The organism is Bacillus sp. CFBP9009, assembly GCF_036541465.1.
GTDB lineage: Bacteria > Bacillota > Bacilli > Bacillales > DSM-1321 > Peribacillus.
Map to the genome: position 1 here is coordinate 115,343 of NZ_JAZHFU010000006.1, position 57,671 is coordinate 173,013.

Sequence of the window (57,671 nt, forward strand, 5' to 3'; positions counted from 1 at the left end):
TAGTCAAAGACGGTGTGATAGCCGGGACAGGGATCCACCGTAAAGCGGGTGAACCGCATGCGGAAGTACATGCTTTCAAAATGGCGGGTGAGTATGCAGAAGGTGCAACGCTATATGTGACTCTTGAACCTTGTTCCCATTATGGAAAGACTCCTCCTTGTGCAAATTTGGTGAAAGAATCAGGTGTCCGGCGAGTTGTTGTGGCTACTCAAGATCCGAATCCGGAAGTAGCCGGCAGAGGGATATCGATCATAAAGGATGCAGGCATTGAAGTGGAAGTTGGCGTCCTGGAAAAGGAAGCTCAAAGGCTGAACGAGCGTTTTATTCACAATATGCTGACGAATCGTCCATTTGTCATATCGAAGTATGCGATGACGCTCGATGGAAAACTTGCAACCCACACAGGCCATTCAAAATGGATAACAGGAGAAGAATCACGTCACTCCGTTCATTTGCTGCGTGATGAGGTGGATGCCATTCTAGTTGGTATCGGGACTGTGTTGGCCGATGATCCATCACTGACGACCAGACTTCCGGAGGGCGGAGGGAAAAATCCGATCCGGATCATTTTAGACAGTGAATTACGGGTTCCCTTGGATGCCAATGTTGTACAAGCATCAGATGCGAAAACCTTGATCGTAACGCAGGAAAATGCACCTGCTGATAAAATGGGCCTTTTACGTGAAAAAGGGATCGAATTCATTTTCGTACCAAAAAACGAGACGGGACTGAATCTAAGGGCTTTGATGGAAGAGCTGTATAAAAAGGGGATTACGGATGTCTTGCTGGAAGGCGGAAGCGAAGTGAATGCCTCATTCCTTAGGGAAGGGCTCATCGATAAATACTTGATTTATATAGCCCCTAAACTATTGGGCGGAAGAAACTCACTAACACCGTATACTGGAATGAATGTGGATACGATGGATGAAGCGATGGATGTTTCCTTCTCTGGCGTGGAAACGTTTGGTGAGGACATACGCATAACGGCTTATCCTAAATAAAAATAGACAACAGGTGAAGAGGCATGATGGTTAAATCAGATGTATGCATAGTCGGATCAGGTCCTGGAGGAGCCCTGCTGGCTTACCTATTGGCTAAGCAGGACATTTCAGTCGTTTTGCTTGAAAGGCATTCTGAGGTTTCAAGGGAGTTCAGGGGCGAGTTCTTGAACGATGAAGGAGAGGGCATTCTAAAAAAGCACGGTTTATTCGAGAGTGTGGAAAGACTTGGCTTGCTTAGGATGGAACAAATTGAATATTGGCATGACGGCCACATATTTAAAAGCATTTTCCCTGAATGGCCTGTCGATCATGTTGGGATACATGTCCCTCAAAATCATCTGCTTACAGCCATATTGAATGAAGCCGAAAAGCTGGACTCTTTTCAATTGATGATGAATACGAGGGTTACCGGCTTGATACAGAATGAAATGGGCCGTTTTACGGGCGTCAAGGCTCGAAATGGCGGGAATGACCTGGAAGTGCAAAGTTCATTGATAATCGGAGCGGACGGCAGATTTTCCATCGTTCGAAAAAAAGCTGGAATACCAGTCGTGATTAAAGATCATGGCTATGATTTACTGTGGGCAAAAATTCCTGCTCCGGAGGGGTGGAAGCCTTCGATCAAGATGGCATTGGTCAATGGCTCCCAGGTTGCCCTCTTCACCCAGGCTGGAGGTTCCATCCAAATTGGCTGGAATATAGAACATGGTTCATTTCCCCATTTGCGAAAACAGCATTTTGAACCGTTCATTGAAGATTTGCTTTTTGCCTTTCCTGAATTAAAAAAGGTTGTGTGTGAAAATATCCGCTCTTGGCAGGACTTCATTTTATTGGATGTTTACAGCAGCTATTGTGAATCGTGGACAAAGGATGGCGTTGCTTTATTAGGTGATGCAGCCCATACGATGACACCTACAGGTGCGTTCGGCCTCAATTGTGCCATGAAGGATGCCGATATATTGGCGGAGCTTATTTCTGGATGCATACTGCAGGAGGATACTGGCTTCCTTGGACTTAAAATGGCTGAGCCAAAAAGAAAAGCCGAGATTGAAAGATTACAGGCCATTCAGGTGGACAAGGAAATGTCCTTCGCATCACAGTTTGCCGCAGCTTATGTTTGAATAGGAGTGAAGGATATGAAATTCGGTTTTGATATTGACGATACCCTTATTAACTTGAGGGAGTTCGCGTTCCATCTTTATAATGAAAAGCTTAATACGAACATAGAGTTAACGAAATTCAGAGCTTTAAAGACGTTGGAGATCCATGAAGCATTCGGGCTTGATAAAGAGGCTGGGGGCAAGATGTGGAACAGCCTTGCCGATGAAGTGTATTATTCATCCTGTCCAGCCTTCGAGGGCGCTGTGGAAACGCTGCAGGAGCTTGAACGCGATGGCCATGAAATCTATTACATCACCGCCAGAAAAGCAGAGCATGGTGAACGGACGAAAAAATGGCTGATTGAAAACGGCTTTCCGGTTAAGGATGACCATTTTTACTGCGGGATGAAGGATCATGAAAAAATTGATACGATCCGCAAATTGGAATTGGATTATTATTTTGATGATAAACCGGCAGTGCTGGAAACTTTATTGGATATTCCAACGAAAGTGTATGCAATGGATAACTCCTATAACAGGGAATTGGATATTCCAAGACTGACAAGCTGGTTTGAATTAAAAGAAATCCTCTCCAAATAATACAATTCACATTATTGACGGATGACTTGATAGACTTGGGTCATCCTTTTTTTGTATACTAATATGAATAATGGTTCATTTTTTGGTAAAAAAACAAGAGAATCGGGGGTAATGGGATGGAGAGAAATATTGAAAAGTCATTGATAGGCACGCTTGGGATTGAAATGAAAGAAGTCGGCGATGGGAAAGTCATTGCGACGATGCCTGTGGATGAACGGACTAGGCAGCCATATGGTTTATTGCATGGGGGAGCGTCCGTTGCCCTTGCGGAATCCGTTGCAAGCTTTGGCGGAATGCAGCTGATAGATAGTACAAAACAAGCTGTCGTCGGCCTTGAAATCAATGCCAATCATGTAAGGGGTGTCCGTTCCGGTTTTGTTACCGCAGAAGGGAACATCATCCATCGCGGGAAGACGACGATGGTGTGGGACGTGAAAATCCGTGATGAAGATGATCATCTTATCTGCATTTCACGCTGTACGTTGGCCGTTATCGACTTACCGAAGTCAAATTGAATCGAATGAACAATCGCAAAGTGGCGCAATGATTCTATAGTATCCGGTTTAAATATAATATGGCAGTAGACTATTGTATGAAAAGAGGTTTTTTTATGCTGGTGGGTCATATACAAGAAATCACCCGTCATCCTGTAAAATCATTCACTGGTGAACAGGTACAAAAAACGAAGGTGATGGATTATGGACTATATGGAGATCGCAGTCATGCCTTTAAAGGCAAAAATGGGAAGTTCCTGACGATAACCCAAGTCCCGGAAATGGTCCGTTATCAAGCTGTTTTTTCTGGTGAGGAAACCCTTGGCCAATATCCGGAAATCAAAGTGAAGACTCCTTCAGGAAACGTGCTGACATGGGGGGAGGAAGCCTTTCAGGAGGAAATGGACCGATTGTTAAAACAGGAGGCAGCACCAATTGTTTATCACCCTGCACATATTCCGTTAGGTGCGATTGAAGAAGAAAACATCCTGCTTGTCAGTGATGCCTCGATTGGCGAATTGACAAAGCTTTGGGGAAAAGAACTGGATGGCAGGAGATTCAGGCAAAATTTGGTGCTATCCTTAGTGAACAAAACGCCCTTTTTAGAAGAGCAATGGTTCGGAAAAAGGATTCTAATCGGGAATGAAGTGGAATTGGAGATCAAAAGGCATTGTGAGCGCTGCATGATCATAACTGTCGATCCAAGCGATTCCCATAGAGATCCATCACTCCTTAAAACTGTCGTCAAGGAAAGGAAAAATCATTTTGGCGTATATGCCTCGGTCATGCAAACAGGTGAAATCAGAGTGGGCGACCAGGTATTTTTAAAAGATTGAGACAGAAAAGAGCTGCTCCTTTAATCAGGGCAGCTCTTTTGCAATGGCAGGGATCACCGGGTTTTCTTTAAATCATCCTGGACACTCCGATCCCACATTTTCACGCCAGTATGATAAGCCGAGCGCATGATTAAATGTCCGGCAACAGGGCTGGTCATGAAGATAAAGATGATCGCGAGCACGACCCGGAAATCGAAATGGCTATGTTTATAATAAAAATATAACAAGGTGCCGATCAGGATGAACATGATTCCAAGTGTCGAGCTTTTTGAGGCAGCATGATTTCTTGTATAGACGTCGGGCAGCCGGATGATGCCGAAAGCCGAGACTAAAAAGAGAAAGACTCCCATTAATAAGAATAGGGCTGATAGGATTTCAACGATTGCGGTCATCTTCGATTATCTCCCCTTTCTCAAGGAATTTGGCGAAAGCGACCGTTCCGATGAAAGATAGGATTCCGAGCAGAAGAATGGCTTCCAGATATGCGCTTGTATCCATGACAATGGAGGCAAGTGCAACGATTGCGATAAGATTGATTCCCATTGCATCGAGTGCGATGACCCGATCCGGTACGGAAGGCCCTTTGATTAAACGGTATAAGAATCCAATCATAGAAAGCGAAACACCGAGCAACGCGATTTTAAGCATTAGATCGAACATTATTTGCTCACCTCCATAATCGCTTTTTCAAATGTATTTTTAATGCTGTCCACGGCCTCATCTTTGTCGGCAATATCCATCGCATGGATATAAAGAGTCCGATTATCTTCCGATACTTCAACGACAAGTGTTCCTGGAGTCAGTGTAATTAAATTCGATAGTATCGTAATTTCCCAATCCTTGGTCAGCACGGTTTCAAATGCGAATATGCCAGGTCTCATGTCCAGGCTTGGTTTAAGCACTGCCTTAAGGACGCTAATGTTGGAAAGTATGAGCTCCCTTGCGAATATGAGCAGCAATAGAACGACGGCATTCACCCTGCTCAAGTAAAAACGATCATTGAAAAAATGACGGAAGACGAACATGATGCCTAGCCCCAACATATATCCGATGATAAAAGTGCTCCCGTTAAATTCATTTTTTAAAAACATCCAGATAACCGCAAGGAACACATTCAGTAAAATTTGGAATGACATCAGGCACTACTCCTTTAAAACCGCTTTGTTATAGATTTCGGGATTCATTAATGCATCTACAGCTTGTGTAATGTATGGGTAAACCGATTCTGTTCCTACTCCGAATAAAACGGAAATGATGACGAGGAGGACTGCAGGAACCAGCATTTTATTAACCTTTTCATTAGATATGGCATAATCAGCTTTTGGAGTTCCCCAAAAGCCATTCATGAATATTTTCATGACGGAGTATAGGACCATCAAGCTTGAAATTAAGACAACGGCCATTCCCAAATAGGCCCCTTTTTCTGCAGCTCCCTGAAGAATAAGGAGCTTGCCGGCAAAACCGCTGAACGGCGGAATTCCCGCCAATGATATGGCAGCTATGAAGAAGGTCCATGCAACGGCCGGGTATTGCTTAATCAAGCCGCCCATGTCCCGCAAATCATCCGATCCGCTGATTTTTATCATGATGCCAACCAGCAGGAAGAGTGCAGCCTTGATCAGCATGTCATGAATGATATATAGAATGGAACCCGATAAGGCCTGTTCATTCATGACGGAGATGCCGAATAGAATAACCCCGACGGCGATGATGATATTGTAAATGATGATTTTTTTTACATCCCAATAAGCTATCGCACCAATGACACCGATGATGATGGTCAAGATTGCAAGTATCGCAAGGAAAGTATGGGTGAAATCCTGGTCATGATAAAACATGAGTGTATAGGTCCTGAAAATGGAATATATCCCGACCTTTGTCAGCAATGCCCCGAATAGGGCCATCACTGGAATGGGCGGTGCATAATAGGACCCAGGCAGCCATTGGAAGAGCGGGAAAATGGCTCCCTTCAAACCGAAGACGATCAGAAAGCCGATCGCTATCACCGAGATGATTCCAGGCTGGCTGACTTCCGTTATCCTCTGGCTGATGTCCGCCATGTTCAATGTTCCTAGGACTGAATAAAGATACGCCACCATGATGACGAAAAAGGAAGAGGATAGTACATTGACGATGATATACTTCAATGATTCCCTCAGTTGGATTTTCGTCCCTCCCAGTACAAGCAGCACGTAGGAAGCCATCAGCATGACCTCGAAGAATACGAATAGATTGAAAAGATCCCCCGTAAGGAAGGCACCGTTTACCCCGATCAGCAAAAATTGAAATACAGGATAGTAATAATGTCTTTCACGTTCTTCCCCTATGGAGTAAAACGAGTAAAGCAGTATGGCCAATCCAATGATATTCGTGGTCAGTACGAGCAGCGAAGAAAGCATATCTGCAACGATCACGATCCCGAACGGCGCATCCCAGCTGCCAACGCCTAAAGTCAAGATCCCTTGAGTATGGACCGTAAACACTAGGTAAAGGGAAATTACAATTCCGATAAGAGAGGAAGTAAGGGATATCCCTCTTTGCAGCTTGATTTTTTTTGCAAAGAAAATGAGCAGGATGCCTGTGAAAAGCGGCCATAAAACAGGCATGAAGGTAAGATTATTCATTCGTTTCCGTACCTCTCATTTCTTCCATGTCATCCGTACCGAGTTCCTGGTAGGTCCGATAAGCAAGTACCAGCAGAAATGATGTGACACCGAAACTGATGACGATCGCCGTCAAGATAAGCGCTTGCGGTAGCGGATCGACATAGGATGCAGCTTTATCACTTAGCAATGGAACGGAACCGCCTTTCAAACCGCCCATCGTCAAGATCAAAAGGTGGGCGCCGTGACTGAGCAGCCCAGTACCGATTATGATTCTTAAAATGCTTTTGGAAAGCATTAAATAGGTCGCACACATAAATAGTATTCCAATGACAATGGCCATTAAAAGTTCCATTATTCACTCTCCCCTATCGTTTGAATAATGGTCATCGTTACACCAACAACCACAAGATAAACACCCAGATCAAAAAGTACCGCGGTATGAAGCGAGATGTGCCCAAGGAGCGGTAAATCAACATAATGATAAACATGCGTCATGAGGGGCACCCCGAACAACAGCCCGCCGGCAACGGTCAGGCTTGATATGAACAAGCCTGAACCGATCATTAACTTATAGTCAATCGGCAAGATGCCGGTGACGGTTTTAATGTCGAAAGCGAGCAACAGCAGGACTATGGCGGCTGAAGTCATTAAACCGCCGACAAACCCGCCTCCTGGAGAATAATGCCCGCCTAAAAAGATGGCTACCGCAAACAGCAAGATAACAAAGGCGGCGACTTTCGTAACCGTTTGGAGAATCAGGTCATTTTGCTTCATGATTTGTCTTTCCCCCCTGTCAAACGCAATTTGATCATCGCGAATATTCCGAGCGCAGCGATGGAAAGGACACTGATTTCAAACATCGTATCAAGTCCGCGGAAGTCAACGAGAATGACATTTACGACGTTTTTCCCGCCTGCTTCCTTATAAGCATTTTCAAGATAGTAACTGGATATGGAATCAAATAGTTTATTGCTATGTGCCGATAAGGCAATCAATGTCACTATGACTCCTACACCAATGGATATCAGGGCATTATTCAACTTGAATGTCACCCGTTCTTCCTTTCTGCTTGCCATTAAAGGAAGGTGGAAGAAACAAAGCAAAAACAGCGATACCGAAATGGTTTCGATGACTAGTTGAGTCAGGGCTAAATCCGGTGCCCGCAGCAAAACGAAAAATAAGGAAATCGTATAACCGACGGCTCCTAAGATGATAATGGAAGTTAAACGGGATCTTGCAAACAGAATGGCGATCGAGCCGATAGCGATGATCACAGCTAATACCAATTCATATATGCCGATCGGGGCAAAATTCCCTGTATCCAATTTAAATGCATCCTTCCAATAGAGCGTAAAGCCCAAGGAAAGAATGAAGAAAAGGAAGATTGAAAGCAGATAAGTCCGAATCGAACCTGTCATTAATACTTTCATGACGAAGGAAGCTGAGCGTTCGAGCCCTCTTACCCCGTTATCATACAAAGAATTCAGGGAGATGCGTTCAGGAATCCACTGAGTCATCTTCTGCCACTTCGGAAGCGTTTTGTATAAAAGGATTCCAAATGCTATGATGCCGACGGTCATCCATACTTCAGGTTGGAATCCATGCCAGAAGGCGATATGGACTTGGAAATCCGGTCCCGCCAAGCTTGGCTGTATGCCGGCTACCGCAGGTTTAATGATTGATGAAGATAGCAAGTTTGGAAAAATACCGAAAACGATGACCAACGAAGCAAGGATGATCGGGGATATCAGCATCCCGATCGGCGCCTCGTGGGGCTTCTTGTCCAATAGTTGTAACTGAAGTTTGCCTGTAAAGGGTTTGAGCACGACGATCATGCTATAAATAAAAGTGAATACACTGGCTACCCATGCTACCACAGGGAACAGGACCCCCCATGTCTCCATATTGAAGATATTCAATTCCAATACATTCACCATGCTGGCTAAGAACATTTCCTTGCTCAAAAAACCATTGAAGGGCGGAAGTCCAGCCATTGAAAAAGCACCTATGACAGCGACGGTGAAAGTGATCGGCATCAACTGCATCAATCCGCCTAGCTTTCTGATATCACGTGTACCGGTTTCATGATCAATGATGCCTGCAACCATGAAAAGGCTGCCTTTGAAGGTCGCATGATTAATCAAGTGGAATACTGCTGCAACCGTAGCTGCCAAGTATATATTTTCCCCTAAAGATTCATAGTGAAGGGCCGCCGCACCTAGTCCCAAAAGCGACATGATCAATCCGAGCTGACTGATGGTGGAAAAAGCGAGAATCCCCTTTAAATCAGTCTGCTTGATAGCAGAGAATGAGCCCCAGAACAGGGTGATCAATCCGGCGATTGAAACGAGCCAGAACCATAATCCTGATTCTGCAAAAACAGGGCTTAATCGGGCAACCAAATAAATTCCGGCCTTGACCATTGTGGCGGAATGAAGGTAAGCACTGACCGGTGTCGGGGCTTCCATGGCGTCAGGAAGCCAGATATGGAAAGGGAACTGTGCGGATTTAGTGAACGCGCCAAGCAGCACAAGCAAAAGTGCAGAAACGAAGAGCGAGTGGTCCATAAGTTCCCCGCTTTGGGCAATCAATTCACGTATGCTGAATGTGTTCCCCATAACGGAAAGGAGAATTATGCCACCAAGCATGCTTAAGCCTCCAAGCACAGTGATCAGCAGGGATTTCTGCGCTCCATAACGTGAACGCTCCCTTTCATTCCAATATCCTATCAATAGAAAAGATGATAAACTCGTGAATTCCCAAAACGAATAAAGGACAATTAGGTTATCGGATAGGACGACACCAAGCATTGCTCCCATGAAAAGCAAAAGGAAGACGTAAAATTGGTTCAGCTTTTCTTTCTCTTTCGATAAATAGAAAATTGAATACAGAACGACGAGTGAACCTATACCTGTAATGAGCAAGGCGAACAAAAGCCCTAGTCCATCTACATAGAAATCAACATGAATTCCGAGAGAAGGAATCCATGTTGCCCTTTCCATAATGATATCCCCTTGTTTGGTCAAGGAAATGAACCTTGAAAAATAGGTGAAAAGGAGAATCGGTAAAATCAAAACAAACCATCCTGTGTGTATTTGTCGAAATAGTTTGTACAATATTGGTACAATAAGTGCTAATAGAAACGGTGATAATACCGCCCAATGAAGTAAAGACATAAACTCCCCCCTTTTTTAAAACGAAGTCAGTCGTCTTATTATGCTTTTTTCGCGCAATCCTAGACGTTAGGAAATCTTCGTTGAATATGTATTTTATTATCGAATGCTTGTCTCGCTTAAAATTATAACGCAATTTATGTGGGTTTGCATGGCATTAAAAACGGTGAAGGCCAACTTGAATGATGTTTTATATATAGGTAGAAAAGGAGGGGAAACCCACCTGAAAAATTTATTGAAAAAAGTTTTTCCAGGGTGAATTAGGAGAGTATCCATTGTTAAATGGTGGATTATCTTGCATAATATAGGATAAAAGACGCGTGGATGGAGAAATTATGAAAAACACATATTTACTTAGCTATTTACCAATCATTTCAATTCTATTATTCAGCCTCTCCTTTGCCATTTTTGGGGAAATGCAAATGCTCTCTTTATTTGGAAATTTGGGAATCTACCAAGGGATGCTGGAGTTTTTTTCTGAAACCGGCATTAAGCTGGCGCTGCTGATCGTATTGCTCTTATTATTCTTCATGGTTTTTGCCGCATTGATTCTGAAGGTAAAGCCCTGAACAGTGTAAGAAAGGGGTCTGTCATATATGTGATTGGCGGTGCCTGTTCATTGTTCAGTGTTCAATTCATCATCGGGCTTGGATCCATCTTTATCGCAACGAATGTCGTTGCTTTAATTTATTTTGTCAATAAGTTAAGCCCGAGCTTGAATTTGTCGAGGTTAGTGGGATTGGTTTTCTTTCCAATCTTCGTTTGGACGGCACTGATTTCAATAGTCGCTTATGCAGGATTGAAGCTTTATAACAGCGTCATTGCAAGCCTTCCCATATAGCCATAAAAAAGAAGGTGCCATTGCGGCACCTTCTTTTTTCACTCGGCAGTCTGGCTGATATCTTTCCAAATCAATACATGGGGTGTATGTGAATAAATGGATTGTAGATTGGATGGCTTGTCCCTTCCAATCCAAACCCCCGTTGTATAGTTTGCTGTCAGGCCGACAAACCACATGTCTTTCACATCATTGGTGGTACCGGTTTTACCGCCGACATATTCTGTAGGAAAGTAGGCTTTGCGGGCTGTCCCGGAAATGATCGTTTCATGGAGCAGCTGCCGCATCTTGGCTACGGTGCTTTTGCTCCATATCTCCTTGGAGCGGTCTTTCCATTTATAAAGGACTTTACCTTCTTGATCGGTGACTTTAATAATGGCGCGGGCTGGCTGATAGTTTCCGTCATTGAAGGAAGTATAGGCATTTGTCAGTTCAAGGGGACTCATGCCATATTCGAATCCGCCTATGGCCGAACTCGTATGGTGGTCTTTTTTGCTTACCTTTTTAAAGTCGAAAGCATCGAGGTAATTGAAACTCGTTTCCACCCCCGTCTTTTCAAAAATTCTTATGGCGGGTGTATTATAGGACTGAGCGAAGGCAGTTCCTAGTGTGACCATCCCGTAGCTGTCACCGCTATAATTCTTTGGACAATAGCTATTGCTGCAATAGCTTGCTCCGCTAACTAGCTGATTGATGTCAGCATCCGTTTCTTCCAAATAGGGAGCATAATCGAGAAGCGGCTTAATGGCTGATCCTGGCTGCCTATGCTTTGGTATGCACGGTTGAAAGAATTTTTTTTATAATCTTTTCCCCCAATCAAAGAGACAAGCTCGTGCGTATGATGCTGTATAACCACTAAAGCTCCCTCGATATCATTGACACCGATTTTTGATTGTACGGCAGACTTTGACTGTGATTGCAGCTTGGTATCGAGTGCGGTATGAATGGTTACACCGGAATTCAAAAGCTTTTTGAGCTTTTTATCCAGCTCAGCTTCCGCTTTCTTACGGATGGCGACTTCAGGGCTTTGCAGAGATTTGTCAAGACCCTCGGAGGATGCCACCAGGTTTTTCAATTCCTGATGAACATATGTCACATAATCGGGATATAAGTCGACCGGGGTGGACAAGTCTAATTTAATCGTATTTTTAATAAGCTTCTCGTACTCGGCCTGTTCTAAATCACCTTCGGCCACCATTTGTTTCAGTAATCTCTCCTGCCGCTTTTTCGTCGCATCGAAATGTTTAAGAGGGTTATAGTTTTCCGGATTATTAGGGATTGCGGCCAGGAAGGCAAGTTCCGCCTTGGATAACTCTCCAGTCGGTTTACTGAAATAATATTGGGAAGCAGCTTCGATTCCATACGCTCCATTACTGAAATATATGGCATTCAAATACAGCTCCATGATTTCCGGTTTTGATTTTTTTCGCTCTATCTGATAGGCGTAAATGAGTTCACTGAGTTTTCGGTTATACGTCCTATCATGTGAAAGATAAACATTCCTGGCCAGTTGCTGGGTAATGGTACCGCCGCCTTGTTCGATTGATTTATTTTGTGAATTGATAAGAAGCGCCCTGCTTATGCCGGATAGGTCAACGCCTGCATGATCATAAAATTTCTGATCCTCTGTAACGATGAATAGATTTTCCAGGAATAGGGGGATGTCTTCAAGTTTTAGGTAAGTCCGTTTCTCACCAGTGGAAATTTCACTGATGACCTTTCCATTTGCGGCCTTCATGTAACTATTCTGAGCCAGTTCTATCGATTCAATGGGAATTCGCTCGTCGAGTACATGATAGGGAGATTGCGCTAAGGACCACTCCTGATAGGAAAGGAAAATGAAAAGGATCAATACGGGAATCAAGAGGAAAATCGTGATATAACCAAGATACGTGCGCATAGTTCAACTTCCTAACTAATATATTTTTAGTATGTCCTTGGATTGAAGGAATGAAAAAATGGTACTTTTGGTTTATTCATCCATCATAATCCAAATAAGGTAGACAATAAAGAGTTTTGGGTAAATTAGGTATGACGGCAATAGCGTATCCGGAGGGTGTGTTACGAAAAACTTTCTAAATCTTCTGTTATAATAGTCTCGTGAGAAAAAAACCATTTTTTGTTTATATGTTGATGTCAGGAATATGAAGGGGGTCATAAAAATGGAGGAACAACAGCAATATGTATTCATTGATTTTGAATTTACGATGCCGGAAGGGAAAGCCAATCCAGTAGGGTTTTATCCGGAAATCATTGAGGTTGGCTTAGTCACCGTCATTAATGAGACCATTCAGGAACAATTCTCATCTTTTGTTAACCCAATGAAATTTCCAGTCTTAACGGGAAGATGCAAAAAGTTCTTGAACATTACCCAGGATCAGGTGGACCGGGGGATTTCATTTGAAGAGCTGGTTAATTTATTGAAGAAAATAGATGAGCAGCACCCGACGACGACGATTGTTACCTGGGGAAATATGGACATGAAGGTACTTCGCCAGAACTGTCAGAAAGCAGGATTGGATTTCCCTTTTACAGGGAAACAAAGTGATCTTTGCCTGGAGTATAAACGCTTTTTCGGGGATCAAAATCAAACCGGACTTTGGAAAGCTGTACAGGCCTATGGCAAAGAAGGGACAGGTAAGCATCACCGGGCGCTGGATGATGCGATTACGACATATAATATCTTTAAGTTAGTGGAGAAAGATAAAAGTTATATGAAAAATCATGAACCGACGACAATTGGCGATCGCATTGATTTATCAAAAGTATTGAATCATTTAGCGTTATAAAAGCCAAATCATATACTACTGATTTGGCTTTTATCATGCTTTATTTAAAATAATCCGCCGCTAGATCTTCAAGCAACTGTAAGCTTTTATCATTCCACTCTGTTTGGGCTTCGCTTAAAGTGCCTTTCATTTTCTCAACAGCTTCTCTTAAGGATTCCTTATACTCAGGAATCTCCTCATTAAAGTTCCTGACCATATTCTTTGGTACATTGGTTTGCTCCCGGAAAGCTAGAGCACGCCGCTGATGGAACATGGACACTTCCGTTTGCTTCGGGTTATGAAGATCTCCCTGCATGGGATGCTTCAAGACAGCCAACACTTTAACAAGATATGCAGCAGGTCTGATATCGGTGACTTCCCCGATGTATTTTCCAGTTTTATATATGGCGGTAACCTTATCGCCGATTTTAAAATCCTGTTCTGACATTTCCCTACCACCTTTCTTTTAACTTCCTTCATGATACATAAGAACGACGATTTTTCACAGCGAATTTGTTCAATTTCGTAAAGATGCTTTTTTTATGAAAATCGTGTAAAGTGTACAAATGAAGATGAAAAATGGTGTTTCATGCCATTTAATTTTAAAAAGAAAGAGGTTATGTAAAATGACAAACTTTCCACAATTAACAAGTGAAGTTTTGGAAAATGAAAAAGCAGTCATCATGCAAACGACGATGGGCGATATTAAAATTAAACTATTCCCTGAACTGGCTCCAAAGACAGTGGAGAATTTCTTGACACATGCTGAAAACGGTTATTACGAAGGAATCATCTTCCACCGTGTCATCAAGGATTTCATGCTTCAAGGCGGAGATCCGACAGGCACTGGAATGGGTGGAGAAAGTATCTGGGGAACTCCATTTGAGGACGAGTTCTCCATGCAATTATTCAATTTGCGCGGGGCTCTTTCCATGGCAAATGCAGGCCCGGGAACAAACGGCAGCCAATTCTTCGTCGTACAAGCCCAGCATGTGGACAGCAGGATGGGTGAGCAAATGAAGCAAGCCGGTTATCCGGAAGAAATCATCAGTGCTTATATGGAGCAAGGCGGCACACCATGGCTGGATCATAAACACTCTGTCTTTGGACAAGTGGTCGAAGGCATGGACGTTGTTGATACGATTGCTAACGTAGAGACAGTTGCGGGAGACAAGCCAGCAGTGGACGTGGTCATTAAAGGGATCACCATTTTATAAATAAAAGAGAAGCGAGGGGCTCAGTGCCTCTCTTTTTTTCGGGGTTTAGTGGATTAATCCCACTAGTGGATTGTTCTGGTAATTGATATAATGGGATAATGCAGTTTAATTCCCTATCAGGAAGGATGTATCGGATGGACTATCTCAATCATGCTGTACTAGGTTTGTTTCTTTACTTTCCGGAAGACAAGACTGAATATATCTCGGCTGGTATAACTTGCTTCATTTTTTTAGTGGCAGCCGTTTTTACGATGAGGGCAATTATAAGATATTCAAAGAAGGAAGAAATGAAAACGAAGCAATTCGAAGATGAGGTCACCAGAAGGAACCAGCGTATAAAGGATGATACCATTTCTTGATTCCGGAAGATGCCGTGCATCACTGGGGTGCCCCCGTTTTTTGAATATTGATTATCTGAATATGAATGGTATTATGTTTTGTTAGAAGGGCGTAAAGAATTAAATGTTCCCTTATCAGCATAAGCATTTTATACTATAAGCATAGAGAGAGAAATTTTGGGGGCGTAATTGGTTATGCAAATCGTAGCTAAAAGAATGATTGCGGCAGATACGGTCAAGGATTTTTTCATTCAGCACTGGGAGACGACCCAAGTCGTTTTTTCAAGAGGCTTGTTTCATTATGCGGAACTTGAGGGCTTTGGGGTGATGGACGAGAATGAAAAAATCACGGGGTTGGGAACATACAAATTGTCCGACCATGTATGTCAGATCATCTCTTTGAACAGTGAGCATGAGAATCAAGGTGTTGGCTCATCATTGCTTTATGTGATGGAAAATATCGCTAAGGAAAAAAAATGCCATACTATTAAAGCGATTACAACGAACGATAATCTACAGGCATTGAAGTTTTTTCAAAAGCGCGGTTATGTCATTTCGGAAATCGTTAAAAATGCCGTGGAAGAATCACGGAAAATCAAGCCGGAAATTCCGTTTTACAGTTTTGATGGAATTCCGATCCGAGACGAGATAATACTGGAGAAATACTTATAATAAGGTGTAATTCACCTGGATATTGATAGGGGGAATAGGGATGTTTAAGAAAATGGCGGCTGATGCCCTTGGTCTTAGTGATATTGGAAGTGTGATTAGTCCTGCAGATTATGACAAGGTGGATGCAGATGACTATATCATGGATGAAGATGGGGAAAAAATTTATTTCCTGATTAAATCAAAAACGGATGAGTACTGTTTCACGAATCAAGCGTTCATACATTTGGACGGTACAAGTGCGATAAGCAAAAAGCGCACACTAACAAGATATAGCTACAGCCAGTATACTATTTCCAACGCCACGCTTGAAACCGCAGGGACCGTGGATTTGGATGCGGAAATTAAATTTTCGATCGGTGCAAAGACTTTCTCCATTGATGTCCATAAGAAATTCATTGAAGAATTAAAGGACTTGTTTAAATCACTCGTAAAAATATCGGAAATTTGCCATGAGAATGAGTATGCCCTTCAATATGCCCAGCAAAGCGTAAACCTTGCTTCTTCCACTTTGAACCAGGTTCGCACAGATGGAAGCCAAATGGCTGCAAGCTTCAAGGAAATTAATTCCGCCGCTTTCGAATGGTTGATGGACAGCCGGAAAAAGTACCATGTTAAAGATTTTGGCTATGTTTTTGAAAAATATATCAATAATTAAAAAAGAAGGCGAACACTGAATGATGTGTCCGCCTTCTTTTTTAACTGTTCAAATCAGTCAAGCCAGGGCTGTGTTCATTTGGCATATCCGGCATTTCTGGGACAGGGAATCCTTTTGGCGGCTCGGTAACAGCAAGGTTTCCGCCATTTCGGCTCGGTGTTTCCCCTTTGAAAATTTCGCCGATTTGAGTTTGATCCAATCTGAAATTGAATTGGGCATTATGGTAGCCTAAATCCACATATTTGCGGCATTCAGGATATTTGTTCAAATCATAATTAGGTACAGGGAAGATTTTCCCCCAGTCGACCCCAAGTGTTTCCAATGCCTTGGCAAATGCATTTTGGTGGGCATTGTCGCGAACCATTAAAAATGCCAGTGTTTCGCGCATTGTTTTATTGGAACTCATTTCATAAATCCTGGACTTTTGCAGGACACCCGTAGATTCAAGCATGACATTGTTCAAAAGGTTCGCTACAAGATTACCGTGATCATAAACCCATGATCCATTCCATGGATTGCCGCCAGCATCGACAGGCAGGGAGGCTTTTGCACCGATGATGAAATGGTGAGGGTTTGCGCCGCTTTTGATGACTTCATCCAATGGGGCGCCGTCGGTAGCGACATCTCCGGGCATATCCCCGCCAGCACCATTCAGCAGCTGGTTGATGGTTGATTGGACAAGTTCAACGTGGCTGATTTCTTCCAAGAAAACACCACGGAGTAAATCACGATATTGTTTAGCCTTGCCACGGAAATTGGCGCTTTGGAAAGAATACTGCATCATCGTCCGCATTTCACCGAATTGCCCTCCAAGTGTTTCCTGAAGTACTTTTGCTGCATTCGGATCAGGCTTATCGGGAACGATCATATTGATTAAATCTTCTTTATAGAAATACAAATGGAAGCCCTCCTTGAAACTAATATTTCTAATTTAGCTTCTGTTATCTAAATTAAATTATTCCTAAGGTAAAAAGTACCTTTATGGAATGGCGGGAAGAGAGAAATACTAGAGGGAAGAACGATTTTGAAAGGATGTTGCACATGCTATCCAATCAGCAGCTTAAAGAATTTCAACAGCAATTGCAGCAAACGAAGCAAGAGTTGGAAGAGCGATTAAATGATTCAGGCAACCACGATTTAAGAAGAAGCTTGGAGGATTCGACAGGTGAGTTATCGAGTTACGATAATCATCCCGGAGATGAAGGAACCGAGTTATATGAACGGGAAAAGGATTTGGCCCTTTCCGAGCATGATCGGGATGAAATAAGGGATATTGAACGAGCGCTTTCTGCCATCGAGGCAGGTGAGTATGGAAAATGCGAGGTCTGTTCAAAGGAAATACCTCTTGAACGTTTGAAAGCAATCCCTACAACGACTTATTGTGTCGAGCATACTCCATCACAGGAAACTTCGGACAATCGGCCGGTGGAAGAGGAAGTGCTCGGACCCCCATTTGGAAAGTTTGATTATGATGACCGGCATGAATCGGTTGCGTACGATGCGGAAGATTCTTGGCAGGATGTTGCCAGTTATGGAACATCTGAATCGCCTTCCGATTTCGTAAATCCGCCAAACGATTACGAAGATATGTATGTCGAGTCCGAAGAAAATGTCGGCTATGTCGAAAATTATGAAAATTTCGTTGGTGTGGATATATACGGTAAAGAGATAACGGTTTATCCGAACTCCCAATATGAAGAATTGAAGGAAGAACTTTTTGAAGAAGATATTCAAACCTCGTTTGGGGATTTGCCTCGATATGAGCATGATCCTTATGTGGATGAAGAAAAAGATTGAAAAAGAAGAACCAGGATTCTAAGCCTGGTTCTTTTTTTATTTAAGAAAAAGCCAATTTCAAACGGTTTAGCCCATCCATCAGGACGCTGCGTGAACAACCGAGATTCATACGGACGAAACCTTCTCCGCCAGGTCCGTATTTAGAACCAGGCTCCAATGCGAGCTTCCCTTGATGGATCAGTCGATCCTTAATTTCCGTGTCGGTCAATCCAAGGTCACGGCAGTCAATCCATAAAAGGTAAGAAGCTTCCGGATGCATGACATGCAGTGAAGGAATTTCGGCTGCAATGAATTCCTCTGCCACTTTTATATTCTCCTCGATGTAGCCAATCATGTCTTCAAGCCATTCCAAGCCCTCACGATACGCGGCTTCCATTGCTGTTAAGGCAAAGATGTTAAGACCATGGAAGGCCAGTTTCGTTTGCGCCTTTTGCAAAAGCTTCTGCAATTTTTCATTACTTGTGATCAGGAATGAAGCCTGAAGGCCGGCAATATTGAAGGTTTTGCTTGGCGCCATCAATGTAACCGTTATGTCCGCTAATTTTTCTGAAAGCGAGCCGATCGGATAATGCCTTGATGTTGTATGGAACAAATCAGCATGTATCTCATCACTGACGATGACTACATCATATTTTTCACATAGCTCCCCGATCCGTAAGAGTTCGTCCTTTGTCCAAACGCGTCCGCCGGGGTTATGCGGACTGCAAAAAAGGAATAGTTTCACTCCGCTTTTCAGCTTGTCCTCAAAATCAGTGAAATCAATCTCAAAGCGGTCATTTTCAATGATAAGGGGACTATTGACCACTTCCCGGTCATTATTTTTGATCATATCAAAAAATGGTGTATAAACGGGAGATTGTAACAATATTTTATCGCCCGGGTTCGTGAATGCTTGGATCGTTGTACCGATTGCGGAAACTACGCCGGAGCTGAATGAAATCCAATCTTTATCGATTTGCCAGGAGTGCCGGTCTCTAAGCCAGCTTTGAATTTCAGTGAAGACCGTTTCAGAAGGGACGGTATAACCGAAAATCGGATGATTCAAGCGTTCCATCAATGCCTTATGAATGCCCTCAGGAGATGGGAAGTCCATATCGGCAACCCACATTGGCAGAACATCCTCGCGCCCATATAAGGATGTGAGGAAGTTTTTATCCCACTTTGCAGACCCTGAATTTTCCCTGTTGATTTGTTCTTCAAATATTGACTTGTTCAAAATATCCACCACCGAATAAAAATTTGTCGTCTTCGCGAAAAGCCTGTTGTTATGATACTATGATATCATGTTCTTTGAAAATATTGAGCAGGTGATGATTTTATGGATACACAGCAAATGAATTTAGCGTTGGTTGCCGTTTTGCAAGAATGGGACCCTTTCAAGATAGGATGGGATCTATATGAGCCGGAAATTGCCGATACGGTTGTAGCAATCCGGGATATAGATGACCCGAAGGAACTGGCGGAAAAAATAAAATCCATTTACGAGTTCGCATTTGATGAGTCCATTCAGATGGAAAAGTGCCTGGACGTTGCACGAAAGCTGCTCATCATAAAAAATGATGCCAGCTGTTCGATATAAAGGTGAAAAAGGTGTACCCGGAAATCAGGGGCACCTTTTTTACGTTGTTTTTTTGCTCTACAGTTAACTAATGGTTTGCGCAGTATACTCGTGAATTTCACCCATTTACTCGTGAATTTCGGCGATTTACTGGTGAATTGTGCTTTTACTCGTAAGTTTGTGCAGTATACTCGTGAGTTTCGGTGATTTACTCGTGAGTTTTGGTGATTTACTCGTGAATTTTGCCCATTTACTCGTGAGTTTACGTTGGGGTGGCCACTCCAATAAACCCCTTAATTAATTGATACACTTCTTCCGGTTTCTCCTCTGGAAGAAGGTGCCCGGAATCCTCAATGACTACAAGTTCGGAATTAGGCAGGTCATCATGGAGCCTTTCACCAATACTCAAAGGCACCACTCGATCATGCCTTCCCCAAATAAGCAGGCATGGTGTATGAATACCACTAAGGTCCTCCTTCAACAAATCGATTTCCTTATCTCGAAGCATCCTCCCCAATGCCCGGAAAATATCATGCTTCTTAATGAATGGCCCTAGATATCCCTGCCGCATTTCATCGTCAATCATCGTCGGGTCATGGACGACATTTTTCAAGTTCTTTTCGATACCTGATTTTTGCAGATACCGTTTTATCCCGTATGAAAAGAAAGGCAGGTAACTGACCAGCTTCATTTTTTCCGAATATCCGGGCTGATAGCCTGAACCGGCAAGTAGAATGGCATGGTCGACAAGATCAGGGTATGATTTGATGAGCTGCAGGGAAATCTGCCCGCCCATGGAATGGCCGATGATACTGAATTTCTTGATGCCTTTTCCCTCTAAGAATAGAACGACGGATTTAGCGATGTTCCGGAATGAATATGTATATCGATAATCTTTTCCGCTTTGCCCGAATGGCGGGAGGTCTATGGAGATCACATTGTATTCCTTGGTTAAATAGGGGACTAATTTACGGAAACTGAAGCTCGATGACAAAAATCCATGAAGCAGGACAAGGTTGGGGAGGGAATCATCGATTCTGTCATATTCAAAATAGATTTCGATATCACCCACCCGTTCGACACCTTTGATTGTATGACTTTCCATAAAAGCTCCTCCTCCGTTATTGGTCAAACCTGCATTACCCTGAATATTCCAAAAAAGGTCCTTTAATACTGTTGCATAACAGTAATTGTAATAATAACGATGAAAAAATACAATTACTATAACAGGTCACCAACCAATTTTGATATAATAGTGTAAGTTTATCCTGACAGCATAGGACTTATTAAATTATATTGTCATATAGGATTTTTAAAAGAGTCTAATAAGGTAATTCGTGAGACTATCTGCCAGCCGAACCATCACATCTAAATTAGTGAATTCCAAAAGGGGGGTTTTCCAATGCACTTGAATGAAGAGGAATTGGAAGTCTTGAGAATCATTGAAAATAACAGCCGGATTGATCTGAAGGATTTGGCTAAAATGACCGATCAATCAGAAGCGGACATTGAAATAACATTGAAGAAATTAGAAGATATGCGGGTCATTGTACGTTACTTAACAGTCATTAACTGGGCAAAAGTGGATGAATACCATGGTGTCACAGCGATGATCGATGTAAAAGTCACTCCAAAACGCGGTGTCGGTTTTGATGAGGTCGCAAAAAGGATTTACAAATTCAAAGAAGTACAGTCCGTTTATTTAATGTCAGGGGCTTATGATCTTTCGGTCATTGTCGAAGGACGTTCGATGAATGAAGTGGCAAGCTTCGTTTCCGAAAAACTTTCGACACTGGATTCCGTCATTTCTACGACGACTCACTTCATCATGAAAAAATACAAGCATGATGGCACCATTTTTGATCAAACTGAAGAAGATAAGCGGATAGTGGTGTCACCATGATTAAAACGAGTTATGTTTCAAAAACGATTGCAGAGCTTAAACCATCAGGCATCCGCCGCTTTTTCGACTTGGCAGCCAATTTGGAAGGGGTCGTATCTCTTGGTGTGGGTGAACCGGATTTCGTTACATCTTGGGCAGTAAGGGAAGCGGCGATCAACTCCTTGGAGGAAGGATATACCTCATATACTGCCAATGCCGGATTATTTGAATTAAGGTCGGAAATCAGCCGGTATATGGAGAAGCAGTTCCATGTTTCGTATAGACCGGACGATCAAATCATTGTCACGGTCGGAGCAAGCCAGGCCCTAGATATTGCCCTGAGGACCATCTTGAATCCAGGTGAAGAAGTCATTGTCGTCGAACCTTGTTTCGTCGCCTATGCACCGCTTGTGACCATGGCAGGGGGAATACCGGTCACGGTCCAAACATCCAAGGAAGATGATTTTAAGTTGACTCCCCAACAACTCGAAGCGGCGATCACGCCTAAAACGAAGGCCGTTTTAATCTGTTCACCGAATAACCCGACGGGAACCCAGCTTGGGCAGGAAGAATTAGTGATGCTTGCTGACATCATTAAAAAGCATGACTTGCTGGTGATTTCCGATGAAATCTATGCTGAACTTGCTTATGATGAGGAATTTACTTCTTTCGCTGCCATTGACGGCATGATTGAGCGGACAATTGTCATCAATGGGTTTTCGAAAGGGTTTGCGATGACAGGATGGCGTCTTGGGTTCGTTTGTGCCCCTAAGGAAATTTCCGAAGCGATGCTTAAGCTTCATCAATATGCGATGATGTGTGCGCCGACCATTGCGCAGCATGCTGCATTGGAAGCATTAAAGCACGGTATGCAGGATGTGGAAGAAATGCGTCGCAGTTATCGAAGAAGACGAAATTATATCGTGAAATCATTTAACGATATAGGTCTGGATTGCCATAATCCAGGCGGAGCATTTTATGCTTTTCCATCAATCAAGAAAACGGGGATGACTTCGATGGAATTTGCTGAAAAACTTCTGACGGAAGAACTTGTTGCAGTTGTACCGGGAGATGTGTTCGGGGAAAGCGGTGAAGGCCATATCCGCTGTTCTTATGCATCCTCCATGGAACAGCTTCAAGAGGCGCTTAGAAGAATGGAACGTTTTATGAAGAATCATTGCCAATAAAAGCAAAAAAATAGGGATCCGGCCTTTAACAGCCGGATCCCTATCCATAGGGGGAATTAGAAAAAAGAGTTAATCTAATGGATTAACATAGAAAGTGTTAATCATAGTATATCCAGTACCCTGAAAAAAAATACACATACTACGACCCATTTTTTGAATTAAGCTTGTGTATTATATAATGAATGCATAACTTTCAGAATTTGTTCTTCGCTAAAGTCCTTAGCTGTTCTTAGAATAAGCTCCGCTTTTTTGGTTCCGATTTCTTCAATCAGTTTTTTTATGTCCTCGTCGATACCAGCGGCGTTACCGGTTTGGGCATCCTTCAGGAATTCTGAAGCCGGAATGTCAAGAACGGTGGAAAGCCGTAAAATGGTTTGTGTATCAGGAACCGATTCACCTGATTCATACTTTTCAATTTTCTTCGTGCCGATTCGTAATTTCAAAGCCAGTTCCTGTTGAGTGAGGTTATGATCTTCTCGGTATTGCCGGATATTCTTCGCGATATTTGACATAGTCAGACACTCCTTTTTCAGGAAATATATTTTCTTTATGTAATTATTTTACCATATTATTACTTAAGGGAAGTAACGGAATATGTAGGTTTTGTGAAAAAAATGCCGCATCGAGAAATATCGAAACGGCACGTTGAATGTTAAATGAGATTAGTTGACTTAAGGAATACGAGTATGATCATGATCGGCACGATGTAGCGAATCAGGAAGTACCAAAGTTTAAAAAGTGATCGGCCGGGATCAGCGCCGGATTCGAACTCCTTTTGTACCTCAATCCTTTTCATTTGATAGCCGATGAAAAGGGATATGAACAAGGCGCCGACTGGCAGCGCGATATTGCTTGTCAGATAATCAGCGAAATCGAATATGGATAAATTGAAAATCTTCACATCCGAAAGCACCCCGAATGATAATGCGCTTGGAATCCCAATTAAGAAAACGGTGATACCAGCTATCCAAGAAGCCTTCTTACGCTTTGCAGCATCACCCTTGATCATGGCGGCAACGACGATTTCGAGAATGGAGAATGCCGTCGTAAGGGTGGCAAATAGTAATAATATGAAGAAAATGAACATGAAGATCCCGCCAAGCGCCATTTCATTGAAAACGGCTGGCAACACGACAAATACTAGTCCAGGCCCGCTTGATGGGCTGAAGCCTAGTGCGAAAACAGCCGGGAAGATGACCAAACCTGCCAGCAAGGAAATGAAGATATTCAGTCCAACTACCGAAAAGGCCGATTTTGTAATATCTTCTTTTTTGCTTAAATAGGATGCGTAGGTTACCATCACGGAAACACCGACACTTAGTGCAAAGAAGGATTGGCCCAGTGCCAATAGGATCGTTTCCCCTGTTAATGCGGAAAAGTCCGGCTTCAAGAAAAATTTAACACCCTCCATCGCTCCATCCAGAGTCAAGGAACGGATAAGAAGAATGATGAAAAGGATGAACAAGGAAGGCATCATATATTTATTCGCCTTTTCAATTCCCTTGGAAACGCCGCCTTGCACGACCCAAATGGTAAAGACCATGAATAATAACTGAGCGATAACTGTTTCATAAGGATTACTGATTATCTTATTGAAGAAGTTTCCATATTCTTCTTGAGTCAAGTTTGAGAGGGAACCTGTAAAGCTTCTGGCTAAATAAGAGATGATCCAGCCTCCAACAACACTGAAGAAGGAAAGCAGAATGATGGAAGCGACGACACCGCCATATCCGATCAATGCCCAAGGCTTCCCCGGGGCGATATGTTTATATGCGCTAATGGCATCTTTCTGTGCATTGCGGCCAATCGTAAATTCAGCTATTAATATCGGTGCACCGATAAGCAGGGTGAATAAAATGAAGAGCAGGAAAAAGACCCCTCCTCCATTTAGCCCAGTCATATATGGGAGCTTCCAAATGGCACCCAATCCAATAGCGGATCCCGCGGCTGCCAGGATGAACCCAAGTTTTGAAGTCCATTGATCTTGTTTTGACATGATGGAAAAACTCCTTTAGATGTAAAAAATATCTAGCTGCATATTACATTTTTAAAACATTTTCTCATCTTACTATGATTATGTAGAATTGAATAGTGTTTTAATATTACAATCTTTAGAAAAATGAGTAAATATATTAAGGGAAATAGAGGTTATTTGCAAATTATTAGGATAAGTTATAAATAAAGATTTTATAATATTTATTATTTCCAAAAAACAAACATTTTTAATGAGTAAAATCCTAAAAAGTATGGTATACTTAACTTTGATTATTTTCCAATTATGTGATATAATTTTTTATTGCGTGAAAAGACGAAAAAATATATATAAAATAGGAGTGTTACCATGTCTGAAAAATTCGAAATTGGTGCGGTAGTTGCTGGTAAAGTAACTGGTATTCAACCATACGGTGCATTTGTTGCTCTAGACGATTCAACTCAAGGTTTAGTTCATATTTCTGAAATTACTCACGGCTTCGTTAAAGATATCAACGAACATTTAAAAGTGGGCGATGAAGTGAAAGTTAAAGTGCTTTCCATCGATTCAGCTGCTGGAAAAATCGGCTTATCGATCCGCGCTACAGAAGAAGCTCCTGAGCGTACTGAAGCTCCGAAAAAAGCTCCGAAAAAACGCCAAGCATCTGTTAAAGCGACATCTCACATCGAATCTACTGAAGGTTTCAACACATTGAAAGACAAACTTCAAGAGTGGATTGAACAATCTCAACGCGAAGACTTAATCAAAAAATAATTTTTTAGAACCGGCCGTTCATTAGATCAGCCGGTTTTTTTTGTCCATTGTCATGGCTGGTAGCGGGGCATATGAATGAAATAAAGCCGGGTCATGTGTTTATCCATGGTCCGGCTTTATTTTATCGAATAGAAACATTGTCCATTGTCATGATCTCAACGAGTCGGCTTGGTTTCAGGCTCTCTGGAAATTTCAGGACTTGGTTTGAAGAGAAGACCAAGATTAATGAGACCGGCAATTCCGACCAATCCATAAACGATGCGGGCCAATCCAGCATCTTGCCCTCCGAAAATCGAAGCAACCAAGTCAAATTGGAAAAAACCTATTAAACCCCAGTTGATTGCCCCAATTATTGTAAGAACAAGTGCAGTTCTTTGTATTCCACTCATTGTACAGCCTCCTTTTTTTGAAAAAATCAGTTCTTTACTTATCATGCTTTTTCATCATGTAAATATACATCTACTCAAAAGTTCCGGGCGGATATTTTGTATTTAAATGGAAGATTGGTCATAATGAATAAAAGAAAAACTAGCACTTGGCACTGTCGAAAATTCAAAAACGGAGTCAATGTGGCATAAAGGAGAGATATCCATTGGAGAATTTCACTTATAAAAATCCTACTAAAGTAATTTTCGGGAAAGGTCAGCTTGAAAGCTTAAAAGCTGAAATTCCTGCGTATGGCGATAAAGTTTTACTTGTATACGGCGGGGGAAGCATAAAGAAAAATGGCTTATATGAAAAAGTGGTCAATACCTTGAAAGAAATCGATGCAGAGGTGCACGAACTTTCCGGAGTTGAACCGAATCCACGCATCTCAACAGTCCGAAAAGGTGTTGACCTTTGTAAAGAATATGGTATCGACTTTGTCCTTGCAGTTGGAGGAGGAAGCGTCATAGACGCTACAAAGGCCATCGTTGCAGGTGCTAAATATGAGGGCGATCCATGGGATCTTGTCATCAAAAAGGCGCCAGTCGAAGAGGCCCTTCCATTCGGAACGGTGCTGACTTTAGCTGCAACCGGCTCTGAGGCGAATTCCGGATCTGTCATAACAAACTGGGAAACGAAAGAGAAATATGGATGGGGAAGTCCATTGGTATTTCCGCAATTCTCCATTTTGGATCCTGAAAACACTTTTTCGGTACCAAAAGACCAGACGGTATATGGAATGGTCGATATGATGTCACATGTGTTCGAAACATACTTCCACCCGGAAACGCATGCACCGCTTCAAGACCGTTTTTGTGAATCGCTGTTATCGACGGTGATTGAAACGGCACCTAAACTATTGGAAGACCTGGAGGATTATGAGCACCGGGCGACTATCCTGTATGCTGGAAACCTAGCCTTGAATGGGTCGCTTGGGGTTGGTTACAGCGGTGATTGGGCAACGCATAACATTGAACATGCCGTTTCAGCTGTTTATGACATCCCGCATGCAGGGGGATTGGCCATCTTATTCCCAAATTGGATGAAGCATGTGCTCCATGAAAATGTCGCACGCTTTAAACAAGTTGCAGTCCGTGTATTCCATGTAGATCCGGAAGGTAAAACGGATGAGGAAGCGGCCCTTGAAGGCATTGAAAGACTTAGGTCATTTTGGAGCAACTTAGGGGCGCCGACCAATCTTTCGGATTATGGCATCGATGACTCACAATTGGAAGTCATGGCTGATAAAGCGATGAGCAGAGGGGAATTTGGACGATTCAAAGTCCTTAACCGTGAAGATGTCCTTGCCATTTTACGGGCTTCATTATAAACAAGTGATATGATCCGCTCTCCCGCCTTGTCAGGTGGGAGATTACTTTATAGGCATAATTCGTTATTTACTTGATCGATTTCTTGATTATGAGAATTACATCAGATAAAGTGAAAGGGAAACTAAAGAATCCAAGGAGGAATTTGAATGGCCCATATTCGTTTCGATTATTCAAAAGCCCTGCCGTTTTTCGGGGAGCATGAAATTACCTATCTACAGGATGCTGTAAAAGTGGCGCACCATTCCCTGCATGAGCAGACAGGGGCAGGCAGTGAATATCTTGGCTGGCTTGATTTACCCGCCAATTATGATAAAGAAGAGTTCTCAAGAATCAAAAAAGCGGCCGCAAAAATAAAAGAAGATTCAGAAGTGCTGCTGGTTATCGGAATCGGCGGATCATATCTGGGAGCACGAGCGGCAGTTGAGATGCTTCAACATAGTTTTTATAACATTCTACCTTCCGACAAAAGGAAAGCACCGCAAATTTTATTTGTCGGTAATAATATAAGCTCTACATATATGCAGGACGTAATGGACCTATTGGAAAATAGGGATTTCTCGATCAACGTCATCTCTAAATCCGGTACGACCACGGAGCCTGCACTGGCCTTCAGGATTTTCAGGAAACTGCTTGAACAAAAATACGGCGTTGAAGAAGCCAAGAGCCGCATTTATGCTACGACTGATAAAGCGAAGGGCGCTTTAAAAACGGTAGCAACGGAGGAAGGTTTCCAAACTTTCGTCATTCCTGATGATGTTGGCGGACGTTACTCGGTCTTAACGGCTGTAGGACTGCTTCCGATTGCGGTCAGCGGGGCGGATATCGATCAAATCATGGAGGGAGCCGAGCGTGCTAGGGCGGACTTCAGTTCTTCCGAGCTAGGTGAGAATCAGGCTTACCAATATGCGGCGGTTCGGAATATCCTTTACAATAAAGGGAAAACGATTGAAATGCTGATAAACTATGAGCCTGGACTTCAATACTTCTCTGAGTGGTGGAAACAATTATTTGGAGAAAGTGAAGGAAAGGATCAAAAAGGGATATTCCCTTCATCGGCCAACTTTTCGACTGACCTGCATTCATTAGGGCAGTATGTTCAGGAAGGACGGCGTGACCTTTTTGAAACAGTCATCAAAGTGGAAAAGGCCCGTCATGAAATCTTGATTGAAGAAGCGGAAAATGATTTGGATGGCCTGAATTACCTTTCTGGTGAATCGGTGCAATTCGTGAATAATAAAGCATTTGAGGGTACGCTGTTAGCCCATACGGACGGTGGCGTTCCAAACCTGATCGTAACGGTTCCGCAACTCGATGCTTATACTTTTGGCTACCTTGTATATTTCTTTGAGAAAGCTTGTGCGATGAGCGGATACTTATTGGGTGTAAATCCATTTGATCAGCCTGGAGTGGAAGCTTATAAGGTGAACATGTTTGCTCTTTTAGGCAAGCCGGGTTATGAAAAGAAAAAAGCTGAGCTCGAACAGCGCTTATAATATTAAAGGCATCAAGCAGGAATAACATCCAGCTTGATGCCTTTTTTTGGTTGAACGCCAAAGGGTAAGAATAAACATATTCGATACTGGTATCGAAAATGAAAGTGGGAGGTAATTAGTATCGAGGAGCTAGAGAAACTGAGAACGGTTCCCCGGTCCGCAAGAAGCCTGCCTGCCGGATGGAAAGAAGAAGATGTAAGAGGCTAAAACAAGAGAAAATCAAAACTGGAGGAAATCATATTGAGAGACTTAAATATTTTTATATCTTTTGGTGCTGGGGTTTTATCCTTTATCTCTCCTTGCTGTTTGCCCTTATATCCTGCCTTTTTATCTTATATTACAGGATTATCAGTTACAGAATTAAAAGAAGATAATAACAAATTAAATAGCAGGCCAATTTTTCATACCATTTTCTTTGTGATTGGGTTTTCTATTATTTTTGTAATATTAGGGTTGTCAACTTCTTTTATTTACGATCTCTTTTATGAATTCATTGATTTAATTAGACAAGTAGGTGCTATTTTGATAATTGTTTTTGGTTTAATGATTATTGGGGTTTTTCAACCAAAATTCTTAATGATGGATAAGAAAATAACTTTTAAAAATCGCCCATCCGGTTATATAGGTTCTATTTTAATTGGGATAGGATATGCTGCTGGTTGGACTCCTTGCATAGGACCAATATTAGGGGCCGTTGTAACCCTTGGTTTGTCTACAGGTCAGGGGTTTAATAATTCTGAATTTTGACCATGCTTGTACAATCAAATTACATAAAAAGGAGTATCGATCATGGCTAAACAAAAATTGAACCTGACTAAAAAAGAAGGCAAAGAATTATTAAAAAAATCCTAGTTCATTCAGAGAAAAAAGGAATTCCCACTTTTCCCAAAAAGAAAAAAGCCTGAAGCGGTTTTTCTGCTCCAGGCTCTTATTTTAGCTTTTGGTCTTCATATAAATTTGAAATAAAGTTTGATCAAAACACGCTATAAATATATTTAGTTTAGCATTGAACTAAAGAATTAATACCAACGAGTATATAAATATTCCCACCAATGACCACCACCATATACACCTTGAAAGAGAACATTAGCAGTAGCGCGTGCAGTATACCCTGCATCATTAACCTGCATAAAGTTTAGTGAAAATAGATTTAAAATGACCTAAGATACTTGACTGCAGTCTCAGCATATATCTCGGCAGATTCTACTAAGTTCTCCACTGAAACCCGCTCATCGTACCCATGGATAGTGTGTTCCAGCCCAGGACCGTAAAGGACGGTATCAATGCCATGGCGCCGGAAGTGACTGGCATCACTTGAACCAAGCAAAAGTACGCTGAAGACGGGTTCCTCCATTCCAAGGACACGCTGGATTCCCAGTTCTATGGCCCTCACAATTGGACGATTCTCTAAGGTCCAGTTCGGGTTAGTACAGGGTACCGTTGGCTCTACAACCGCACCTGGCGCTACAGCACTAACAAGATTCCTAGCGACATCAAGTACAAACTCGGGCTTCATACCGAATGGAACCCGGGTATCCACTTTAATGATACACTTGTCTGCGACGACGTTCACATTTGTTCCGCCCTGGATTACACCTGGATTGTAAGAGGGACGATAAAGTAACTGTGACAGTAAGGGATTTCCTAGACGCTGAGATAGGAGCCACTCAGTATTGTACAAAAGTTGACAAGGCTCTGCCGGAGGCGTTGCCTTGAGCTCCCATAGCTTGGTTAGTGCTTCGACCGCGGCTGCCCCTCTTCGTATGGCGGAGATTCCATAAAGCGGTTGTAGGCTGCCATGATCTGTCTGACCTGGTATGATCACCTGCATCCATGCCTTGCCCTTTTCACCGGCATTCGGATGGTGGGGGTCCGTTGGTTCTCCAATCAGACAAGCATCACCCTTAATCAATCCTTGATCCAGGAGCGAGGCCACCTCAATGCCGCCAGTCTCTTCATCCGGAGAGGCAATAACTCCTAGGCTACCTTTCAAATTAAGAGTGGGGGCGAACTCCTGAAGTAGTCCAGCCACAAAAATCAGTGATGCCAAGCCTCCTTTCATATCGGAGGCTCCCCTACCCAAAAGCATACCTGCTCTGACTTCTCCTGAGAAAGGATCGAAGGTCCAATGTGAACAATCGCCTGCAGGTACGACATCTGTATGTCCACAAAATAGGAGCCGTGGACCAGGTACCCTGGTTAAGGGAGCATCACAGACCACGGTAACCAGCGCATTTTCGCTACGGCGGTGCTCGGTAATCAAGAACCCTTTTGCTGCTAGGTATCGGCTAATATGGTGTCCCATTTCTGCTGACCGCTTCTTAAACTCGGGCGATGGATTTTCAGATGGAATTCGAATAAATGAAGCAGCAAGTTCGACTAATTCCTGTTGCCTTGACCTTATCAGTTGCCGGATTATTCTGGTACTCATATAAATACATCCCCTCCATGTCCAGCATTGGCCGCAGTATTTCTATACTATTCTATGTGCTGTTCCTAGATCATATTTCTGAGGTTAAAAGTGGGGAAACATTTGATACATGTTATTTAAAGTCTCGTTCAATGCTATAGTTAAACTTAATGAGCCAAAGAGCCAAAGATATATAGGGGTAGCGTCAGGAAAATGTGCTTAACGTTGTAAATCCGCATTTTCCTGACGCTACCAGCAGAAGATCCAGTAATTACGAATGGAGGAGGAGAAGGGAGCGACGAAGCTGAAATAAAAGCGTAAGGAAAGCTTGGAAATCAATGAGGAAGCCAATCTTCCTTTATGCCAATCGAGGGAACAATAGAGTCATTCCAGGTTTTTTTTTAGGCACTTTGGTTAAGCTAATAGAAAATTAGCGAAAGAGGTTTTATACAATGATTAAAATTTCTTCTCAATTGGAAGGGAAAACATTCGGTTTGTTCGATTTGGAGACGAAGTTAAAACCGGAAGGATATGCGATTGGCGGAGGATGGGATTATGACCACGGGTCTTTTGATTATAAGATTGATGACAGTGATGGCTACCAATTCTTGAGAGTCCCTTTCAAGGCTGTTGATGGTTCACTCGATCAGGACGGGGTAATGGTCGAACTTTTACAACCGTTTTTGTTATCTCATAAGTACGAGGACGGGATTGACGATGAAGGAAATATCGGAAACCTCTCCGCTTCCTTCAATCAGTTTGCCGAGCCTGAAAATCCGGATGCCGAATTTCCGGAAAACTATATTTCATATGGAAAAACGCTTGTCCGTGATTTGGAAAAGCTATTATTACATTAATCATCAATGATGAGCAGGGTGTCATCACGATGTATGATTACATCTCCAGGGGGCTTGATTAAGGTCTTGCCTCCTGAAATGATGCCGACCAATAAAATGTCTTGATCGAATAGCTTTACGTTCAACTGTTTAAACGTCAATTCCACCCAGTCATCCTGGATGGGCAGCTGTTTGAGGTTCAATCCCTCCTGATCTTTTTGTTCTTTTGCTTCCACAATGATCCCCTTCGATAAGCACTCCTGCATATATTCACTCGCAAATTTATTCGTTTCGACTATACCGTCCGCTCCAGCCCGTAAAGCATTTTCTTTTTGTTCATGCGTCAATATTTCCACAAGACAATACACATGAGGATTCAGACCTTTGACAGCCAGTAACGTTAAGATTGAAAACATATCCGTTTGCAGCTCGTCTTGTTTAAGATCAGCCGTGATCAGGACGCGCATGGCTTGTTTAATATTGGCTTTCTGCAAAACGGAATCCAATGTAGCTTTTCCTTGGATAAAGTGGATATTCGTTCTTGGAAGCGGGTGCTTTTGCAGTGTATCATCGATAAGGACAATGGATTGATGGTGCTTACGATCATGAATGTTTTGGATGATTCTCTTGGAACGGCCATTCCAGCCCACAATGATAATATGTCCGCCGCCGCCGAATACTTTCTTTCCTGTTAGAAATTGCTGTTCATTGGATATTGAAATTTTAGCGATATACGCAAAATAAGAGGTAATCAGGCCGGCGCCTGACAAAATGAGGACCATCCCAATGATTTTGCCAAGATTGGTCACGGGAGTGAAATCTCCATAACCCACCGTTGACATAGTTACGATTGCCCACCAGATGCCATCAAGTAGGGTGGGGAATCTCTTCGGCTCCACAATGTGGATCAAGACCCCGAATGAAAGTAAAAATAATGCGATGATAGAAAGCAATCTGATGAAACGCGGAAATCTAGGAACGGTGCTGATGAATGGACCGATTCGAATCATGTTTTTCACACCCCTTAAGCTGTTCCTTTTAGTATGGTCAAAAAAGGCTTGGCTCATAAGGTTGCGTACAGACAAACTTTGGATTATGAATATCGGCATATTACCTGGAAAGCTGCCATTCGATTTCGGGAAAATGATAACAGCCCTCCGGAAGATGCCGGAAGGCTTTTAGTGCTGAGTCACGTATCCTAAATGGACTTCATGCTCGATGTTTGATTATATGCCCGTTAGAGCTTCGGTATTCCTTTATCTTTTCTTAAACCCTTCTCCGGACGTTAAAGTTATCACTGATGAGCAGCCAGTTTTGAGGGAAGGCTAAGCCGAGCTTCCAATAACTCATTCCCCTTAGATTCAGTTCTTTGATTAAATCGAATTTTGCCTGAATGGATCTGGCATCTTCAAACCACACCTCATGCTGCTTATCCTCAATATCGGTATAGTTGAAGTGCGGGGCCTGTGCGGTTTCATCATACTCGATGGCAACATTATTGGCCGCCGCAATCTGGATGGCCTGCTGCGGACTCACGGCCGTGGCAGTGGATCCCTGTACGAAAGGCAGGGTCCAATCATAGCCATATAGATTCTGCCCCATCAGGATCTTGTTGGAGGGAATATCGGTGACGGCATATTCGAGAACTTCCCGAACAGGTCCAATAGGAGACACGGCCATTGCCGGTCCTCCGCTATATCCCCATTCATAAGTCATGATGATAACGAAGTCGACGATTTCACCATGTGCTTTATAGTCATGTGCCTCATACCAACGGCCTTTTTGCTCAGCGCTTGTTTTAGGTGCCAGTGCCGTGGAAATGAACCATCCTTCTTTCTTGAAACGATCCCTGGCTTTTCGTAGAAATTGATTATAGGCTTCTTTATCGGCCGGCCTTAAAAACTCAAAGTCAAAGTGGATATCCCGGAATCCATATTTCTTAGCCGTTGTAACGATATTGTTCAGGAACTTATTCTGAACGGAAGTATTCGTTAAGATGATTCGCCCGAGCTCATCGCTGAATTGGTCATTTTCCTGATTCGTGATCACCATCATCAGGACATTTTTATTTTCTCTGGCGATGGCAGGAAAGTCATTGAGCAAAGGCTCTTTTAAGGAGCCGTCTCGTAGCGCCTGGAAGCTGAAAGGGGCTAAGTAGGTTAAATAGGGCGCAGCTTCCCTGGCGGCCGTTTCAAGGGCCGGTGCAACCGTCGTACCCCGCGGCTCGATATAACCGTTGAATTCGGCGGTCCTTTTCTTTCGTGCCGGAATATAGAGCCGGTATCCAACGGATAGGATTTGATTTTCGGAAATGCCATTTATATTTGCCAATTCTTGAACAGGGACATCAACTTTTTGAGATATCGAATATAAACTATCACCCGGTTGAACGAAATAATAACTGCCGACGATTGGAATGACAAGGGCCTGCCCCGAAACAAGATTATTTGGGTTAGGGATCTTATTTGATTCCACGAGCCTGTCAACGGTTACGCTGTAAGTCTGGGCGATGCCATATAACGTCTGGCCTGGCCTAACCACATGTATTTGCAATTCTTTTCCCTCCTACTGAAAGTTTCCTAACAGTTTATGAGCATAAAAAGAAATTCATGATAAAGAGCTTAGGATTGAGAGAAACGCAAACAAAAAAAATTCAATAAATTGGCAATAATAATTTAAGCTTAAAATGCTAATTAATATTAGTAGGAGGTGAAAACACATGGCAAACAACAATAACAGCAATCAACTAGTAGTAGCTGGTGCAGAGCAAGCTCTACAACAAATGAAAAATGAAATCGCTAGTGAATTTGGTGTAAACCTAGGTGCTGACACTACTTCTCGCGCTAACGGATCTGTTGGTGGGGAAATCACAAAACGTTTGGTTCAAATGGCTGAACAACAACTAGGCGGTTCAAACTTTTCTCGTTAATTAATTGAATAAATATGGATTTGAAAAAGAAGGAGCATCGCTCCTTCTCTTTCGCATTGTTCAGCCATGTGACTGCCAAGCTTTTAAAATCTTGATTGCCTTTTCAGGGAAATCGGTCATGATGACGTCAACTCCCAACTCTGCCAGCTTGACGATGTCGGCTTCATCATTGGCGACCCAAGGCCGGATTTTATATCCAAGCTTTTTCGCTTTTTCTCTAACTGCTGGAGTCAGGCTGTTTTTATCTGGATGAAATCCCGATTCTTTTTTATCACGTAAGATTTCTTCGAAGTTTTCAGGAAGTCCCTCGAACAATAATGCACGTTCAAGGTCTGGGGCAAGCATCTTCACTTTTTCAATGGATTGATGGTTGAAGGAAGAGAGGATTACCCGATTTTCCATTCCATATTGACGAATTAAATCAATGATCTTCTGTTCAATTCCTTCGTAAGCGAGTTTATCCGTTTTGATTTCGATATTCATCAATAAAGCATTTCCCTTAGCCCAGTCGAAAACGTCCATTAAAAAAGGAATCTGCTCCCCAAGGAATTCATTGGAAAATTTACTCCCCGCATCAGCCGTTTTCAGTTTTTGTGCCGAATGATCCTTTACATAACCATTAAGGGTGGTCGTTCGATCAAGTGTTTCGTCATGGATGATGACCAATTCCCCGTCAGAACTGAGGTGGACATCGAACTCGATTCCCTCGGCGCCGATTTCTGCCGCCTTTTGAAATGCTGCCATGGTATTTTCAGGATGGGTCCCCTTGGAACCTCTATGAGCGAAAATCAGTATGTTTTGCAAAATCATCACTTCCCCTTTAAACTTTATCTTGAACCCTATCATACATGTACGCTTGAATTGTTTCAGCAATGTTTAATAGACAATATTTTAAACAACGAGTAAAATACATATGATATTTCCATAAATAGGTGTTCGAATTATGAGGTGAATAAAATGAATATGTGGGAAATTTTTGTTGCAGTTATCCTTGGTCTTGTAGAAGGATTAACTGAATTTGCTCCTGTATCGTCTACAGGGCATATGATTATCGTCGATGATTTATGGCTGAAATCAACTGAGCTTTTCGGGAGTGAAGTGGCCAATGCCTTTAAAGTGGTCATCCAGCTTGGTTCGATACTCGCCGTTGTTGTGCTCTTTTGGGGACGGTTCATGGACTTGCTTGGTTTAAGGAAGCTGAAAGGCACATCCGCTGTGAACGGCCCAAAGCTTAACCTATTGCAGATCTTTGTCGGATTGTTGCCGGCCGGCGTTTTAGGTCTATTATTCGAAGATTATATTGATGAACATTTATTTACGATGAAGACGGTTATCGTCGGATTGTTCTTGGGTGCGTTTCTGATGATTGCTGCGGATAAATTCCGTCCAAGGCTGACTGCAGAAACGGTTGACCAAATCACTTATAAACAAGCCTTCGGTGTAGGGTTAATTCAATGTTTGTCACTATGGCCGGGATTCTCACGTTCAGGCTCGACCATTTCCGGTGGAGTGCTTTTGGGAATGAGCTATCGCGCTGCTTCCGATTTCACGTTCATCATGGCAGTGCCGATCATGGCTGGTGCCAGTCTGTTGAAGATCGTGAAATACTGGGAATTCTTCACACCTGAAGTTCTGCCATTCTTTATTGCAGGTTTCATCAGTGCATTTATCTTTGCATTATTCTGTATCCGCTTTTTCTTGATTTTAATCAATAAAGTAAAATTGACTCCTTTTGCCATTTACCGGATTGTCTTGGCGGTTGTGCTTCTATTCATTATTTGGTAATACGAAATGAAGCTTGAAAGAGGAGAGGAACCACCCCGTTGATTCGGGGTGGTTTTTTGTGTGTGTCCGAAAATAAGCAGGATTCCCATAAAATTCTTTACGAATGATATTCGAGTTTTATATTTTTTAATTCGTTATTATAGAGTTAAATACCGATAATTCCTTTTAAAATAAAAAAATATTCGGTTTTTAGTACAGTTCCAGACATAATTAGTAAAAAAAATATAAATGTAATAAAGCTCCCTGAGCGTAATGATACCAACGTGTTTGGGTATTTTTTGTAATATTCAAATGATTACATAAACTATTTCCGTATAATTTATATGATATAATTTTAGTATAAATAAAGTACATGTGTACACCTGGGGAGGACAACATGGGAAATGACCAATTGAAGAAAACGATTGGCTTTTGGGTTGGAACATCTATTGTAGTTGGAACAGTTATCGGTTCTGGTATTTTCATGAGACCTGGTGACGTGCTTGAGTTAAGCGGTAATTCAACCATGGCCTTATTAGCTTGGCTGATAGGTGGTCTCATTACCCTTGCAAGCGGGTTGACGATTGCGGAAGTGAGTACACGGATTCCTAAAACGGGCGGCTTATATGTCTATATGGAAGAAGTGTACGGAAAAGCATGGGGATTCCTATGCGGCTGGGTTCAGACATTGGTATATGGACCTGCAGTCATGGGCGCACTCAGTTTATACTTCGGGATATTAGTTGCAGGAATATTTAATATCGCTCCAGGCTACACTTTGGCGATAGGGATTTTTACGATCGTATTTATAGCAGGCATGAATCTTCTGGGGACAAAATACGGCGGTATCATCCAAACCTTATCGACCGTTGCTAAATTGATCCCAATCATTTTCATAGCGGTGTTCGGTATCGCACAAGGTGATATGCCTGTATTCAATATCAATAGTGAAAGTTCAATGAAAATCAGTATGGCCGGTGCAATTTTGGCTACGCTCTGGGCGTATGATGGCTGGATGAATGTCGGCTTCATGGCAGGGGAAATGAAAAACCCGCAGAAAACGCTGCCGCGGGCAATCATAACGGGATTAGTCGTGGTCATGGTCGCTTACTTGGCTGTGAACCTTGCGATGCTTCATGTATTGGGGGCGGAGGGAGTCATAGCTCATGGTACGAATGCAGCGAATGTTGCCGCAACGCTTCTATTTGGTGAATTGGGCGGGAAATTGATATCAATCGGAATAGCGATTTCAATCTTCGGTTGCTTGAACGGAAAGCTTTTGACCTTTCCGCGCATTACCTTGGCGATGGCGACTGATAAAATGATACCAGGCCATAAACAAATCGGAAAAATATCGCCCAAGTTTAAAACGCCTATAAATGCGACGGTATTGCAAGTGATCATTGCAATCATCATGATGGTTGCAACAGACCCTGACAAACTTACCAATATGGCAGTATTCTCTGTCTTCTGTTTTTATGGATTAGCCTTCTTCGCAGTCTTCATCTTACGCAGAAAAGATCCGGATGCGAAAACTTATAAAGTGCCGTTTTATCCATTCATCCCCATCGTGGCGATTGCTGGCGCAATATACATTGTTGTAAGCACGTTAATCGATACACCTTTAAATGCCCTGTACTCGGTGATCATCCTCATTATAGGTATGCCAGTGTACTGGCTCCTTAAAAAAAGTGAGCGGGATGAAAAACGTTCATATTAATTGAAAAACCCTTCACTGCATGCAGTGAAGGGTTTTTGTGATTTGCTGGAACATAACTTTCCCTTTGGACAAAAGTGATGAAATAGACAACTCGGGAAGTTCGTATTAACATAGGGGGAAAGTTAAATAGTGAAGGGTCTGAACAAAAGTGAATTATATCGAGCCTGCTGGTAAATCATTCAGGAAAACAATCTTGGCTTTATTTCTTGGTAGCTTTGTAACGTTTGCGGATCTGTATAGTACCCAACCGGTCATTCCGGTTTTCGCAAAGCAATTCGGAGTCTCTCCTGCAATGGCAAGCCTTACATTATCTTTCGCAACAGGAACGCTTGCACTCTGTTTATTGCTTGTTTCTTTTTTCTCAGAAAATATCGATAGGAAAAAAATAATGGGGACGGCGCTCACTCTGTCTGCATTGTTATCCATATGTGTCAGTTTCATCCAGGATGATCTATACATCCTAATTGCGATACGGGCGATTCAAGGAGCCGTGCTTGCAGGTTTCCCGGCAATTGCGATGGCCTATATCAATGAAGAATTTCATCCGAAAAGCCTGGGCTATGTGATGGGGATCTATGTGAGCGGTTCGAGTATCGGCGGATTGGCTGGCAGGCTGATTGTCGGCGTGCTGACCGACCATTTCTCATGGAACATAGCGATTGGAAGCCTTGGGGCTTTAAGTTTGATCATCAGTCTGGCCTTTTGGTGGATGCTTCCGCCTTCACAGCATGCCGTCCGCGCAGGAGTCTCATTGTCGAGAATCAAAACCTCCCTTATCAATAACTTAAGGAATAGCGGACTAGTACTCTTATTCGGCATGGCCTTCCTATTAATGGGCTCGTTCGTTACCGTTTATAACTTTGTGGGTATACCTTTAATGGGACCGCCATATCATTTATCACAAACATTGATTGGCTTCATTTTCATAATCTATCTTGTGGGGACATTTAGTTCTACATGGATGGGAAAGCTCGCCGATCAATATACTCGGCGGATTGTACTTCTTACCGGAATCGCTATCATGCTGATGGGCGCCCTTTTAACCTTATTGGATCCGCTTTTGCTGAAAATAATGGGGCTTGCGCTGTTTACATTTGGCTTTTTTGGAGCTCATTCAATTGCGAGCAGCTGGGTCGGAAGCTTGGCTGATAAGAGTGAAAAGGCACAAGCATCCGCTTTATATCTCCTGTTTTACTATGCGGGATCAAGCATAGTGGGGGCATCAGGCGGTTTATTCCTGATGAAGTTCGGCTGGGGAGGGGTCATCTCGGCTGTATCGATTCTGATCATCCTGGCTGCCGCTTGTGTGATGATGGTTGAAAAGAAAATCGTTAAATAAAATGATCTTTTCTATCATGTTTTTCCGGAATGCTGAATATAATCTAGTGAAAATGGATATTGAATAATAGATTGATAAGAGAAGAGGGTAATAGATAGAGTGAATCGAAAAGCAGTAATTCTCATTGGGTTAATAGCCGTTTTAATTATATTATTCGTTGTATACTTAACAAGTCCGGGCAGATTGGAAAAAGTGGAGATTGTTGAAAAATACTATCCTCATTTCTCCGATGGCAAGGCAGTCGGTTTTAAGACGAACGAAGTCATTGATGTTACGGAAACCGAAGAGGGATCCAATTGCGCAATGAAATTCAGCAATGGGAAAACGTTGGAAATTGATTGTGACCGTTATTTAACATATAAAATTGATGAAACAGTCTATATTACCACTGAAGGAAACCATGTGAAGGAAATCCGGAGAAAAAGGTAGTGGCTTTTCAATAGTTAATGACGGGAGAGCTGAGTTTGCTTAATAAACAAACTCAGCACTTTTATTTTATCCAATGAAAAAACCCAGACCATTTTGGACTGGGTTTTTTCATTTTTTATCTTTGCTTTTACTTTTATCCTTTTTATTACGCCGAAGTACATCCAAGATTCTGCGGCTGTTATTTTTACTGTTTATGAGTTCTACTAAATCGCTCATGTTTTCAGATTCGAAGTCTTGTTGATCTTTTTTCATGATAATCCCTCCAAGTCATATATCATAATACCCGTATAAAGAAAAGGGTAAACGTCTATTATCATATTGGTAATAGAAGGATTTTATATCTTTAACCATTCATTATTTGATAAAATGTGATAAAAGCCCTGTATGGGAGGTCTACATGGAAGAATTAAGAATGATCGGTGAAAAAATTGAAAAATTTAAATATATCTTAGTGGAGCATATCGAGTTGTTTGAAGAAGAGGAACCGCTCTATGATTTTGAAACCAGTAAAGAGGTACGGTCAAAGCTTATTCAAATTCATGCAGATGCCTTGATTCATGGAAAGGCACAAGCAATGGAAAGTATGAAAATAACGGGTATGGAAATAGGTAAGCGCATCGTGGATATGGGCATTCCTTTAGATAAGAATATTGAGGAAGCTCAGCTTGTGCGTAACCTTTTCTGGAGTTTCATTGAAGAAGAAGTAAGCAATCGCTATTACTCGATTGAAATTCTGCTAAAGGCAAGCTCGATAATTGATGCAATCCTGGACCAGTTCATACACTGTGTGAGTATCAGTTACGTGAATCATTATAAAGAAATGGCGAAAATGGCAAACGATTCTTTGCAGAAGATAAAAGAAAACCAAGAAGTCATGGAAGAATTATCCACCCCTATCGTTCAGACCGTATTAAAGGATGTGCTGCTCTTACCGTTGATCGGACGAATTGACGATTGGAGAATGGAGTCGATGCAATCGACGGTACTGCAAAAATGTGCAGATCTGCATGCGGAAGTATTGATCATGGATTTCTCCGGAATTACCTTTACGAAGGAAAGCAATATGCTCTCCCTGCTGGATCAATTAGTGGGGGCACTGGCGTTGATGGGTACGGAAACGATGTTTGTCGGCTTTACCCCTGATGCCGTGAAAGAGATCGTCAAACTTGATTTCGTAAATCAGGTAAAAGCCTTCCTATCATTCAGGCAGGCACTGGAATATCTGTTTAAACAAAGAGGGCTGGCTCTTAAGCCGGTATAATGGAGGTATCTTTTTTTAGGATATCTTTTTTTCTATGTCATGTAGTTCCCAGGAAGCTTTCATATTTTATCGTCCATCGATATTTCTTCATGATATAGTTAATGGCGTGAGGGCATGTTGATTTTCAGTAACGTGAATAATGTAAAGCGTGTAAGGAAGGTGGACGAAGAGTGTTTTTCAAGAAAAATGGAGAACCTGATCATAACGAAAAATGGTATTGTGTAGGAATCATGACGGATAAAGGGTTGGAGGACGAAGAATATGATGTTTTGTCCAAACGCATCCTCGACGCGGTCCAAAATGTCTCGGTCATATCGGACTTGGTAAGGGTCGAATGGGACCGGGATAAATTGCGAGCCTTGAACGAGCGTTTTCGGGACCCCTCATTTTCCGACCCATGTTTTATCATTAATGAATTCATACCAGAGGATATAAAAAAGGAAAGAAAACTTCTCGAGAAAACTCATAAATGGAAGAGGCTACTTGGTCTCCTCTCCCCGATTGAATACATGGAAGCCGAGACTAAGGCGGCCCATGACTTTGATAAAGCTCTCTTTTATACAGACGATGCAGATAAAGTCATTGAATACATTATTGCAAATAGCTAGCATCCCTGCAACATCGATACATTGTATCGGTGTTTTTGCATTTGATTTAATGTTTATCGGAGCAATTTCGCGGTAGAAATTCGACCTTGCGCAGGAAAAATTCGTCCTTGAACCCTTCCAACCTTACTGAAATAAAAAGAGAGAATGTAAGGATGTTGGTAGGAAAGATGGGGGGAAACGCGGAATATCTTAAATAGATAGAAAGAGAGTTTTATGGGGAGAGAGAGGGAGATGAATCGATGGAAGTTGCTGTACCTCAGCAAAAGCCAAAACGGAAGTGGAGAAAGCGGGTGCTATGGAGTTTTGGAATCATGATGATACTTTTGCTGTCTGTCTTGATTGCTGCAAATGTATTTCTTTCAAGATCCTTGCCGGAAACGAAGGGGGAAATATCGCTTCCAGGTCTTTTGAAACCGGTTACGGTGGTGAGGGATTCAAGTGGGGTCCCGCATATCAACGCAGCGAATGAACATGATTTGTATTTAGCCCAAGGGTATATCCAAGCACAGGATCGTTTATTTCAAATGGATTTAAGCAGGCGTCAGGCTTCAGGAAGATTGAGTGAAGTGATTGGTGAGAAAACCGTCAAAAACGATAAGTATTTCCGTACACTTGGGTTGAGGCGGGCGGCTGAAGCCTCTTATGCAGCATATACAAGTGATGGGAAAGAAGCCTTGGATGTGTTTGCCGAGGGGGTAAATCTTTATATCAATGAATTAAAGGAGAATGGGAAATGGCCGGCGGAGTTCACTCTGCTTGGATACGAACCAGAGCCGTGGACACCCGTCGATTCGCTGACCATCGGTAAATATATGGCCTTTGATTTAGGCGGGAACTGGGAAGATCAGGCGTTTAGGCAGTATTTGCTGCAAACGTTCCCAAAGGAAAAGGCATATGATTTATTCCCTAATTATCCAAAAAGCGCTCCATATATCATCAGCAAGGAAGAACTGGATATTGAAAAAAGTTTTGCCGGGGCCGTTATTCCTTATGAATTCAACGGCAGCAATAACTGGGTAGTTTCAGGCAAGAAAACGGATTCCGGTCAGCCATTATTGGCCGATGACCCCCATCTGGGATTAGCTACACCGTCGGTTTGGTATCAAATGCATTTGGAGGCCCCGTCAGTCAATGTGAGCGGTGTTATTTTTGCCGGGATTCCGGGAATCATACTAGGTCATAACGAAAAGGTCGCTTGGGGTGTGACCAATACCGGTCCGGATGTTCAGGATCTGTATATTGAGAGGAGAAACCCGGAAAACGAGAAAGAATTCTCCTACAAAGGTAAATGGGAAAAAGCTGAAATCTTGGACGAACCCATCAAGGTGAAGGATGGGAAAACACTTGACTATCAAGTGACGGTTACCCGCCATGGACCCGTTGTCTCCGAGTTTGCCGGGAAAAGCGGAAAAGATACCGTGCTTGCCTTAAGGTGGACGGCACTTGATCCATCGGCCGAGCTTGAAGCGGTACTGAATATGAATAAGGCGGAAAGCTGGAAAGAATTCGAAAAGGCCCTCTTGAAATTCGAAACGCCGGCACAGAATTTCGTCTTTGCCTCAGCCGATGGGACCATTGCATACAAGGCGAATGGGAAAATCCCAATCCGGAAAAAAGGTGATAGTATGCTGCCTGTACCTGGCTGGACGGATGAATTTGAGTGGAAAGGCTATATTCCCTTTGATGAACTTCCAAAAACGGTGAATCCAAAAGAGGGATTCATTTCGACAGCGAATAATAAAGTCATCTCAGATGATTACCCCTACCATATCAGCAATAACTGGGCACAGCCGTACCGCCAGATGAGGATACAGGAGTTTTTAAAGGCGAATAAAAAGCTTACGGCCGAGGATATGCAAAGCCTGCAGATGGATAAAGTGAATTTGCAAGCTAAGGAGTTTGTTCCTCGATTCGTGGAGGTATTGAAAGGTCCATCTGGGAAACAGGAAGCCCAGGCACTGACGATTCTGATGAAATGGAATCATATCGATTCAGCTGATGAAGCGGCACCGATGATTTTTAATGTCTGGATGCGAAATATAGGGGATGTTCTGCTTAAAGAAGAAGTACCGGAAGAAACCCTCACCCTTTTTAATGGAAGGCGTTCGGCGGTTGATGAACTACTAAGGCGGGCACTGGACGGTAAGCCGGGCCCTTGGATTGAAGATGCAGGCGGACTTGAGCAGGTGCTTGCCAAGTCGTTACAGGTGACGTTAACGGAACTGGAAGAATCACAAGGTGACGATATAGCTGATTGGGAATGGGGAAACTATCACCAGGTCAGGTTTAACCACCCGCTATCAAGTGTCGCCCCGTTACATTATTTATTTAACGGCGGCGGCATTCCGGTAGGCGGCAGCAGTGTCACCGTACAGGCAGCGGCATTTTTAGATGATGGAACCGTTAATCATGGCGGCTCCTGGAGATTCGTCATCGACCTAGCCGACATGAATCAAGGATATCACCTCGTTGGCCCGGGTCAATCAGGTAACGTGAAAAGTGAGTGGTACCACGATCAGCTTGATGATTGGGCAGCAGGTACTTATCATAAAACCACTTTAGATGACCCAAAAGGTGATATGCTGACATTGAAACCATCATACTGATATTCAGAAAAAAAGTACCAAGTCCAGCATCCTTGCTCTGGACTTGGTACTTTTTCATTGTTTTTGCTTAGTAAGGAATTCTGCAAGGAACTCCTCAAAATTAGGGGCTTCGATTGCTGCGATTTTTTCATATGATTCAATGATCTTGAGTTTAATTTCTTGCTCCAGATCATTCCGGTCCTGATAGTTCGTGTTTTTTAACGATTTTTTTATTTTAGGATTCAAAGAGTCGATTAGATCCAACAATTCTTCTTTTGACAGTTTTTTATCCACAATGGCTTTTCTCCTTTCTAACATATACCTCATCCATATAGTGCTTTCGAAGTTTTTTTAGAGCTTGTTTACGGATGCTTGAGATATTCTGTGGCGACTCCTGGAAAAAGGCAGCGATTTCCTTGTTGGATAGGCCGTAGGAAAAGATCATGGTCAGCACCAGGTTTTGTTTGGCTGTTAACTTCTTCAAGGCTTTTATCATCTCTTCATCACTTATGTGTGAAGCGAGTTCATTCGTTTCCCCCATCTTTTCAAGTTGAACATCCAAGGTGCCGATTCGATCGATCAATCCGCCAGTATCCCTTGGTGTCGCATCAAGTACCATTCGATAGCGTTCCCGCTGCTTCCGTGCCCTTTTATCAAAATCAACAGAGAAAAAGTAAATTAAGGAGCACATGTATTTGTATACTTTAGCCCGGTAATAGAAAATTTTGAAAGTCTCGTTGAGATGATCAATGTTGTGGGAAGAAGGGGAATCAAGAGTTTCAGTGAAAATCTTTAAATGCTCTGGGTTCTGTAAAAATAATTGAATGATCGGTTGTGCAAAGAAAGATGAGTACTGTTGCTGCAGAAACTCCAATGAATGAGAAAAAAAATGAGAAGTTAATTGGTTCATTGTTATCCCTCCTTTTATTAATAAAGTGATAGACAAGGGGAATAAATCAATTATATAAGAACATTCGTTCCTTTTTCCATAAATCAATAGTGCTAGATTGATTTTTTTTGACAAGTTTCACTTTAGATATCAGATACAAGAAAAGGGGTGAAGAGGATGATGATTGAGGATGCTACTATGTGGGTTTCATTAGTTAGCGAATTTGGCTATCCATTCGTCGTTTCTATGTTTTTGCTCTTCCGCTTCGGTAAACAATTAAAAGAACTGACAACGGACGTAGAGAACTTAAAAAAGTCCGCTCATAAAACGAAAAAACGATAACCTCAGGACGTAAGTGCCGGATGGTAAACACCGAATTTCGGATTCTATTCTAAAAAGGGTCCGGAATTCGGGTATAAAGAAATGGGTACTAACTGAATTCAAGATTTTGTTAAATCCCTCCCTTAACCTAAAATAAAATAATGATAAACCATTATTTGGAATATAGCACAAAATAGGTAAAAAATAATCGTCATTTGGAATCATTTTACTGCTATAATTCATCCGTCAATGGAATTAGATAGGAAATCCTCCCCTCGTAGGATTTTAGTTTTATGGATTAAAGTGAAAATACTTTTAAAAAAACAACATTCATCAATAAACTTCTGAATAGTATGCGGCACCCAAGTAAAAGGGTGCTGCTTTTCTTATTTTTTTGGTAATAAACTGATAATATGGAAAAGGGGTGGCAAATTTGAAAAATGAACAGCTGGAAGATATTCGGATCCTGCAGCAAGAATGTGAACGGGAAGGTTTTACGTTAAAACTGAATTGGGAAACGCTTCGCAGTCGAAATGGTGTTCATAAGAATGATTTTCTCCACTATGATGGATTGAAGCTTGTTGGTTTTCTTGGTCTTTACGATTTTGGAAACAAAGCGGAGATGTGCGGGATGGTGCACCCTGACTACCGGAGGCAAGGCATTTTTACTAAGCTGCTGGAAGAGGCGATAAGGAGTGCCGTGGAGCGCAACTATAAGGTGATTCTCTTGAACTCACCTGCTCAATCACATTCAGGGACAGAATTTTTGAAGCAGCTCCCATGTGAGTTTGCTTTCTCTGAGTTTCAAATGAAATGGTCCGAAACGGAGCTTGATGATTATGATGATGCAGTCGTTCGCCCTTCGCGGAGAGATGATGAGGAAACGGAGGTTCAGCTGGATATTCAATGTTTCCAATTTACGGAACAAGAGGCGAAGGATTATTATCAGCGCATCCTCTATGAGGATACTCTGAAAACCATGATGATTGAAAAGGGTGGCCTTGCAGTCGGTAAGATCCGTGTTGATCACTCTGGCCGGGAAGCGTGGATTTATGGATTTTCCATTTTGCCAAAATACCAGGGAAAAGGACTTGGCAGGAAGGCATTGAAAAAGGTTGTAGCCGAACAATGGCAACTGGGATATGATATTTTTCTGGAGGTCGAGGCGACTAATGAGCATGCTTTAAGACTCTATGAATCTTGTGGATTCAAAACCATTCAAAGACAGGATTATTATCAATACAAAGGCTGAAGGGTGCTTGACGATAAAGAGTGTTAGGAGGCAGGGATGGATGTTGATCTTATTCAATTATAACTGGCAGGTGCGAAATGAGTGGTTCAAGTGGTGCCGGTCCTTACCGAATGAGGAGCTGAAACGGCAGCGCACAGGAGGGATAGGGAATATATTGAAGACACTCGCCCATATTATCGATGTCGAATGCAGCTGGATCAGGGCCATACAAGGGAAGCCTGATGTCGAGATCGATTTGGAAGCTTATGATACGATCGAAAAGGTAGAAGATTTATCCACTTGTTATCATTCTGAGGTCATTGACTATTTGAACTCGCATGCAATTGAAGAAGAGAATGAAATGATTCAGCCAGCTTGGATGGAGGGGACATACGAAAAAGGCAGGATACTGCGCCATCTGATAGCGCACGAAATTCACCATATAGGCCAGCTGTCCATTTGGTCGAGGGAGATGGGCATCGAACCGGTATCCGCCAGTTTAATAGATCGGGATTTATAGGCTTTATGTTTTAAAAACTGGTAATAAAAAAAGGGATTATGGAAGGAGGACAAGCAGGGAATCCATATTGGGTATAATGGTCGCTTCACAGGAAAACGCCTTGGACTGGATTGGACAGGTTAATTCTTAATATAAGGGATTTTTCGTCTTAACGCAGTAGGTTATAACATATTAAATAAAAAGGATTAGCCTATTAGCTTAATCCTTTTTATTTATTTGTCATATATATTAATATTTACACACTCAAACTTTTGTTAATTTTGGCTTTTGTGTCGCTGGTTTAATGTATTTAGTTAATAACCAGCGTGAGATTGGTCCAACAATTAGTAACTGTGATGGTAGCGCCACGATAAAGTTTAGACCAACTGTTTTAAGGTAAGCTATGAAAAGTGAACCCTCAATCCCTATCATTAAACTAGTTAAAATAAGCCCATATACTGACATAATAAGGACCATTATAGGGACCATACAAAAGGCAATTGCAATAATAAAGTTGGTTTCTTTCGATTTATCATAAGGCAGTGATAATGCAAGTTTACGCGCCTTCGGTTCAACTATTGACTCTGCAATAAAAGCGACGATAAATGTTACCGCAAATTGAATCACTGCACCCCCTACTGTAAACGATGAAAAGCCGTGTAAAGCTGTGTTGTAAACTGACATAATAAGGACCATACCAAAACACATAAAAAGTCCAAAGATTATGCCTTCCTTTTTATTACTAGGCAAATAAAAACATCCTTTCTTTTAAGCATAAATGTAATTATATATGCCAAGAAATTTTTACATAAGTGACATTTTTATGACTTTTATTTTGAGTTACGTTAAATTACACTTTTGTTTGATGAAACCTTGTTTATAGAGACTTTGCAAAAAAACGAATGAGAAAAATTAATAGATAAAGAAAACCATAAAGAATAATAACGAATTTAATTTGTTTCAATGGTTTTGATGATTTATTAGATTCTTCAGTAAGCATTTCATTATCGATTGGGAGTATGCTGGGGTGATTGCCTTGGTCATATAATTATCAAGCGGATTAACTTCAGCGGCGCTTCCGTTAACTGTTAAAACGAAGAAAGAAGGAAAGATATTGAAATCCCATACGGTGTGCAGGCTGGCCCATGTTCATGGGCCAGCCTTTTATATATATTTGAAGGGAAAAAGGTCCATGTTCACTGAATGAAAATGGATAAAAAGTACCATTTATTCAAAATTCGTAATATTACGGTAAATTTTGGCGTTTATTCGACAAAATCATGATATATTATTCTAGCATTTTACAAAAATAGAAGGGTTGTGAAGTATGTCGTTCAAAATGCATGTTAATAAGATTCTCGCCCCGATTCTTGCTGTGAGTTTGATTACAGCCCCATTTACCGTACCGGGGGAGACATCCGCCAAAGAGTCTAATAAGAAACCGGTCAAGACTGAATCATTTACCATTTCAACTCCTACTGTTAATTACTCAAAAGGCACCAAAGCGACTGTAACGGTCACACCGAAAAAAGGAAACAAAGGAAATGAAACCGTTGTCTTTCAATTAATGAATGGGACGAAGGTCATTTCACAGTCAGCCATTGAGGCGGATATTAAATCGGCCCAAAAGTTCTCTGCGTACTTCAACTCGTACAAATCGGGTTATTGGATCAAAGTATCGGTTGTCTCCAAGTATAACGGCAATACGAGTAACTTCGGCAACAGCCTGGCAGCCTCCGTTTCGGATGCACCTTTTGAACTAAGGATCATGGAAACGACAGATATACACACTAATCTGGTGAGCTATGATTATTATAAGGATGCCGTATCGGACTCTGTCGGCTTTTCCCGCACGGCTTCTTTAATCAAACAGGCACGAAAAGAAGTGAAAAATAGCGTTTTAGTGGATAACGGCGACCTTATTCAAGGGACACCGCTAGGTACGTACAAAGCAAAAATAGCGCCACTGAAAAAAGGTGAAGTCCATCCCGTCTATAAAGCGATGAACTTGCTTGACTATGATGTGGCCACATTCGGCAATCATGAATTCAATTATGGTTTAGCTTATTTGGACGAGGCCATCAACGATGCGAACTTCCCTTATGTCAATGCCAATGTTTATAAAAAAGATAAAGACAATAATTCAAAGAATGATAAAAATAAATATACTCCTTATAAAATCGTCACAAAGAAAGTAAAGGACATCAATGGAAAAGAAAAATCAGTAAAAATAGGCTACATTGGATTTGCCCCTCCGCAAATCATGGATTGGGATAAAGCGAACCTTGAAGGTAAGGTCATTACAAAAGAAATCATCACGACTGCAAAAAAATATGTACCTGAAATGAAGAAAAAGGGTGCGGATGTCATCGTGGCGCTCACGCATTCCGGGTTTAATGGCGATATCAAGAATACCGAGGATGTCATCTATTCATTAAGCAAGGTATCCGGCATCGATGCCATCACGTTCTCCCACACGCATAAGGTCTTTCCGGCACAAGATGAGGCTTCTTTAGACAGCCTATTCAAAGATAGCCAAGGAAAAGTCCTTAAAGGCGTGGATAATAAAAAGGGTACCATCAATGGTGTACCTGCCGTTCAAGCAGGATATGGCGGCAGTAATCTAGGGATTATCGATCTTGATATCCAGAATATCAAGGGGAAATGGAAAGTCGTCAATTCCGATTCATCAACACGTGCAATCAACGATAAAATAACAGGAAAAAAAGCAGCTGAAGATGCATCTGTCGTCAAAGCCGTGAAGAAGGATCACGAAGGAACGATCAAGTATGTTAACACGCCAATTGGAACGACTACAGCTCCAATTCATAGTTATTTCGCCCTTGTGCAAGACGATCCTTCCGTACAGGTCGTGACGAGCGCACAGAAATGGTATGTAGAAAAATACATCCAAAGCAACCGTCCTGAATACAAGGACTTGCCGATTCTCTCAGTAGGAGCCCCTTTCAAAGCGGGTCGCAATGGAATCGAGGAATTCACCGAAATCAAGGAAGGCGGACTGACCATTCGCAGCGCCGGTGATTTATATTTATACGATAATACCTTGAAGGCAATCAAGATCAAAGGGTCAGTTGTTAAAGAGTGGCTAGAAATGTCTGCCGGGAAATATAATACAATCGATCCTGCCAAGTCTGAGGAACAGGAGCTGCTTAATGGAAAGTTTGCCGTTTATAACTTTGATGTGATTGACGGCGTTACGTATCAAATCGATGTCACCAAGGCTCCGCGCTATGATGAAAAAGGGATAAAAGTGTCGGATTCAAGCAGGATTGCAGATTTGAAATATAATGGTGAACCAGTGGACCCGAATCAAGATTTCATCGTCGTGACGAATAATTACCGTGCTTCGGGCGGGGGGAACTTCCCGGGAGTCAAGGGCAGCGAATATGTAGTTGACTCTGCGGATGAAAATCGCCAGATCTTGATGGATTACATCACACAAGAGGGTGAGATCAATCCAACTGCTGATAATAACTGGTCGATTGCCCCAATTTCAGGCAAGGTGAACGTTACTTTCACCTCATCACCAAAAGGTGCGGAATATTTAAATGAAGACAGCCAGATTTCCTATACAGGCAAAAAGGATGATAAAGGCTTTGGCATTTACAAATATAATTTGGGGAAAGAAAACGTTAAGGTGCAACTGCTCGGGATCAATGATCTTCACGGCCAGCTTGATACCACTTCCGATTTTGGAGGTATCAAACAAGGGCGTGCCGATTATTTAGCTGCGCACTTGAAGCAGCGTAAAGCTGAAAACCCTGAAAATACACTTTTACTTTCGGCAGGGGATGCTGTTGGGGCAAGTGCACCCGTTTCTTCTTTGATCCAGGACAAACCGACGCTTCAGTTTTTGAATAATATGAAATTCGATGTCGGAACTGTCGGGAACCATGAGTTCGACAAAGGGGTAGAAACCCTGATGGCTCAAATCAATGGCGGAAAGTCGCCAACATCCGATGTGGTATTCGATAAATTGAACTTTCCATATGTAGTTGCCAATGTCGTATATAAAGACACGAAAAAACCGATTTTGGATCCTTACGTCATAAAAAAGGTCGGCGGGGTTGATATTGGGTTCATAGGTGTAGTCACGAATGCCACACCTCAAAAAGTAAGTCCGGATGGTATTAAGAATGTGGAATTCATAGAACAGGCACCTGCCGTAAATAAGGCGGTTAACGAGTTGAAAGAAAAAGGCGTCAAATCGATTGTGATCATCTCACATGACCCAGGCACTGAAAAGGAAGGGGTCATCACAGGCGAAGTGGCTGATCTTGCCAATAGCGTGGATGATGAAGTAGATGTGATTTTAGCAGGAGATAATCATGCAAAGGTCAACAACTATGTGGATAATAAATTGATTGTACAAGCTTACTCTTATGGAACGGCTTTTGAAGATGTGGATTTGGAAATCGATCCAAACACAAAGGATATTGTCAAAAAGTCAGCTGAGATTGTCACGGTTACACAAGATGGCATCACACCGGATGCCGGGACGACGAAATTCATTAACGACTATCTAGACATGTTCCCCGAGTTGAAAGCCCCGCTTGGGACAACGGATGAGAAAATATTAAGAACCAATGCGTATACGCAGGAAACGGGCCTTGGGAATTTAATTGCCGATTCAATGAAGGCAGATTTGAATTCCGATTTTGCCTTCATGAATCCAGGCGGAATTCGTGCAGATATTCCAAAGGGGGAAGTCACTTTTTCCGATTTAGCAAAAATCCAGCCTTTCGGAAACGTATTGGTTAAGCTGGAACTGACTGGAGCGGAAGTGAAAACGCTGCTTCAACAGCAATGGATCGTTGAAGGATCTCCGAAAACTTTGCAAATTTCTGGACTGAGCTATACAGCCGACTTCAGTAAACCTGTCACGGAACGTGTCACTTTATTGAAGAAAGCGGACGGAACACCTATCAAGGATACCGAAACATACACGGTGGCCGTCAATGATTTCATGGCAAGCGGCGGTGATAACTATACCGTCCTGAAAGGAAAAGAGCGTGTGTTTGGACATGCTGATCTAGAAGCTTTCGTTAACTATGTAAAAGAAACATTCAAAGGCGGAAAGATCACGGCGGAAATTGAAGGCAGAATTACGAATATCAATAATTAATAGAGCATTACTCGTGAGTTAAGCGGATTTACTCGTGAAAATTGCACATTTACAAGTGAGTTTTCAACATTTACTCGTGAAACCTAAAAGAGAGCGCTCCTTAATACAAGGGGCGCTTCCTTTTTTGTGATTAATTGCTTCTGAAAATGGAAAAGTTCAATCCCAATGCAAAGGTGACCCATGCAATATAGGGAACCATCGCTAAACCGGATGTACGGTCTATTTTATAAAACTCGAATGCGGTTAATGTAATCAAGGTCAGCAGTGCAGCCATTTCAATAAAGGCTGTTCCGCGCAAGCCCCATTTGAAGAATAAAAAAGACCATAAGAAATTCAACCCTAGTTGAGTATCATAGAGGAGTTCAGCGGACTTCGATTCTTTTTCTTTGGAAGCAATGCGATATTTCGCTATTCCCATGATTGTATAAAGGCTGGTCCAAGCAACGGGGAAAGTCCAGGAAGGAGGGGCAAAAGCAGGTTTCTTGAGTTTGTCATAAATCTCTTTTGAATTCCTTGTGGCGAATATCCCCACAAGTGAGCCTCCGACCACAGGTACCAATACATTTTTAGCTAATTTTCCGTAGTTCATAATGCAATCCTCTTCTTTCTTCATATTTGTATGTTCTTATACCATTACCTTCTCATCTAAAAATAAAACATCTCCTTTAATCAAGAAGTGTAACTTTCTTCCAAACTTTACGTCGGTACTATTAAGAAAAGGGGGAATACCGATGAACCGTAAAACAATGATGTTTATGTTCAGTTTGTTCCTTTTACTTGCTGCTTGCAGCAGTAATGAAAAAAATGATTCAACATCGGAATCACAGGATGAAAAGGCGAGCAGTAAAATGGACGCTTCCTTTTCTGGGAATAAGGAGCCGGAAGAAGTCGCGGAAAAAGAAGGGGTGACGGATGAAAGAAAGGTCATCCATCAAGCTCAGCTTGAGTTGAAGGTGAAGAACCTCGAAAAGGCACAAATTAAGATTGAGAATAAGGTGGCTGAATATGGCGGATATGTTGTCGAGTCCAATGTATACAGGAAAGATGAAGAACTGGTGGAAGGAACGATCACTGTTCGGGTCCCTGAAGCCCATTTTCAGGATTTTCTAGCCGATAGCGAGGGAGAGGCTTCAGAAGTGGTCGGAAGGAATGTGACAGGACAGGATGTAACGGAACAATATGTAGATTTAAAAGCAAGATTGAAGTCAAAGAGGGCAGTAGAGGAAAGGTTGCTTGCATTCATGAAGGATGCTGAGAAGACGGAAGATTTGCTGAAAATATCATCCGATCTTGCCGTTGTGCAAGAAGAAATAGAGCAGCTGACCGGGCAAATGAAGTATCTTGAGAACCAGACCTCATATTCGACGGTTACCATCACGTTATCACAGGACCGGATAGTTGTGCCAGGCATTGATAATAAGGAATTGAATACATGGGAAAGAACGAAGAAACAACTTGCAACAAGTGCGAATCTATTACTTAAAGCGGGTTCAGGAATCATTGTTTTTATTATAGGAAACTTGCCTATCCTCATTATTTTAGGCGGAGCTGGTGCGGCGGTCCATTGGGTGATCAAAAGAAGGGGTAAAAGGTGAAGGCGAAAGAGAGGGTGCCAATTAGATTGGCACCCTCTGACATTTATCTTTTCCGTTTATGCAAGCCGGTCACATAATACAGGGCTACCAACAGTAAGATCCAAATCGGACCAACGATTAGAGCGATTCTCGTATCTGCTGAAAAACCGAGTACTACCATTACGAATACTAAAAAGGCTAAAGTGAAATAAGAAGTGAATGGGAAAAGAGGCATCTTGTAAGACAAGCCTTGTTTTTCTCCCTGACTCATTTTTCGTCTAGACATGATCTGCGTGACAAGTATGGTTCCCCATGTCCAGAGTGCACCGAATGTGGCGACACTTGTGACGTAAGTGAAAACTTTATCGGCTTCCATGTAGTTAAGGTAAACGCCGAAAAGAAGCACGATAGCCGAAACGATAATGGCAACGCCAGGAACGCCTGACTTTGTTGTACGTTCGAAACTTTTTGGTGATTCACCTTGCTGTGCTAGGTTGAATAACATTCTTCCTGTACTGAAGATCCCGCTGTTACAAGATGAAAGGGCTGCTGTCAGTACGACAAACTGAATGATCCCTGCTGCGCCTGGAATACCGATTTTATCAAACATCATAACGAATGGGCTGTTTTCTCCATTCATTTCATCCCATGGAGTGATTGATAAAATGACTGTCAGAGCTAAAACGTAAAAAAGTAAAATCCGATAAAAAACGGTATCGATGGCTCTTTTTAAAGATTTTTCAGGGTTTTTAACTTCACCTGCGGTTACACCGAGCATTTCAATTCCCAAATAGGCGAACATGACCATTTGGAACGAGAGGATGACACCAGAAATCCCATTCGGGAAAAATCCTCCATTTTCAACAAGGTTGCCGAATCCGACCGCGATTCCGCCGTTCCCCAGTCCAAAGATGATCATTCCGAAGCCAAGGACGATCATAAGGATGATAGTTACGATTTTAATAAGGGCGAACCAAAACTCCAATTCACCGTAAGCTTTTACAGCAAGAAAGTTAATCGTTGTCATGATGGCAAGTGCGGCTAACGCCCAAGCCCATTGCGGAGTATCAGGGAACCAAAATTGCATATAGATTCCGACTGCCGTAATTTCAGCCATACAGGTGGCGATCCAAACGAACCAGTAATTCCATCCGGTTATATATCCGGCAAGAGGACCGACAAATTCGCTTGCGTAGCGACTGAAAGAGCCTGCGACTGGATTTTTTATCGCCATTTCACCTAGTGCACGCATGATAAGATAGATCATAAGCCCGCCGATGGCATAAGAAATGATGATGGCTGGACCGGCTAATTTAATCGCAGATGCCGAGCCGAGAAATAAACCGACTCCAATGGCTGCGCCAAGAGACATTAATGCGATATGTCTTTCTTCCAAACCTCTATGTAGTTGAGATTCTTTGGAGTTTTGCATAATTTTCCCCTTTTCTATGTTGGAGTTTAATTTTCTCTATCTAGCATTTTATCACTAGTAGAGGAGAATACATATTATTTATTGATTTTTCACATAATATTACAACTAAATAATATATTTTAATAGTAAGAATGTAAAGAAAAAAATGAAAACGCTTACCATGAAAGTGATCCTATCTGTTATCATCGTATAACAAACTTTCAAAACTAATCGGAATGCTATTCAACCAAAATAAAATTATGTGATTTTTCTAAAAATTTAGATATTTAATAGTGGAAAAGCTGTCCCAAAAATAAGGAACAGCTTGTTCGTTTTATCATTGCCAGATGGCGGGGGCCCATTCAGGATGATCAATGAAAGGGTTGCGATTATGCTGATATTCATTATAAATGATCTCATTCCGGTTACGCTCGAAGGCATCTACAGGATCCTGTTCATTCCATTCCAGTAAAACAGCCAATTTACCATGATATGGGGCGGTACCATTGTTCACTTGATTATTTAATTCTAAATCGACTTCCCCTGCATCACCCTCGTACCGAACCGCCATATAAAACAGCATCCGGGCGACATCACCTTTGACACTATCGCGAGGTTCCCATGAATCAGAATCATAGTAATTTCCTATCGCTTCGGTATGTTCAGAACCTCCATTATCAAAGTCCAGGTTGTTTCTTGTACTGTTGACAGAGACATCAGTCGGCCGAAGATGGTGCAGATCGGTGCCGGGACCTAAAGTGGTACCAAAATCACCATGTGATTTTGCCCATACATGCTCGCGATTCCAATCATTAACACCGGATCCGTTCATCGTTTTTCCTTGGGAACGCCCTGTATAAAGAAGAATGACATTATTGGTGTTATTCGGGTCCTCATCGGTTTTCCGTAAAGCGTCCCATACATTTGAATATGATATTTCCGAATGGTCATCGATGATTTGATGGAGGGCATTCTTTAGCGCCAACCCTGATTTTCCGCTGGCTGAATCATAGTATGAGCCAACCTCTGGTGTCTCCGGTTCTGGTGAATCATTCCCTGAAAACATGGCAGATACATCTTTTAAGCCTGGATGGGTGAAATAGGCACTCAGTGTGCCAGTTACGGTGACTTTTTTTCCTTTTAAAGAAGGATTTGTTTTTAAGCCAAATTCAGAGCGGAAGGAGGATGGGATCTGAACATATACCATTTTGGCATTGTTTGTTTCCGATGAACTGTCTGCCAATGCTATGGCATAATCATTCGGATAGCCGCTCGTGACGACGGTATTGGCTGAAGTGGGCTGTCCCGTCACATAGCCACTGACCGTTTTAACCGTGCTGTCTTGATTCGCAATGGCTTGGGAAACGGAGTAAGGAGATGACAAGCTGCCATCTCCAGCCGCGGCTAATGATGGGGTAATGAAAAAAGTGGGAATAAAGAAAGCAAGCACGAGTAAAATGGGCAGGGAAAATCTTGGTTCATGTTTTGTGAACATGTCATTCCTCCATAAATCGATTCATACCCATTTCGAGAGAAATCGGCATGTATATGTAAAGTTATGGATTTGAGGCGCTTTCTCCTTCTGCATTGTCAAAAATGAGCGAATACAGCTAGTGAAGCTTAGCGGAATTTAGGGAAATAGCCCGGGAAATATCGAAGGGTGTTTTGGAAATGAAAATGATACGAAAAACCGTCAGTATCCAACTTACTGATTCAGTTTGTAGAAAAAAGGGGTACGTTATTTGCAATGAAAGGAAGTATTAACAAAAATACAGGTTCTAAACTTTGGCGATCGACTTCGGAATACATATCTTTTACCAAGTCAAAAATAAAAGGAAATTCAATAACTCCAACTAAATGATGTTCAGTAACCAATTAGCCCAAGGTATGATTTCTATCTAAATTTTAAAACAAAGTTGATTGGAGCGGGTGTTCGAGACTCCTGCGGGAAAAGCGCGTTCAGGGGAGACCCCGCATGTGCAAAAAGCGCCGAGGAGGCTC

At 42.2% G+C, this 57,671-nt stretch carries 58 protein-coding genes and 2 pseudogenes (1 of these 60 cut by a window edge); 33 read left to right on the plus strand and 27 right to left on the minus strand.

Going from position 1 to position 57,671, the window contains the following annotated elements; genetic code table 11:
- The 5 genes from ribD to V3595_RS16720 form a co-directional block, all read left to right on the plus strand.
- Positions 1-1,001: the 3' portion of a bifunctional diaminohydroxyphosphoribosylaminopyrimidine deaminase/5-amino-6-(5-phosphoribosylamino)uracil reductase RibD gene (gene ribD / locus V3595_RS16700; protein ID WP_485908436.1), read on the plus strand. The gene continues 94 nt to the left of window position 1, outside the view; only the last 1,001 of its 1,095 coding nucleotides appear in the window; its start codon lies off the left edge, out of view; it ends in the stop codon at positions 999-1,001.
- 23 nt (positions 1,002-1,024) lie between these two features.
- The gene (locus V3595_RS16705) at positions 1,025-2,122 is read left to right on the plus strand and encodes an FAD-dependent monooxygenase (protein ID WP_485908438.1); all 1,098 of its coding nucleotides are present in this window, start codon (positions 1,025-1,027) and stop codon (positions 2,120-2,122) included.
- A gap of 15 nt (positions 2,123-2,137) precedes the next feature.
- Entirely contained in the window at positions 2,138-2,701 is a 564-nt protein-coding gene (locus tag V3595_RS16710) for a 5' nucleotidase, NT5C type (protein WP_034310235.1), read from the plus strand.
- A gap of 116 nt (positions 2,702-2,817) precedes the next feature.
- Positions 2,818-3,216, plus strand: a complete 399-nt coding sequence (locus tag V3595_RS16715; protein WP_485908440.1) for a hotdog fold thioesterase — start codon at positions 2,818-2,820, stop codon at positions 3,214-3,216.
- Between the two features lie 95 nt (positions 3,217-3,311).
- Complete coding sequence (locus tag V3595_RS16720) at positions 3,312-4,031, plus strand: MOSC domain-containing protein (RefSeq protein WP_485908442.1); 720 nt, start codon at positions 3,312-3,314, stop codon at positions 4,029-4,031.
- 53 nt (positions 4,032-4,084) lie between these two features.
- Here the strand turns inward: V3595_RS16720 and mnhG are convergent, their stop codons facing one another.
- The 7 genes from mnhG to V3595_RS16755 are packed head-to-tail and all read right to left on the minus strand — an operon-like array spanning position 4,085 to position 9,813.
- Entirely contained in the window at positions 4,085-4,423 is a 339-nt protein-coding gene (gene mnhG, locus V3595_RS16725; RefSeq protein WP_048687653.1) for a monovalent cation/H(+) antiporter subunit G, read from the minus strand.
- On the minus strand, positions 4,407-4,679 hold the full coding sequence (locus V3595_RS16730) for a Na(+)/H(+) antiporter subunit F1 (RefSeq protein ID WP_370023645.1): 273 nt from the start codon (positions 4,677-4,679) through the stop codon (positions 4,407-4,409). The genes mnhG and V3595_RS16730 overlap by 17 nt, the downstream gene beginning before the upstream one ends.
- An 11-nt stretch (positions 4,680-4,690) precedes the next feature.
- Positions 4,691-5,167 carry a Na+/H+ antiporter subunit E gene (locus tag V3595_RS16735; protein WP_485908444.1) on the minus strand — a complete coding sequence of 159 codons (477 nt, stop codon included), beginning with the start codon at positions 5,165-5,167 and terminating at the stop codon, positions 4,691-4,693.
- A 6-nt stretch (positions 5,168-5,173) separates the two neighbouring features.
- Positions 5,174-6,655, minus strand: coding sequence for a Na+/H+ antiporter subunit D (locus tag V3595_RS16740; protein WP_485908446.1), 1,482 nt, complete (start codon positions 6,653-6,655; stop codon positions 5,174-5,176).
- Positions 6,648-6,989, minus strand: a complete 342-nt coding sequence (locus V3595_RS16745) for a Na(+)/H(+) antiporter subunit C (RefSeq protein ID WP_289351270.1) — start codon at positions 6,987-6,989, stop codon at positions 6,648-6,650. The genes V3595_RS16740 and V3595_RS16745 overlap by 8 nt, the downstream gene beginning before the upstream one ends.
- On the minus strand, positions 6,989-7,411 hold the full coding sequence (locus tag V3595_RS16750) for a Na(+)/H(+) antiporter subunit B (protein WP_352927998.1): 423 nt from the start codon (positions 7,409-7,411) through the stop codon (positions 6,989-6,991). Before V3595_RS16750 ends, V3595_RS16745 begins: the two co-directional genes overlap by 1 nt.
- Positions 7,408-9,813 carry a Na+/H+ antiporter subunit A gene (locus V3595_RS16755; protein ID WP_485908448.1) on the minus strand — a complete coding sequence of 802 codons (2,406 nt, stop codon included), beginning with the start codon at positions 9,811-9,813 and terminating at the stop codon, positions 7,408-7,410. Before V3595_RS16755 ends, V3595_RS16750 begins: the two co-directional genes overlap by 4 nt.
- A 458-nt stretch (positions 9,814-10,271) precedes the next feature.
- On the opposite strand from V3595_RS16755, the pseudogene V3595_RS16760 reads away from it, so the two are divergent.
- Positions 10,272-10,651: pseudogene (locus tag V3595_RS16760) on the plus strand (DUF5366 family protein).
- A 38-nt stretch (positions 10,652-10,689) separates the two neighbouring features.
- On the opposite strand, the gene V3595_RS16765 reads toward V3595_RS16760, so the two are convergent.
- Together V3595_RS16765 and V3595_RS16770 are read right to left on the minus strand one after the other, a co-directional pair.
- Positions 10,690-11,364: a penicillin-binding transpeptidase domain-containing protein gene (locus V3595_RS16765; RefSeq protein ID WP_485908449.1), complete on the minus strand. Its 675-nt coding sequence runs from the start codon at positions 11,362-11,364 to the stop codon at positions 10,690-10,692.
- Positions 11,331-12,548 carry a transglycosylase domain-containing protein gene (locus tag V3595_RS16770; protein WP_485908450.1) on the minus strand — a complete coding sequence of 406 codons (1,218 nt, stop codon included), beginning with the start codon at positions 12,546-12,548 and terminating at the stop codon, positions 11,331-11,333. Before V3595_RS16770 ends, V3595_RS16765 begins: the two co-directional genes overlap by 34 nt.
- Positions 12,549-12,810: 262 nt before the next feature.
- Between V3595_RS16770 and kapD the strand changes: the two genes are divergently transcribed.
- The gene (gene kapD, locus V3595_RS16775; RefSeq protein ID WP_485908451.1) at positions 12,811-13,437 is read left to right on the plus strand and encodes a 3'-5' exonuclease KapD; all 627 of its coding nucleotides are present in this window, start codon (positions 12,811-12,813) and stop codon (positions 13,435-13,437) included.
- Between the two features lie 40 nt (positions 13,438-13,477).
- Here the strand turns inward: kapD and kapB are convergent, their stop codons facing one another.
- Positions 13,478-13,864, minus strand: coding sequence for a kinase-associated lipoprotein KapB (kapB, locus tag V3595_RS16780; protein WP_350300444.1), 387 nt, complete (start codon positions 13,862-13,864; stop codon positions 13,478-13,480).
- Positions 13,865-14,042: 178 nt separating this feature from the next.
- Between kapB and V3595_RS16785 the strand changes: the two genes are divergently transcribed.
- The 4 genes from V3595_RS16785 to V3595_RS16800 all read left to right on the plus strand — a co-directional run bounded on the left by V3595_RS16785 (position 14,043) and on the right by V3595_RS16800 (position 16,298).
- Positions 14,043-14,633 (plus strand): peptidylprolyl isomerase, encoded by a 591-nt coding sequence (locus V3595_RS16785; RefSeq protein WP_098371439.1) that lies wholly within the window; start codon positions 14,043-14,045, stop codon positions 14,631-14,633.
- A 134-nt stretch (positions 14,634-14,767) separates the two neighbouring features.
- Positions 14,768-14,992 carry a hypothetical protein gene (locus tag V3595_RS16790; RefSeq protein WP_485908452.1) on the plus strand — a complete coding sequence of 75 codons (225 nt, stop codon included), beginning with the start codon at positions 14,768-14,770 and terminating at the stop codon, positions 14,990-14,992.
- 174 nt (positions 14,993-15,166) lie between these two features.
- The gene (locus V3595_RS16795; protein WP_485908453.1) at positions 15,167-15,643 is read left to right on the plus strand and encodes a GNAT family N-acetyltransferase; all 477 of its coding nucleotides are present in this window, start codon (positions 15,167-15,169) and stop codon (positions 15,641-15,643) included.
- 40 nt (positions 15,644-15,683) lie between these two features.
- Entirely contained in the window at positions 15,684-16,298 is a 615-nt protein-coding gene (locus V3595_RS16800) for a PH domain-containing protein (protein ID WP_485908454.1), read from the plus strand.
- A gap of 40 nt (positions 16,299-16,338) precedes the next feature.
- On the opposite strand, the gene V3595_RS16805 is transcribed toward V3595_RS16800, so the two are convergent.
- The gene (locus tag V3595_RS16805) at positions 16,339-17,196 is read right to left on the minus strand and encodes a manganese catalase family protein (RefSeq protein WP_485908455.1); all 858 of its coding nucleotides are present in this window, start codon (positions 17,194-17,196) and stop codon (positions 16,339-16,341) included.
- A 143-nt stretch (positions 17,197-17,339) separates the two neighbouring features.
- Here V3595_RS16805 and V3595_RS16810 point away from each other — a divergent pair, with 143 nt between their 5' ends.
- Positions 17,340-18,095, plus strand: coding sequence for a TraR/DksA C4-type zinc finger protein (locus tag V3595_RS16810; protein ID WP_485908456.1), 756 nt, complete (start codon positions 17,340-17,342; stop codon positions 18,093-18,095).
- 40 nt (positions 18,096-18,135) lie between these two features.
- Here V3595_RS16810 and V3595_RS16815 read toward each other — a convergent pair whose 3' ends face one another.
- Positions 18,136-19,311: a MalY/PatB family protein gene (locus V3595_RS16815; RefSeq protein WP_485908457.1), complete on the minus strand. Its 1,176-nt coding sequence runs from the start codon at positions 19,309-19,311 to the stop codon at positions 18,136-18,138.
- Between the two features lie 102 nt (positions 19,312-19,413).
- On the opposite strand from V3595_RS16815, the gene V3595_RS16820 reads away from it, so the two are divergent.
- The gene (locus tag V3595_RS16820; RefSeq protein WP_048882924.1) at positions 19,414-19,674 is read left to right on the plus strand and encodes a DUF1871 family protein; all 261 of its coding nucleotides are present in this window, start codon (positions 19,414-19,416) and stop codon (positions 19,672-19,674) included.
- A gap of 241 nt (positions 19,675-19,915) precedes the next feature.
- On the opposite strand, the gene V3595_RS16825 is transcribed toward V3595_RS16820, so the two are convergent.
- Complete coding sequence (locus V3595_RS16825) at positions 19,916-20,758, minus strand: alpha/beta fold hydrolase (protein WP_485908458.1); 843 nt, start codon at positions 20,756-20,758, stop codon at positions 19,916-19,918.
- 297 nt (positions 20,759-21,055) lie between these two features.
- Between V3595_RS16825 and V3595_RS16830 the strand changes: the two genes are divergently transcribed.
- Both V3595_RS16830 and V3595_RS16835 read left to right on the plus strand, forming a co-directional pair.
- Positions 21,056-21,556 (plus strand): Lrp/AsnC family transcriptional regulator, encoded by a 501-nt coding sequence (locus V3595_RS16830; protein ID WP_241592804.1) that lies wholly within the window; start codon positions 21,056-21,058, stop codon positions 21,554-21,556.
- A complete protein-coding gene (locus V3595_RS16835) occupies positions 21,553-22,722 on the plus strand; it encodes an aminotransferase (RefSeq protein WP_485908459.1) in 1,170 nt (389 codons plus the stop codon). The genes V3595_RS16830 and V3595_RS16835 overlap by 4 nt, the downstream gene beginning before the upstream one ends.
- A gap of 158 nt (positions 22,723-22,880) precedes the next feature.
- On the opposite strand, the gene V3595_RS16840 is transcribed toward V3595_RS16835, so the two are convergent.
- Together V3595_RS16840 and V3595_RS16845 are read right to left on the minus strand one after the other, a co-directional pair.
- A complete protein-coding gene (locus V3595_RS16840) occupies positions 22,881-23,234 on the minus strand; it encodes a helix-turn-helix domain-containing protein (RefSeq protein WP_485908460.1) in 354 nt (117 codons plus the stop codon).
- A 140-nt stretch (positions 23,235-23,374) separates the two neighbouring features.
- A complete protein-coding gene (locus V3595_RS16845; RefSeq protein ID WP_485908461.1) occupies positions 23,375-24,718 on the minus strand; it encodes a sodium-dependent transporter in 1,344 nt (447 codons plus the stop codon).
- Between the two features lie 345 nt (positions 24,719-25,063).
- Here V3595_RS16845 and yugI point away from each other — a divergent pair, with 345 nt between their 5' ends.
- Positions 25,064-25,468: a S1 domain-containing post-transcriptional regulator GSP13 gene (yugI, locus tag V3595_RS16850; RefSeq protein ID WP_063234086.1), complete on the plus strand. Its 405-nt coding sequence runs from the start codon at positions 25,064-25,066 to the stop codon at positions 25,466-25,468.
- 155 nt (positions 25,469-25,623) lie between these two features.
- On the opposite strand, the gene V3595_RS16855 is transcribed toward yugI, so the two are convergent.
- Entirely contained in the window at positions 25,624-25,857 is a 234-nt protein-coding gene (locus tag V3595_RS16855) for a DUF378 domain-containing protein (RefSeq protein ID WP_063234087.1), read from the minus strand.
- A 203-nt stretch (positions 25,858-26,060) separates the two neighbouring features.
- Between V3595_RS16855 and V3595_RS16860 the strand changes: the two genes are divergently transcribed.
- From V3595_RS16860 to V3595_RS16870, 3 genes and pseudogenes are all read left to right on the plus strand, one after another.
- The gene (locus V3595_RS16860; protein WP_485908462.1) at positions 26,061-27,224 is read left to right on the plus strand and encodes an iron-containing alcohol dehydrogenase; all 1,164 of its coding nucleotides are present in this window, start codon (positions 26,061-26,063) and stop codon (positions 27,222-27,224) included.
- Between the two features lie 147 nt (positions 27,225-27,371).
- Positions 27,372-28,718, plus strand: coding sequence for a glucose-6-phosphate isomerase (locus V3595_RS16865; RefSeq protein WP_485908463.1), 1,347 nt, complete (start codon positions 27,372-27,374; stop codon positions 28,716-28,718).
- A 240-nt stretch (positions 28,719-28,958) separates the two neighbouring features.
- Positions 28,959-29,435 (plus strand): annotated as a pseudogene (locus tag V3595_RS16870) (cytochrome c biogenesis CcdA family protein); the annotation flags it as partial.
- Between the two features lie 433 nt (positions 29,436-29,868).
- Here V3595_RS16870 and V3595_RS16875 read toward each other — a convergent pair.
- Entirely contained in the window at positions 29,869-31,149 is a 1,281-nt protein-coding gene (locus V3595_RS16875; RefSeq protein ID WP_485908464.1) for a M20 family metallopeptidase, read from the minus strand.
- A 431-nt stretch (positions 31,150-31,580) separates the two neighbouring features.
- Here V3595_RS16875 and V3595_RS16880 point away from each other — a divergent pair, with 431 nt between their 5' ends.
- Entirely contained in the window at positions 31,581-31,985 is a 405-nt protein-coding gene (locus V3595_RS16880) for a YugN-like family protein (protein WP_137016332.1), read from the plus strand.
- On the opposite strand, the gene V3595_RS16885 is transcribed toward V3595_RS16880, so the two are convergent.
- Complete coding sequence (locus tag V3595_RS16885; protein WP_485908465.1) at positions 31,982-32,974, minus strand: potassium channel family protein; 993 nt, start codon at positions 32,972-32,974, stop codon at positions 31,982-31,984. The genes V3595_RS16880 and V3595_RS16885 overlap by 4 nt on opposite strands.
- Positions 32,975-33,230: 256 nt before the next feature.
- Positions 33,231-34,517, minus strand: a complete 1,287-nt coding sequence (locus V3595_RS16890; RefSeq protein ID WP_485908466.1) for a glycoside hydrolase family 18 protein — start codon at positions 34,515-34,517, stop codon at positions 33,231-33,233.
- Positions 34,518-34,683: 166 nt separating this feature from the next.
- Between V3595_RS16890 and V3595_RS16895 the strand changes: the two genes are divergently transcribed.
- Positions 34,684-34,893, plus strand: a complete 210-nt coding sequence (locus V3595_RS16895) for an alpha/beta-type small acid-soluble spore protein (protein ID WP_076368100.1) — start codon at positions 34,684-34,686, stop codon at positions 34,891-34,893.
- A 60-nt stretch (positions 34,894-34,953) separates the two neighbouring features.
- Here V3595_RS16895 and V3595_RS16900 read toward each other — a convergent pair whose 3' ends face one another.
- On the minus strand, positions 34,954-35,739 hold the full coding sequence (locus V3595_RS16900) for a glycerophosphodiester phosphodiesterase (protein ID WP_485908533.1): 786 nt from the start codon (positions 35,737-35,739) through the stop codon (positions 34,954-34,956).
- A gap of 111 nt (positions 35,740-35,850) precedes the next feature.
- Between V3595_RS16900 and V3595_RS16905 the strand changes: the two genes are divergently transcribed.
- The 4 genes from V3595_RS16905 to V3595_RS16920 all read left to right on the plus strand — a co-directional run bounded on the left by V3595_RS16905 (position 35,851) and on the right by V3595_RS16920 (position 40,145).
- Positions 35,851-36,678: an undecaprenyl-diphosphate phosphatase gene (locus V3595_RS16905; protein ID WP_485908467.1), complete on the plus strand. Its 828-nt coding sequence runs from the start codon at positions 35,851-35,853 to the stop codon at positions 36,676-36,678.
- Positions 36,679-37,054: 376 nt separating this feature from the next.
- Positions 37,055-38,377, plus strand: coding sequence for an APC family permease (locus V3595_RS16910; protein ID WP_485908468.1), 1,323 nt, complete (start codon positions 37,055-37,057; stop codon positions 38,375-38,377).
- Between the two features lie 148 nt (positions 38,378-38,525).
- Positions 38,526-39,716 (plus strand): MFS transporter, encoded by a 1,191-nt coding sequence (locus V3595_RS16915; protein WP_485908469.1) that lies wholly within the window; start codon positions 38,526-38,528, stop codon positions 39,714-39,716.
- A 99-nt stretch (positions 39,717-39,815) separates the two neighbouring features.
- Positions 39,816-40,145, plus strand: coding sequence for a hypothetical protein (locus V3595_RS16920; protein ID WP_101223592.1), 330 nt, complete (start codon positions 39,816-39,818; stop codon positions 40,143-40,145).
- 108 nt (positions 40,146-40,253) lie between these two features.
- Here the strand turns inward: V3595_RS16920 and V3595_RS16925 are convergent, their stop codons facing one another.
- Positions 40,254-40,397, minus strand: a complete 144-nt coding sequence (locus V3595_RS16925; RefSeq protein WP_241592820.1) for a hypothetical protein — start codon at positions 40,395-40,397, stop codon at positions 40,254-40,256.
- A 145-nt stretch (positions 40,398-40,542) separates the two neighbouring features.
- On the opposite strand from V3595_RS16925, the gene V3595_RS16930 reads away from it, so the two are divergent.
- The 3 genes from V3595_RS16930 to V3595_RS16940 all read left to right on the plus strand — a co-directional run bounded on the left by V3595_RS16930 (position 40,543) and on the right by V3595_RS16940 (position 44,620).
- Positions 40,543-41,406 (plus strand): STAS domain-containing protein, encoded by an 864-nt coding sequence (locus V3595_RS16930; RefSeq protein ID WP_485908470.1) that lies wholly within the window; start codon positions 40,543-40,545, stop codon positions 41,404-41,406.
- 170 nt (positions 41,407-41,576) lie between these two features.
- Positions 41,577-42,014 (plus strand): hypothetical protein, encoded by a 438-nt coding sequence (locus V3595_RS16935; RefSeq protein WP_485908471.1) that lies wholly within the window; start codon positions 41,577-41,579, stop codon positions 42,012-42,014.
- Between the two features lie 239 nt (positions 42,015-42,253).
- Positions 42,254-44,620: a penicillin acylase family protein gene (locus V3595_RS16940; protein ID WP_485908472.1), complete on the plus strand. Its 2,367-nt coding sequence runs from the start codon at positions 42,254-42,256 to the stop codon at positions 44,618-44,620.
- 54 nt (positions 44,621-44,674) lie between these two features.
- On the opposite strand, the gene V3595_RS16945 is transcribed toward V3595_RS16940, so the two are convergent.
- Together V3595_RS16945 and V3595_RS16950 are read right to left on the minus strand one after the other, a co-directional pair.
- Positions 44,675-44,893, minus strand: coding sequence for a hypothetical protein (locus V3595_RS16945; RefSeq protein WP_048678007.1), 219 nt, complete (start codon positions 44,891-44,893; stop codon positions 44,675-44,677).
- Positions 44,886-45,509, minus strand: a complete 624-nt coding sequence (locus V3595_RS16950) for a sigma-70 family RNA polymerase sigma factor (RefSeq protein ID WP_485908473.1) — start codon at positions 45,507-45,509, stop codon at positions 44,886-44,888. The genes V3595_RS16945 and V3595_RS16950 overlap by 8 nt, the downstream gene beginning before the upstream one ends.
- 156 nt (positions 45,510-45,665) lie before the next feature.
- Between V3595_RS16950 and V3595_RS16955 the strand changes: the two genes are divergently transcribed.
- The 3 genes from V3595_RS16955 (at position 45,666) to V3595_RS16965 (ending at position 47,560) form a co-directional block, all read left to right on the plus strand.
- A complete protein-coding gene (locus V3595_RS16955; protein ID WP_081088496.1) occupies positions 45,666-45,830 on the plus strand; it encodes a YvrJ family protein in 165 nt (54 codons plus the stop codon).
- 412 nt (positions 45,831-46,242) lie between these two features.
- The gene (locus tag V3595_RS16960; protein WP_485908474.1) at positions 46,243-47,061 is read left to right on the plus strand and encodes a GNAT family N-acetyltransferase; all 819 of its coding nucleotides are present in this window, start codon (positions 46,243-46,245) and stop codon (positions 47,059-47,061) included.
- 40 nt (positions 47,062-47,101) lie between these two features.
- Complete coding sequence (locus tag V3595_RS16965; protein WP_485908475.1) at positions 47,102-47,560, plus strand: DinB family protein; 459 nt, start codon at positions 47,102-47,104, stop codon at positions 47,558-47,560.
- 243 nt (positions 47,561-47,803) lie between these two features.
- Here V3595_RS16965 and V3595_RS16970 read toward each other — a convergent pair whose 3' ends face one another.
- Positions 47,804-48,289, minus strand: a complete 486-nt coding sequence (locus V3595_RS16970) for a DUF2798 domain-containing protein (protein ID WP_485908476.1) — start codon at positions 48,287-48,289, stop codon at positions 47,804-47,806.
- Positions 48,290-48,866: 577 nt separating this feature from the next.
- On the opposite strand from V3595_RS16970, the gene V3595_RS16975 reads away from it, so the two are divergent.
- Positions 48,867-52,685, plus strand: coding sequence for a bifunctional 2',3'-cyclic-nucleotide 2'-phosphodiesterase/3'-nucleotidase (locus V3595_RS16975; RefSeq protein WP_485908477.1), 3,819 nt, complete (start codon positions 48,867-48,869; stop codon positions 52,683-52,685).
- A 130-nt stretch (positions 52,686-52,815) separates the two neighbouring features.
- Here the strand turns inward: V3595_RS16975 and V3595_RS16980 are convergent, their stop codons facing one another.
- Positions 52,816-53,298: a TspO/MBR family protein gene (locus tag V3595_RS16980; RefSeq protein WP_485908478.1), complete on the minus strand. Its 483-nt coding sequence runs from the start codon at positions 53,296-53,298 to the stop codon at positions 52,816-52,818.
- Positions 53,299-53,416: 118 nt separating this feature from the next.
- On the opposite strand from V3595_RS16980, the gene V3595_RS16985 reads away from it, so the two are divergent.
- Complete coding sequence (locus V3595_RS16985; protein WP_485908479.1) at positions 53,417-54,280, plus strand: DUF4349 domain-containing protein; 864 nt, start codon at positions 53,417-53,419, stop codon at positions 54,278-54,280.
- A gap of 43 nt (positions 54,281-54,323) precedes the next feature.
- Here V3595_RS16985 and V3595_RS16990 read toward each other — a convergent pair whose 3' ends face one another.
- On the minus strand, positions 54,324-55,691 hold the full coding sequence (locus V3595_RS16990) for an amino acid permease (RefSeq protein ID WP_350300418.1): 1,368 nt from the start codon (positions 55,689-55,691) through the stop codon (positions 54,324-54,326).
- Positions 55,692-56,007: 316 nt separating this feature from the next.
- Positions 56,008-57,165 (minus strand): endonuclease, encoded by a 1,158-nt coding sequence (locus tag V3595_RS16995; RefSeq protein ID WP_485908480.1) that lies wholly within the window; start codon positions 57,163-57,165, stop codon positions 56,008-56,010.
- Between the last annotated feature and the right edge of the window lie 506 nt (positions 57,166-57,671).

Coding starts and splice junctions, on each gene's coding strand:
- V3595_RS16705 (WP_485908438.1), top strand. CDS start 1,025: ATGATGGTTAAATCAGATGTATGCATAGTCGGATCAGGTCCTGGAGGA.
- V3595_RS16710 (WP_034310235.1), top strand. CDS start 2,138: ATGAAATTCGGTTTTGATATTGACGATACCCTTATTAACTTGAGGGAG.
- V3595_RS16715 (WP_485908440.1), top strand. CDS start 2,818: ATGGAGAGAAATATTGAAAAGTCATTGATAGGCACGCTTGGGATTGAA.
- V3595_RS16720 (WP_485908442.1), top strand. CDS start 3,312: ATGCTGGTGGGTCATATACAAGAAATCACCCGTCATCCTGTAAAATCA.
- mnhG (WP_048687653.1), bottom strand. CDS start 4,423: ATGACCGCAATCGTTGAAATCCTATCAGCCCTATTCTTATTAATGGGA.
- V3595_RS16730 (WP_370023645.1), bottom strand. CDS start 4,679: ATGCTTAAAATCGCGTTGCTCGGTGTTTCGCTTTCTATGATTGGATTC.
- V3595_RS16735 (WP_485908444.1), bottom strand. CDS start 5,167: ATGTCATTCCAAATTTTACTGAATGTGTTCCTTGCGGTTATCTGGATG.
- V3595_RS16740 (WP_485908446.1), bottom strand. CDS start 6,655: ATGAATAATCTTACCTTCATGCCTGTTTTATGGCCGCTTTTCACAGGC.
- V3595_RS16745 (WP_289351270.1), bottom strand. CDS start 6,989: ATGGAACTTTTAATGGCCATTGTCATTGGAATACTATTTATGTGTGCG.
- V3595_RS16750 (WP_352927998.1), bottom strand. CDS start 7,411: ATGAAGCAAAATGACCTGATTCTCCAAACGGTTACGAAAGTCGCCGCC.
- V3595_RS16755 (WP_485908448.1), bottom strand. CDS start 9,813: ATGTCTTTACTTCATTGGGCGGTATTATCACCGTTTCTATTAGCACTT.
- V3595_RS16770 (WP_485908450.1), bottom strand. CDS start 12,548: ATGCGCACGTATCTTGGTTATATCACGATTTTCCTCTTGATTCCCGTA.
- kapD (WP_485908451.1), top strand. CDS start 12,811: ATGGAGGAACAACAGCAATATGTATTCATTGATTTTGAATTTACGATG.
- kapB (WP_350300444.1), bottom strand. CDS start 13,864: ATGTCAGAACAGGATTTTAAAATCGGCGATAAGGTTACCGCCATATAT.
- V3595_RS16785 (WP_098371439.1), top strand. CDS start 14,043: ATGACAAACTTTCCACAATTAACAAGTGAAGTTTTGGAAAATGAAAAA.
- V3595_RS16790 (WP_485908452.1), top strand. CDS start 14,768: ATGGACTATCTCAATCATGCTGTACTAGGTTTGTTTCTTTACTTTCCG.
- V3595_RS16795 (WP_485908453.1), top strand. CDS start 15,167: ATGCAAATCGTAGCTAAAAGAATGATTGCGGCAGATACGGTCAAGGAT.
- V3595_RS16800 (WP_485908454.1), top strand. CDS start 15,684: ATGTTTAAGAAAATGGCGGCTGATGCCCTTGGTCTTAGTGATATTGGA.
- V3595_RS16810 (WP_485908456.1), top strand. CDS start 17,340: ATGCTATCCAATCAGCAGCTTAAAGAATTTCAACAGCAATTGCAGCAA.
- V3595_RS16820 (WP_048882924.1), top strand. CDS start 19,414: ATGGATACACAGCAAATGAATTTAGCGTTGGTTGCCGTTTTGCAAGAA.
- V3595_RS16825 (WP_485908458.1), bottom strand. CDS start 20,758: ATGGAAAGTCATACAATCAAAGGTGTCGAACGGGTGGGTGATATCGAA.
- V3595_RS16830 (WP_241592804.1), top strand. CDS start 21,056: ATGCACTTGAATGAAGAGGAATTGGAAGTCTTGAGAATCATTGAAAAT.
- V3595_RS16835 (WP_485908459.1), top strand. CDS start 21,553: ATGATTAAAACGAGTTATGTTTCAAAAACGATTGCAGAGCTTAAACCA.
- V3595_RS16840 (WP_485908460.1), bottom strand. CDS start 23,234: ATGTCAAATATCGCGAAGAATATCCGGCAATACCGAGAAGATCATAAC.
- V3595_RS16845 (WP_485908461.1), bottom strand. CDS start 24,718: ATGTCAAAACAAGATCAATGGACTTCAAAACTTGGGTTCATCCTGGCA.
- yugI (WP_063234086.1), top strand. CDS start 25,064: ATGTCTGAAAAATTCGAAATTGGTGCGGTAGTTGCTGGTAAAGTAACT.
- V3595_RS16855 (WP_063234087.1), bottom strand. CDS start 25,857: ATGAGTGGAATACAAAGAACTGCACTTGTTCTTACAATAATTGGGGCA.
- V3595_RS16865 (WP_485908463.1), top strand. CDS start 27,372: ATGGCCCATATTCGTTTCGATTATTCAAAAGCCCTGCCGTTTTTCGGG.
- V3595_RS16875 (WP_485908464.1), bottom strand. CDS start 31,149: ATGAGTACCAGAATAATCCGGCAACTGATAAGGTCAAGGCAACAGGAA.
- V3595_RS16880 (WP_137016332.1), top strand. CDS start 31,581: ATGATTAAAATTTCTTCTCAATTGGAAGGGAAAACATTCGGTTTGTTC.
- V3595_RS16885 (WP_485908465.1), bottom strand. CDS start 32,974: ATGATTCGAATCGGTCCATTCATCAGCACCGTTCCTAGATTTCCGCGT.
- V3595_RS16895 (WP_076368100.1), top strand. CDS start 34,684: ATGGCAAACAACAATAACAGCAATCAACTAGTAGTAGCTGGTGCAGAG.
- V3595_RS16900 (WP_485908533.1), bottom strand. CDS start 35,739: ATGATAGGGTTCAAGATAAAGTTTAAAGGGGAAGTGATGATTTTGCAA.
- V3595_RS16905 (WP_485908467.1), top strand. CDS start 35,851: ATGAATATGTGGGAAATTTTTGTTGCAGTTATCCTTGGTCTTGTAGAA.
- V3595_RS16910 (WP_485908468.1), top strand. CDS start 37,055: ATGGGAAATGACCAATTGAAGAAAACGATTGGCTTTTGGGTTGGAACA.
- V3595_RS16925 (WP_241592820.1), bottom strand. CDS start 40,397: ATGAAAAAAGATCAACAAGACTTCGAATCTGAAAACATGAGCGATTTA.
- V3595_RS16930 (WP_485908470.1), top strand. CDS start 40,543: ATGGAAGAATTAAGAATGATCGGTGAAAAAATTGAAAAATTTAAATAT.
- V3595_RS16940 (WP_485908472.1), top strand. CDS start 42,254: ATGGAAGTTGCTGTACCTCAGCAAAAGCCAAAACGGAAGTGGAGAAAG.
- V3595_RS16950 (WP_485908473.1), bottom strand. CDS start 45,509: ATGAACCAATTAACTTCTCATTTTTTTTCTCATTCATTGGAGTTTCTG.
- V3595_RS16955 (WP_081088496.1), top strand. CDS start 45,666: ATGATGATTGAGGATGCTACTATGTGGGTTTCATTAGTTAGCGAATTT.
- V3595_RS16965 (WP_485908475.1), top strand. CDS start 47,102: ATGTTGATCTTATTCAATTATAACTGGCAGGTGCGAAATGAGTGGTTC.
- V3595_RS16975 (WP_485908477.1), top strand. CDS start 48,867: ATGTCGTTCAAAATGCATGTTAATAAGATTCTCGCCCCGATTCTTGCT.
- V3595_RS16980 (WP_485908478.1), bottom strand. CDS start 53,298: ATGAAGAAAGAAGAGGATTGCATTATGAACTACGGAAAATTAGCTAAA.
- V3595_RS16985 (WP_485908479.1), top strand. CDS start 53,417: ATGAACCGTAAAACAATGATGTTTATGTTCAGTTTGTTCCTTTTACTT.
- V3595_RS16990 (WP_350300418.1), bottom strand. CDS start 55,691: ATGCAAAACTCCAAAGAATCTCAACTACATAGAGGTTTGGAAGAAAGA.
- V3595_RS16995 (WP_485908480.1), bottom strand. CDS start 57,165: ATGTTCACAAAACATGAACCAAGATTTTCCCTGCCCATTTTACTCGTG.